Annotated in this window: 40 protein-coding genes, 1 tRNA gene and 2 riboswitches; of the genes, 20 read left to right on the top strand and 21 right to left on the bottom strand. The window is 67.7% G+C overall.

Going from position 1 to position 49,401, the window contains the following annotated elements:
* From J5T34_RS15010 to J5T34_RS15000, 3 genes are all read left to right on the top strand, one after another.
* A partial coding sequence (locus J5T34_RS15010) for a hypothetical protein (RefSeq protein WP_208580420.1) occupies positions 1 to 1,093 on the top strand: 1,093 nt, incomplete at its 5' end.
* A 303-nt stretch (positions 1,094 to 1,396) separates the two neighbouring features.
* The gene (locus tag J5T34_RS15005) at positions 1,397 to 2,839 is read left to right on the top strand and encodes a C4-dicarboxylate transporter DctA (protein WP_208580419.1); all 1,443 of its coding nucleotides are present in this window, start codon (positions 1,397 to 1,399) and stop codon (positions 2,837 to 2,839) included.
* A gap of 42 nt (positions 2,840 to 2,881) precedes the next feature.
* Positions 2,882 to 3,571, top strand: a complete 690-nt coding sequence (locus J5T34_RS15000; protein ID WP_208580418.1) for a GntR family transcriptional regulator — start codon at positions 2,882 to 2,884, stop codon at positions 3,569 to 3,571.
* Between the two features lie 24 nt (positions 3,572 to 3,595).
* Here the strand turns inward: J5T34_RS15000 and J5T34_RS14995 are convergent, their stop codons facing one another.
* Positions 3,596 to 3,961 (bottom strand): DUF2784 domain-containing protein, encoded by a 366-nt coding sequence (locus J5T34_RS14995; protein WP_208580417.1) that lies wholly within the window; start codon positions 3,959 to 3,961, stop codon positions 3,596 to 3,598.
* A 29-nt stretch (positions 3,962 to 3,990) separates the two neighbouring features.
* Positions 3,991 to 4,911 (bottom strand): LysR family transcriptional regulator, encoded by a 921-nt coding sequence (locus tag J5T34_RS14990; RefSeq protein WP_208580416.1) that lies wholly within the window; start codon positions 4,909 to 4,911, stop codon positions 3,991 to 3,993.
* A gap of 266 nt (positions 4,912 to 5,177) precedes the next feature.
* On the opposite strand from J5T34_RS14990, the gene gcl reads away from it, so the two are divergent.
* The 6 genes from gcl to ypfJ all read left to right on the top strand — a co-directional run bounded on the left by gcl (position 5,178) and on the right by ypfJ (position 12,971).
* Positions 5,178 to 6,968, top strand: coding sequence for a glyoxylate carboligase (gene gcl, locus J5T34_RS14985; RefSeq protein WP_208580415.1), 1,791 nt, complete (start codon positions 5,178 to 5,180; stop codon positions 6,966 to 6,968).
* Positions 6,969 to 7,062: 94 nt separating this feature from the next.
* Positions 7,063 to 7,845 carry a hydroxypyruvate isomerase gene (hyi, locus tag J5T34_RS14980; RefSeq protein ID WP_208580414.1) on the top strand — a complete coding sequence of 261 codons (783 nt, stop codon included), beginning with the start codon at positions 7,063 to 7,065 and terminating at the stop codon, positions 7,843 to 7,845.
* 80 nt (positions 7,846 to 7,925) lie between these two features.
* On the top strand, positions 7,926 to 8,912 hold the full coding sequence (gene glxR, locus J5T34_RS14975; protein WP_279633782.1) for a 2-hydroxy-3-oxopropionate reductase: 987 nt from the start codon (positions 7,926 to 7,928) through the stop codon (positions 8,910 to 8,912).
* A 110-nt stretch (positions 8,913 to 9,022) separates the two neighbouring features.
* Positions 9,023 to 10,333 carry a glycerate kinase type-2 family protein gene (locus J5T34_RS14970; RefSeq protein WP_208580413.1) on the top strand — a complete coding sequence of 437 codons (1,311 nt, stop codon included), beginning with the start codon at positions 9,023 to 9,025 and terminating at the stop codon, positions 10,331 to 10,333.
* 161 nt (positions 10,334 to 10,494) lie between these two features.
* Complete coding sequence (gene pyk, locus J5T34_RS14965; RefSeq protein WP_208580412.1) at positions 10,495 to 11,964, top strand: pyruvate kinase; 1,470 nt, start codon at positions 10,495 to 10,497, stop codon at positions 11,962 to 11,964.
* Between the two features lie 137 nt (positions 11,965 to 12,101).
* Positions 12,102 to 12,971, top strand: a complete 870-nt coding sequence (gene ypfJ / locus J5T34_RS14960) for a KPN_02809 family neutral zinc metallopeptidase (RefSeq protein ID WP_174105962.1) — start codon at positions 12,102 to 12,104, stop codon at positions 12,969 to 12,971.
* A 173-nt stretch (positions 12,972 to 13,144) separates the two neighbouring features.
* On the opposite strand, the gene J5T34_RS14955 is transcribed toward ypfJ, so the two are convergent.
* The 4 genes from J5T34_RS14955 to J5T34_RS14940 all read right to left on the bottom strand — a co-directional run bounded on the left by J5T34_RS14955 (position 13,145) and on the right by J5T34_RS14940 (position 15,186).
* Positions 13,145 to 13,498 carry a hypothetical protein gene (locus J5T34_RS14955; protein WP_208580411.1) on the bottom strand — a complete coding sequence of 118 codons (354 nt, stop codon included), beginning with the start codon at positions 13,496 to 13,498 and terminating at the stop codon, positions 13,145 to 13,147.
* A gap of 227 nt (positions 13,499 to 13,725) precedes the next feature.
* On the bottom strand, positions 13,726 to 14,145 hold the full coding sequence (rnk, locus tag J5T34_RS14950; RefSeq protein ID WP_174105963.1) for a nucleoside diphosphate kinase regulator: 420 nt from the start codon (positions 14,143 to 14,145) through the stop codon (positions 13,726 to 13,728).
* 202 nt (positions 14,146 to 14,347) lie between these two features.
* The gene (locus J5T34_RS14945; protein WP_208580410.1) at positions 14,348 to 14,560 is read right to left on the bottom strand and encodes a hypothetical protein; all 213 of its coding nucleotides are present in this window, start codon (positions 14,558 to 14,560) and stop codon (positions 14,348 to 14,350) included.
* Between the two features lie 173 nt (positions 14,561 to 14,733).
* Positions 14,734 to 15,186, bottom strand: coding sequence for a Cd(II)/Pb(II)-responsive transcriptional regulator (locus tag J5T34_RS14940; protein WP_208580409.1), 453 nt, complete (start codon positions 15,184 to 15,186; stop codon positions 14,734 to 14,736).
* 261 nt (positions 15,187 to 15,447) lie between these two features.
* Between J5T34_RS14940 and J5T34_RS14935 the strand changes: the two genes are divergently transcribed.
* Together J5T34_RS14935 and htpX are read left to right on the top strand one after the other, a co-directional pair.
* Positions 15,448 to 15,894, top strand: coding sequence for a hypothetical protein (locus J5T34_RS14935; protein WP_208580408.1), 447 nt, complete (start codon positions 15,448 to 15,450; stop codon positions 15,892 to 15,894).
* Between the two features lie 103 nt (positions 15,895 to 15,997).
* Positions 15,998 to 16,876 carry a protease HtpX gene (htpX, locus tag J5T34_RS14930; RefSeq protein WP_208580407.1) on the top strand — a complete coding sequence of 293 codons (879 nt, stop codon included), beginning with the start codon at positions 15,998 to 16,000 and terminating at the stop codon, positions 16,874 to 16,876.
* A 34-nt stretch (positions 16,877 to 16,910) separates the two neighbouring features.
* Here htpX and J5T34_RS14925 read toward each other — a convergent pair whose 3' ends face one another.
* The 6 genes from J5T34_RS14925 to J5T34_RS14900 all read right to left on the bottom strand — a co-directional run bounded on the left by J5T34_RS14925 (position 16,911) and on the right by J5T34_RS14900 (position 21,839).
* On the bottom strand, positions 16,911 to 17,987 hold the full coding sequence (locus tag J5T34_RS14925) for a GlxA family transcriptional regulator (RefSeq protein WP_208580421.1): 1,077 nt from the start codon (positions 17,985 to 17,987) through the stop codon (positions 16,911 to 16,913).
* Between the two features lie 56 nt (positions 17,988 to 18,043).
* Positions 18,044 to 19,246: an MFS transporter gene (locus tag J5T34_RS14920; protein WP_208580406.1), complete on the bottom strand. Its 1,203-nt coding sequence runs from the start codon at positions 19,244 to 19,246 to the stop codon at positions 18,044 to 18,046.
* Between the two features lie 201 nt (positions 19,247 to 19,447).
* Complete coding sequence (arfB, locus tag J5T34_RS14915) at positions 19,448 to 19,846, bottom strand: alternative ribosome rescue aminoacyl-tRNA hydrolase ArfB (protein ID WP_208580405.1); 399 nt, start codon at positions 19,844 to 19,846, stop codon at positions 19,448 to 19,450.
* Positions 19,847 to 19,949: 103 nt separating this feature from the next.
* The gene (locus tag J5T34_RS14910) at positions 19,950 to 20,645 is read right to left on the bottom strand and encodes an MOSC domain-containing protein (RefSeq protein ID WP_208580404.1); all 696 of its coding nucleotides are present in this window, start codon (positions 20,643 to 20,645) and stop codon (positions 19,950 to 19,952) included.
* Positions 20,646 to 20,755: 110 nt separating this feature from the next.
* Positions 20,756 to 21,445, bottom strand: coding sequence for a helix-turn-helix transcriptional regulator (locus J5T34_RS14905; protein WP_208580403.1), 690 nt, complete (start codon positions 21,443 to 21,445; stop codon positions 20,756 to 20,758).
* A gap of 19 nt (positions 21,446 to 21,464) precedes the next feature.
* Positions 21,465 to 21,839 (bottom strand): VOC family protein, encoded by a 375-nt coding sequence (locus J5T34_RS14900; protein WP_208580402.1) that lies wholly within the window; start codon positions 21,837 to 21,839, stop codon positions 21,465 to 21,467.
* A 241-nt stretch (positions 21,840 to 22,080) separates the two neighbouring features.
* Here J5T34_RS14900 and J5T34_RS14895 point away from each other — a divergent pair, with 241 nt between their 5' ends.
* On the top strand, positions 22,081 to 23,118 hold the full coding sequence (locus J5T34_RS14895) for an STAS-like domain-containing protein (protein ID WP_208580401.1): 1,038 nt from the start codon (positions 22,081 to 22,083) through the stop codon (positions 23,116 to 23,118).
* Between the two features lie 61 nt (positions 23,119 to 23,179).
* On the opposite strand, the gene J5T34_RS14890 is transcribed toward J5T34_RS14895, so the two are convergent.
* Positions 23,180 to 23,255: transfer RNA gene (locus tag J5T34_RS14890), tRNA-Arg, on the bottom strand.
* Between the two features lie 364 nt (positions 23,256 to 23,619).
* Here J5T34_RS14890 and J5T34_RS14885 point away from each other — a divergent pair.
* Positions 23,620 to 24,537 carry a c-type cytochrome gene (locus tag J5T34_RS14885; protein ID WP_208580400.1) on the top strand — a complete coding sequence of 306 codons (918 nt, stop codon included), beginning with the start codon at positions 23,620 to 23,622 and terminating at the stop codon, positions 24,535 to 24,537.
* 99 nt (positions 24,538 to 24,636) lie between these two features.
* Here the strand turns inward: J5T34_RS14885 and hemN are convergent, their stop codons facing one another.
* Both hemN and J5T34_RS14875 read right to left on the bottom strand, forming a co-directional pair.
* Entirely contained in the window at positions 24,637 to 26,172 is a 1,536-nt protein-coding gene (hemN, locus tag J5T34_RS14880; RefSeq protein ID WP_208580399.1) for an oxygen-independent coproporphyrinogen III oxidase, read from the bottom strand.
* A 119-nt stretch (positions 26,173 to 26,291) separates the two neighbouring features.
* Positions 26,292 to 28,376: a UvrD-helicase domain-containing protein gene (locus tag J5T34_RS14875; RefSeq protein ID WP_208580398.1), complete on the bottom strand. Its 2,085-nt coding sequence runs from the start codon at positions 28,374 to 28,376 to the stop codon at positions 26,292 to 26,294.
* Between the two features lie 238 nt (positions 28,377 to 28,614).
* Positions 28,615 to 28,725: riboswitch (glycine riboswitch) on the top strand.
* A 21-nt stretch (positions 28,726 to 28,746) separates the two neighbouring features.
* Positions 28,747 to 28,893, top strand: a riboswitch (glycine riboswitch).
* Positions 28,894 to 28,993: 100 nt separating this feature from the next.
* Here J5T34_RS14875 and gcvT point away from each other — a divergent pair.
* The 7 genes from gcvT to J5T34_RS14840 all read left to right on the top strand — a co-directional run bounded on the left by gcvT (position 28,994) and on the right by J5T34_RS14840 (position 37,568).
* Complete coding sequence (gcvT, locus tag J5T34_RS14870) at positions 28,994 to 30,121, top strand: glycine cleavage system aminomethyltransferase GcvT (RefSeq protein WP_208580397.1); 1,128 nt, start codon at positions 28,994 to 28,996, stop codon at positions 30,119 to 30,121.
* 119 nt (positions 30,122 to 30,240) lie between these two features.
* A complete protein-coding gene (gene gcvH / locus J5T34_RS14865; RefSeq protein ID WP_208580396.1) occupies positions 30,241 to 30,621 on the top strand; it encodes a glycine cleavage system protein GcvH in 381 nt (126 codons plus the stop codon).
* Positions 30,622 to 30,697: 76 nt separating this feature from the next.
* Positions 30,698 to 33,616, top strand: coding sequence for an aminomethyl-transferring glycine dehydrogenase (gene gcvP, locus J5T34_RS14860; protein WP_208580395.1), 2,919 nt, complete (start codon positions 30,698 to 30,700; stop codon positions 33,614 to 33,616).
* A gap of 119 nt (positions 33,617 to 33,735) precedes the next feature.
* On the top strand, positions 33,736 to 34,269 hold the full coding sequence (locus J5T34_RS14855) for a DUF421 domain-containing protein (protein ID WP_149317494.1): 534 nt from the start codon (positions 33,736 to 33,738) through the stop codon (positions 34,267 to 34,269).
* 57 nt (positions 34,270 to 34,326) lie between these two features.
* Positions 34,327 to 35,703: an L-serine ammonia-lyase gene (locus tag J5T34_RS14850; RefSeq protein ID WP_208580394.1), complete on the top strand. Its 1,377-nt coding sequence runs from the start codon at positions 34,327 to 34,329 to the stop codon at positions 35,701 to 35,703.
* 122 nt (positions 35,704 to 35,825) lie between these two features.
* Positions 35,826 to 36,794 carry an Rpn family recombination-promoting nuclease/putative transposase gene (locus J5T34_RS14845; RefSeq protein WP_208580393.1) on the top strand — a complete coding sequence of 323 codons (969 nt, stop codon included), beginning with the start codon at positions 35,826 to 35,828 and terminating at the stop codon, positions 36,792 to 36,794.
* A gap of 33 nt (positions 36,795 to 36,827) precedes the next feature.
* Positions 36,828 to 37,568 (top strand): MBL fold metallo-hydrolase, encoded by a 741-nt coding sequence (locus J5T34_RS14840; protein WP_208580392.1) that lies wholly within the window; start codon positions 36,828 to 36,830, stop codon positions 37,566 to 37,568.
* A gap of 54 nt (positions 37,569 to 37,622) precedes the next feature.
* On the opposite strand, the gene J5T34_RS14835 is transcribed toward J5T34_RS14840, so the two are convergent.
* The 6 genes from J5T34_RS14835 to J5T34_RS14810 all read right to left on the bottom strand — a co-directional run.
* The gene (locus J5T34_RS14835) at positions 37,623 to 38,738 is read right to left on the bottom strand and encodes a YbdK family carboxylate-amine ligase (RefSeq protein WP_208580391.1); all 1,116 of its coding nucleotides are present in this window, start codon (positions 38,736 to 38,738) and stop codon (positions 37,623 to 37,625) included.
* A complete protein-coding gene (locus tag J5T34_RS14830; protein WP_174105983.1) occupies positions 38,738 to 39,961 on the bottom strand; it encodes a cation:proton antiporter in 1,224 nt (407 codons plus the stop codon). Before J5T34_RS14830 ends, J5T34_RS14835 begins: the two co-directional genes overlap by 1 nt.
* A gap of 101 nt (positions 39,962 to 40,062) precedes the next feature.
* The gene (locus J5T34_RS14825) at positions 40,063 to 41,991 is read right to left on the bottom strand and encodes a tetratricopeptide repeat protein (protein WP_208580390.1); all 1,929 of its coding nucleotides are present in this window, start codon (positions 41,989 to 41,991) and stop codon (positions 40,063 to 40,065) included.
* 228 nt (positions 41,992 to 42,219) lie between these two features.
* Positions 42,220 to 43,371, bottom strand: a complete 1,152-nt coding sequence (locus J5T34_RS14820) for a branched-chain amino acid ABC transporter substrate-binding protein (protein WP_208580389.1) — start codon at positions 43,369 to 43,371, stop codon at positions 42,220 to 42,222.
* 158 nt (positions 43,372 to 43,529) lie between these two features.
* Positions 43,530 to 47,516 carry a trifunctional transcriptional regulator/proline dehydrogenase/L-glutamate gamma-semialdehyde dehydrogenase gene (putA, locus tag J5T34_RS14815; protein ID WP_208580388.1) on the bottom strand — a complete coding sequence of 1,329 codons (3,987 nt, stop codon included), beginning with the start codon at positions 47,514 to 47,516 and terminating at the stop codon, positions 43,530 to 43,532.
* A gap of 242 nt (positions 47,517 to 47,758) precedes the next feature.
* Positions 47,759 to 49,401: primosomal protein N' (locus J5T34_RS14810; RefSeq protein WP_208580387.1), on the bottom strand; the 1,643-nt coding region annotated here is incomplete at its 5' end.

The following is a 49,401-nucleotide window of genomic DNA, read 5'->3' as shown; positions in this document are numbered from 1 at the left end:
CATCCCGCGGGCGCCGCAACTGAACGCGCAAGAAATCGGCAACGCCCTGTATGGCTTGCAGAAATTGACCGCCAGCGCCGGCACCGAAGCCGTACTGACCGCCCTGGCCGCGCACATCCGGCGAGCGACGCAACTGGACGGGCAAGGAATCGGCAACGCCCTGTATGGCTTGCAGAAATTGACCGCCAGCGTGGGCACCGAAGCCGTACTGACGGCCCTGGCCGCGCACATCCCGCGGGCGCCGCAACTGAGCGGGCAACAAGTTGGCAACGCCCTGTATGGTTTGCACAACCTGACCGCCAGCGCCGGCACCGAAGCCGTACTGACCGCCCTGGCTACGCATATCCCCCGCGCGGCGAAATTGACCGCGCAAGAAGTCAGCAACGCGCTGTACGGGTTGCAGAACCTGACCGCCAGCGCCGGCACCGAAGCCGTATTGAGCGCCCTGGCCGCGCACATCCCGGCGGCGCCGCAACTGAGCTGGCTGGAAGTCTGCAATGCGCTGTATGGTCTCCAACGGCTGGCGACAACACCCGGCGTGCAGTCGGTACTGCGGGCTTTGAGCGCTCATGTCCTAAGGCTTCCGCCAGTCGAACCGACAGCCGGGCGCACGTGGCTTGCAGAAGCGGTGAACAGCCTCGCGGTGCATCTGCGCGCGCCCGCAACGCTGGCGTTCCTTGCCGTACTTGCCGATAGGGCCGACATGTCGGTCGCTCACACCGCGTTCCCTCAGCTCCTTCGGGATGCGCATGTGGATGCGGCGTTGCTGGCGCTGCTGGATATCGATATCACCGCCGCGGACATCCAGATCGATTTGCATGGCCTGTCGCACAGCTTGTCACGGCGGCTTGTTGCAGCGGCGATAAGCCGGCTCGTGGGCGGCAATATGCCCTCCATGCCACACCAAAACCAGCTGACCATCATTTGCGGGCGCGGCTCACACAATCCGGTCCACCGCCACACCATGCGCCGGCTCGTGCTCGAGGAGCTAGCCAGGTTCGGTGTCGACGAGCCCGACTTGTCGGTTCCCGGTTGCGTGCGGGTTCGTCGCAGCCAAGGCACGTTCGCCAAGGCGGGTGGCGCTCGGGCGTGAAGGCACGTAGCCGAACGCCGGCCGGGCCGGCCACGTACCGCAGCGAATTCAATTTTTGCATACAAAAATTATATGCACTATAGTCGCTGACACGTTCGGACAATGTGCTGCGGACAATCCGGTCCGGCCAGCGCGACATGTCGAATCCGCTCCAACAGGGGGGCCTTCGGCATGCACGCCCCCGCCCTGTTCGGGCGGGGGCAAACGGACGCACGACCGCCGGCCGGCATCGAACGGCAACGGCAATCCTGAATCAACGAGATGGGCCGCCCGACAGGCATGGACCCGTCCATGGAGACAATGATGCAGCAACCCCATCCGTCGCCTTCGGCGGCCGGCAAACCCGCGCGCTCCGATGTTCGCCCCCTTCATGTCCGCCTTACGCGCTCCCTGTTCGGCCAGGTGCTGATCGCGCTGGTGCTCGGCACCGTGCTCGGTCTGGCCTTTCCGGAGTTCGCCGCCAAACTCAAGCCCCTGGGCGACGCCTTCATCAAGCTGATCAAGATGCTGATCGCGCCGATCGTGTTCTGCGTGGTCGTCGCCGGCATCTGCGGCGCCGGCGAGCTGAAGAAGGTCGGCCGCGTCGGCGTCAAGGCGGTGATCTATTTCGAGATCGTCACCACCATCGCGCTGGCGCTCGGCATCCTGCTGGCGTATGTGTTCGAGCCTGGCGCCGGCATGAACGTCAACCCGGCCTCGCTCGACGCCTCGGCGATGAGCGCCTACGTCGACAACGCAGCCAAGGTAGCCAGCGGCGGCACCGTCGACTTCCTGCTCAAGCTGATTCCGTCGACCATGATCGGCGCCTTCTCGTCGGGCGACGTGCTGCAGGTGCTGCTGGTCTCGGTGCTGTTCGGCTGCGCGCTGTCGCTGATCGGCGAGCCGGGCCGCCCGCTGGTCAGGCTGATCGACACCTTTTCGCAGGCGCTGTTCAAGATGATGAGCTTCATCATCAAGCTGGCGCCGCTCGGCGTGCTGGGCGCGGTGGCGTTCACCGTCGGCAAGTACGGCATCGGCTCGCTCAAGCAGCTGGGCTTCCTGGTGGTGCTGTTCTACGGCGCCGTCGTCGTGTTCGTGGCCGTGGTGCTGGGCACCGTGATGCGGCTGTCGGGCTTCTCGGTGTTCAAGCTGATCAAGTACCTGCGCGCCGAACTGCTGGTGGTGCTGGGCACCGCCTCGTCGGACAGCGTGCTGCCGCAGATCATGCGCAAGCTCGAGTTCATGGGCATCCGCAAGTCCGTGGTGGGCCTGGTGATTCCGACCGGCTACTCGTTCAACCTCGACGCGTTCTCGATCTATCTGACGCTGGCCGCGGTGTTCATCGCGCAGGCCACCAACACCGCGCTGTCGATGGCCGACCTGCTGGGCATCCTGGCCGTGGCGCTGGTGACCTCCAAGGGCGCGCATGGCATCCCGGGTTCGGCCATCGTGATCCTGGCCGCGACGCTGTCGGCCCATCCGGCGATTCCGGCGATCGGCCTGGTGCTGGTGCTGTCGGTCGACTGGTTCATCGGCATCGCCCGCGCGCTCGGCAACCTGATCGGCAACTGCGTCGCCACCGTGGTCGTTGCGGCCTGGGAAAAGGACATCGACCGCGAGCGCGCGCATGCCGTGCTCAACGGTGAGATCTCGGCCGCCGAACTGGACGAAGGGCTGAGCGCGCCGGCGCTGGACGGGCTGGACGCCGGTGGCGAGGCTGCGGCCCCCGGGTATGCGCCGGTGCCGGGTAAAGCCACGGGACGATAGAATTCGGCATTTCCCCCAAGCGCGCCGCCCGCGCTGCGCCCCATGCCCGAGCATATCGACCCTGCCATGACCGCCGAAGCGATCGCCGACGACATCGTCGCGGCGATCGTCTCGCACCGCCTGCCGCCCGGCACCAAGCTGCGCGAGGAGGCGTTGGCGGCGGTCTACCGGGTCAGCCGTACCAAGGTGCGCGCGGCGCTGCTGATGCTGTCCAAGGACAAGGTGATCCAGATCGTGCCCGACAAGGGCGCCTTCGTCGCCAAGCCCAGCGCCGAGGAGGCCCGCGAGGTCTTCGCCGTGCGACGCATTCTCGAGGCCGCGCTGGCGCGCGAGTTCGTCGCCCGTGCCACCGCCGCCGACTACAAACGGATCGACAAGCACCTGGCCGCCGAAAGGAAGGCACTGGCCGGCAACGACGCGCAGACCCGTACCCGCCTGCTCAGCGACTTCCATATCCTGCTGGCCGAGGTGGTCGGCAACAAGGTGCTGATCGAGATGTTGCACGAGCTGTCGATGCGCAGCGCGGTGATCACCATGCTGTACCAGTCGCGCCGGGACGCGGCGTGCTCGTCGGACGAACATCGCGAATTCATCGAAGCGGCCCGCGCCGGCGACACCGAGCGCGCCGTCGAACTGATGGTTGGCCACCTGAGCCATGTCGAAGGCGCGCTGCATTTCGACGAGGTACCGGCGCCGGCCGGCAAGGATCTGGTGGCGGCGCTGCTCGCCTGACGCCATCGTCCGCGGCGGGCCGCGTCAGCGCCGACGCCGCCGCGACCACCACCACAGCCCGTACACCGCGACATTGATCCCCACCACCGCCGCCCCCAGCCACAGCTGCGTCTCGCGCGTCAGCGCCTGCGGATACAGCAACGGCAGCAGATACTGCTCGACGAAGCCGCCGGCATAGCCCTGCTCGCCGGCGGCATGCCGCAGGCGGTTTTCCAGCGGCGTCAGCGGACAGATCCAGCCGGTCCATTCGACGGTGGCGCCCCACAGCGCGGCCGGCAGATGCAGCCATGCGACGCCCGGCCAGCGCCACAGCAGCACGCCGCCCGCGACCACGAAGGCCACGAACAGCAGATGCAGCAGCACCACGGCGTCGGCCAGCCAGGCGGCCATCGGCCCTCCTCTTCAGGCGCCCCGGATTCTTACGGACAGCCGGAGCGCGCGGTCCAGTAGCCCGGACGGTTGAACTCGGTCTTCAGGTGCTCGATGAAGAAGCGAATCTTCGCCGGCACCGGCCGCTGCTGCGGGTACACCGCCAGGATGTCGTAATCGGGCAAGGCGTACTCGTCCAGCACCGTGATCAGCTCCCCGCTCTCGAGCTGCGGCAGGATCTCCCACGTCGAGCGCCAGCCCAGCCCCAGTCCCTCGCAGGTCCAGCGGTGCAGCAGCTCGCCGTCGTTGCAGTCGAGGTTGCCGGTCACGCGCACGCTGACGGCCTTGCCGTTCTGCCGGAAGTACCAGCCGCGCTGCTGGCCGCCTTGCAGGTTGAACGCCAGGCAGTTGTGCTGCGCCAGGTCGTCGAGCGTGCGCGGCACGCCATGCCTGGCGAAGTAGGCCGGCGTGCCGCACACCACGCGCTTGTTGGTGGCCAGCTTGATCGCGACGAAATTCGGGTCGATCGCGCCGCCGATGCGGATGCCGACATCGTAGCCCTCCCGTACCAGATCGACCACGCGGTCGGTCAGGTTGAACGAGATCTGCACCTCGGGATTGCTGGCCAGAAACGCCGGCGCGTGCGGTGCCACATGCTTGCGGCCGAACGCCGCCGGTGCGGAGACGATCAGATGGCCGGTGGCCTTGTGGCGGCCTTCGGCGATCAGCATCTCGGCACGGTCCAGATCCGACAGTGCCTTCTTGCACTGCTCCATGAAAGCCGCGCCCTGCTCGGTCACGACGATGCGACGCGTGGAGCGGTGCAGCAATTTGACGCCGATGCGCGCCTCCAGCGCGTTGATGCGCCGGCCGATCATCACCGGCGTGACGCCCTGGGTCAGCGCGGCGGCCGCCATGCTGCCCTGCTCCACCACCGAGATGAAGGCTTCGATCTGTTTGAGTTTGTCCAACTTTTGTCTCCTCCCGCGCACGATTGTGCGCCGCGCCGCCAAGCCGCGGCATCCGCCACGCGCTATGCCGGCAATGCGCCGGTACGCATGACGTGCATGGCGCTGCCCAGCTGCTCGCCGGCCCCCGACAGTGCGCCGGCGCACGCGCCAGACGACATCATTCCAAACCTCAGGTATGGAATCAACTGATCTCTCTTCCCTTTATCGCAGCGCCAAGGCGGTAATAGGATCGACTCCAACGGAATTCATCACCATTGGAGACAGACATGCCGAAGATGAGAGCAGTGGACGCGGCGGTGGCCGTGCTGGAAAAGGAAGGCATCACCGTGGCGTTCGGCGTTCCGGGCGCCGCGATCAACCCGTTCTATTCGGCGATGCGCAAGACGGGCTCGATCGACCATTACCTGGCCCGCCACGTCGAGGGCGCCTCGCACATGGCCGAGGGCTATACCCGCGCCGAGGCCGGCAATATCGGCGTCTGCATCGGCACCTCGGGCCCGGCCGGCACCGACATGATCACCGGCCTGTACTCCGCCTGGGCCGACTCGATTCCCATCCTCTGCATCACCGGCCAGGCGCCGCGTGCGCGTCTGCACAAGGAAGACTTCCAGGCCGTCGATATCGAGTCGATCGCCAAGCCGGTCACCAAGTGGGCGGTCACCGTGCGCGAGCCGGCGCTCGTTCCGCAGGTCTTCCAGCAGGCTTTCCACCTGATGCGTTCCGGCCGTCCGGGTCCGGTGCTGATCGATCTGCCGTTCGACGTGCAGGTCGCCGAGATCGAGTTCGATCCGGAAACATACCAGCCGCTGCAGCCGTACAAGCCGGCCGCCTCGCGCGCGCAGATCGAGAAGGCGATCGCGATGCTGAACGCCTCGGCCAAGCCGCTGATCGTCTGCGGCGGCGGCGTGATCAATGCCGATGCGGCCGAGCTGCTGGTCGAGTTCGCCGAGCTCGTCAACGTGCCGGTGGTGCCGACGCTGATGGGCTGGGGCGTGCTGGCCGACGACCATCCGCTGCAGGCCGGCATGGTCGGGCTGCAGACCTCGCACCGCTACGGCAACGCGAACCTGCTGGCGTCGGACTTCGTGATGGGCATCGGCAACCGCTGGGCCAACCGCCACACCGGCAGCGTCGATGTCTACACCAAGGGCCGCAAGTTCGTGCACGTCGATATCGAACCGACGCAGATCGGCCGCGTGTTCGGCCCCGACCTGGGCATCGTCTCCGATGCCAGGCTCGCGCTGGAGCAGTTCGTCGAGGTCGCGCGTGAGATGAAGCAGGCCGGCCGGCTGCCGTGCCGCAAGGCGTGGGTCGCCGAGGTGCAGCAGCGCCGCCGCACCATGCACCGCAAGAGCGATTTCGACAACGTTCCGGTCAAGCCGCAGCGCGTCTATCGCGAGATGAACCAGTACTTCCCGCGCGACGTGCGCTACGTCAGCACGATCGGCCTGTCGCAGATCGCGGCGGCGCAGTTCCTGTCGGTCAACCAGCCGCGCCACTGGATCAATTGCGGCCAGGCCGGCCCGCTGGGCTGGACCATTCCGGCGGCGATCGGCGTCAAGGTCGCCTCGCCCGAATCGGACGTGGTGGCGATCTCCGGCGACTACGACTTCCAGTTCATGATCGAGGAACTGGCGGTGGCGGCCCAGTTCAAGGTGCCGTACATCCACGTGCTGGTGAACAACTCCTATCTCGGCCTGATCCGCCAGGCGCAGCGCAATTTCGAGATGGACTACTGCGTGCAGCTGGCCTTCGACAACGTCAATGCGCCGGAACTGAACGGCTATGGCGTCGACCACGTCAAGGTGGTCGAGGGCCTGGGCTGCAAGGCGATCCGCGTGTTCAAGCCCGAGGACATCGCGCCGGCCTTCGCCGAGGCGCGCGACCTGATGGCCGAGTTCTCGGTGCCGGTGGTGGTCGAGGTGATTCTGGAACGCGTGACCAATATCGCGATGGGCACCGAGATCGACAACATCAACGAGTTCGAGCCGATCGAGGATCGCGTCGACGAGGAAGCCGACACGGCGATTCTGAAAGAAGAAGCGGAAACGGCCTGACGCGCGCGCAGGCGGACGGGCGTCGATCGATCGGCGCGCCGTCCGCCGCCCTCGGACCGCAACGACATCCCCACCCAGACTGTTGGAGACATCCATGCCGAAACTGGCTGCCAACCTGACCATGCTGTTCAACGAGGTCGGCTTCCTCGACCGCTTCGAAGCCGCCGCGCGCGCGGGCTTTCGCGGCGTCGAATTCCTGTTCCCCTATGCCTTTCACGCCGATCAGATCGCCGATCGGCTCAACCGCTTCCAGCTCGACCTGGTGCTGCACAACCTGCCGGCCGGCAAGTGGGAAGCCGGCGAGCGCGGCATCGCCTGCCATCCGGATCGCGTCGGCGAATTCCAGGACGGCGTCGGCGATGCGATCCAGTACGCCAAGGTGCTCGGCGTGCAGCAGCTGAACTGCCTGGTCGGCATCCTGCCGCAGAACGTCAGGCGCGAGCAGGCGCAGGAGACGCTGGTGGAGAACCTGCGCTTTGCCGCCCGCAAGCTGGCCGCCGAGAAGATCGACCTGTTGATCGAGCCGATCAACACCTTCGACATTCCAGGCTTCTTCCTGTCGCGCACGCAGCAGGCGCTCGACCTGATCGCCCAGGTCGGCGAGCCCAATCTGTACGTGCAGTACGACATCTATCACATGCAGCGGATGGAGGGCGAGATCGCCGCGACGCTGAAGGCCAACCTGCCGCGCATCAAGCATGTGCAGCTGGCCGACAACCCCGGCCGCAACGAGCCGGGCACGGGTGAGCTGAACTACGGTTTCCTGTTCCAGTGGCTTGACCAGATCGGCTACGCGGGCTGGGTCGGCTGCGAATACAAGCCGCGCACGACCACCGAGGCGGGACTGGGCTGGCGCGCGCAGTTCGGCGTGCAGTAAGTCCGGCCACAACCGCTTTCTGCGCTGATCGTAGGGCTCCCCTCTCCCGCCTTGCGGGAGAGGGGAGAACACCCTCTGCGATGGAACCGTCCACGCACTGCCCCAACAATCAGATCCGATTTCATTCATCACCAAATCCAAGGAGACTCACCATGGCAAACCAACGCAACGTCGGCTTCATCGGCCTGGGCATCATGGGCGCGCCGATGGCCGGCCACCTGCGCGCGGCCGGCCACACGCTGTTCGTCCATGACGTCAATCCCGCGCCGCAGGCCCTGGTCGACGCCGGCGTCACGGTCTGCACCAGCGCGGAGGAAGTGGCCAAGCGCGCCGACATCGTGATCATCATGGTGCCCGACACCCCGCACGTCGAAAGCGTGCTGTTCAGCGAGAAGGGCGTGGCCGCCGCGCTGAAGGCGGCCGGCAAGGAAGCCTCGCACAGCAAGATCGTGGTCGACATGAGCTCGATCTCGCCGATCGCCACCAAGGACTTCGCCGCGCGCATCAACAAGCTGGGCGCGGCCTATCTCGACGCGCCGGTGTCGGGCGGCGAAGTGGGCGCGAAGGCGGCCACGCTGACCATCATGGTCGGCGGCCCGGCCGAGGCCTTCGAGGAGGTCAAGCCGCTGTTCGAACTGATGGGCAAGAACATCACGCTGGTCGGCGGCAACGGCGACGGCCAGACCACCAAGGTCGCCAACCAGATCATCGTCGCACTGAACATCCAGGCGGTCGCCGAGGCGCTGCTGTTCGCCTCGAAGGCCGGCGCCGATCCGGCCAAGGTGCGCCAGGCGCTGATGGGCGGCTTCGCGTCGTCGCGCATCCTGGAAGTGCACGGCGAACGGATGGTCAAGCGTACCTTCGATCCGGGCTTCCGCATCGAGCTGCACCAGAAGGACCTGAACCTGGCGCTGCAGGGCGCCAAGGCGCTGGGCGTGGCGCTGCCCAACACCGCGACCGCGCAGGAGCTGTTCAACACCTGCGCCGCCAACGGCTTCGGCAAGCAGGATCACTCGGCGCTGTGCCGCGCGATCGAGCTGATGTCGAACCATACGATCGCGAAGTAAGCAGCCACGCGGGGGCGTCTTGATGGCGCTCTCGCATTGCCCAAGCATTGCGTCGCCCCCGCGAAGGCGGGAATGACGTGTCGAATCGCCCTGTTTATCCCGCACCCGCCATGTATTCCGATTCCCACGCCGCCCTGCTGACGCCGCAGCGTTCCGACAGCCTGGCCGATCCCCGCGCGCTGCTGCGCGAGTTGTTCGACACCGCGGTCGCTGCGGTCAGCCCGGGCCAATGCCTGCCGCCGCAACTGCCATCGCCGCCGAAGGGCCGCACCGTGGTGATCGGCGCGGGCAAGGCCGCCGCGTCGATGGCGCAGGCGGTCGAGGCCAACTGGCAGGGCGAACTGTCGGGACTGGTGGTCACGCGCTATGGCCATGGCGCGCCGTGCTCGCGCATCGAGGTCGTGGAGGCCGCGCATCCGGTGCCCGACGCGGCGGGGCAGCAGGCGGCGCAGCGCATGGTCGAGATGGTCAAGGGACTGAGCGCCGACGACCTGGTGCTGTGCCTGATCTCGGGCGGCGGCTCGGCGCTGCTGGCCGCGCCCGCACCCGGCCTGACGCTGGCCGACAAGCAGGCCGTCAACAAGGCGCTGCTGCGCAGCGGCGCCAATATCGGCGAGATGAACTGCGTGCGCAAGCATCTGTCCGCGCTCAAGGGCGGCAGGCTCGCGCTGCAATGCGCGCCGGCGCGCGTCGAGACGCTGCTGATCTCCGACATTCCGGGCGACGATCCGACGCTGATCGCCAGCGGCCCGACGTTGCCCGATGCCACCACCTGCGCCGACGCGCTGGCGGTCATCGACAAGTACGGCATCGAGGTGCCGGCGGCCGTGCGCGCGCATCTGGAGAGCGGCGCCGGCGAAACGCCCAAGCCCGGTGACCCGCGCTTCGACGGTCATCGCAGCGTGACGCTGGCCACCGCGCAGCAGTCGCTGGAGGCCGCCGCCGCGCGTGCCCGTGCGCTCGGCATCGAGGCCCATATTCTTTCGGATTGCATCGAGGGCGAAGCGCGCGAGGTCGCGCTGGTCCATGCGGCACTGGCGCGCCAGGTCGCGCAGCGCGGCCAGCCGTGGCGCAAGCCGTGCGTGCTGCTGTCGGGCGGCGAGACCACCGTGACGGTGCGCGGCAACGGACGCGGCGGACGCAATGCGGAATTCCTGTTGTCGTTGGCCGTCGCGCTCGACGGCCTGCCTGGCGTGCATGCGATCGCCGCCGACACGGACGGCATCGACGGCTCCGAAGACAACGCCGGCGCGCTGCTGTCGCCCGACACGCTGGCTCGCGCGGCCGCGCGCGGCGTGTCGGCGCGCGCTTGCCTGGCCGACAACGACGGCTACGGCTTCTTTGCCGCGCTGGACGATCTGATCGTGACCGGGCCGACGCGCACCAACGTCAACGACTTCCGCGCGATGCTAATTCTTTGACGATGGCGCTGCGACGTCGCGACGCCTGCCGAGGTCGGCAAAGACGGCAGCCACGGCATCGGCAATCCCCACCGCAACGACATCGAATCGCCGCTGGCACGCCAGCGTGCCGCATCACCCCGCAACACCGCAACACTGCCAATACCGCACCAGGAGACACCATGAGACGCCAGCGCAAAGCCAAGATCGTTGCCACGCTCGGACCGGCGAGCACCGATATCGCGGTGATCCGGCAACTGTTCGAGGCCGGCGCCGACGTGTTCCGGCTGAACTTCAGCCACGGCACGCACGAGGACCATCGCCAGCGCTATCAGGCGGTGCGCCAGGTCGAGGCCGAGACCGGCCGCCCGATCGCGGTGCTGGCCGATCTGCAAGGACCGAAGCTGCGCATCGGCACCTTCGCGGTCGGCAAGGTCGCGGTCAAGGCCGGCGATCCGTTCGTGCTCGACAGCGACCCGACGCCCGGCGACGCGACGCGCGTGCATCTGCCCCACCCCGAACTGTTCCGCGTCGCCGCACCCGGCCAGTCGCTGCTGATCGACGACGGCAAGGTGCAGCTGCGGATCGAATCGGTGTCGGCGGGCAGCATCGTCACGCGGGTGGTCAATCACGGCACGCTGTCGGATCGCAAGGGCGTCAACGTGCCGGACGCGGTGATTCCGATTCCCGCGCTGACCGACAAGGATCGCCGCGATCTGGAATTCGCGCTGTCGCTCGGCGCCGACTGGATCGCGCTGTCCTTCGTGCAGCGTCCCTCGGACATCGTCGAGGCGCGCGAGATCATCGGCACGCGCGCGGGCGTGCTGTCGAAGATCGAGAAGCCGGCCGCGCTGCAGCAGCTCGACGAGATCGTGCGGGTGTCGGACGCGGTGATGGTCGCGCGCGGCGACCTCGGCGTGGAACTGCCGCCGGAGCGCGTGCCCGGCGTGCAGAAGCGCATCCTGCGTGTCTGCCGCCAGCTCGGCAAACCGATCGTGATCGCCACGCAGATGCTCGAATCGATGATCGACTCGCCGGTGCCGACGCGCGCCGAGGCATCCGACGTCGCCAGCGCGATCTACGACGGCGCCGACGCGGTGATGCTGTCGGCCGAATCGGCCAACGGCCGTCATCCGGTGCCGGCGGTCGCGATGATGAACCGCATCATCACCGAGGTCGAACGCGACCCGCTCTATCGCAATCTGCTCGACGCCCAGCACGAGGCCCCGCTGTCCACTCGCCAGGACGCGATCTGCGCCGCGCTGCGCGAGGTCACGCAGATCATCGGCGCGGCGGCGACGGTCACCTATACGTCGTCCGGCGCCACGGCATTGCGCGCCGCGCGCGAGCGGCCGTGCGCGCCGATCGTCAGCATCACGCCGCATGTCGAGATCGCGCGGCGGCTGGCGCTGGCCTGGGGTGTGCATTCGACCGTCAGCCCGGACGTGCAGAGCGTCGACGAGATGGTCGATGCCGCGACCCGCGCGGCACTGGCCGAAGGCTATGCGCAGCCGGGCGATCAGATCACGATCGCAGCCGGCATGCCGTTCGGCCAGGGCGGCACCACCAATCTGCTGCGGGTCGCCGAGGTCGGCGGCAGCAAGGTGCCGGCCACCGTCGCGATCGAGGCTGCCAGCGCCGTGCCCGCATAACGCGGCCGCGCTCCTGCGCAAACCCGCGTCCGTGCCGCCATTGCCGGTGCCGCCATTGCTATACTTGGCGGCACTTCGCGGCCGGGTCTTCCTTCGCCCGTTTTCCGTGGCCGCGCACCTGAACCAGCGGAGCCACCATGCGCCTTGACGACGAAGCCGAAAGCCAACACGTGGAAGACCGGCGAGGCGGCAGAGGCTTCGGTGCCGGCCCCAAGACGATCGGCATCGGCACCATCCTGGTGGCGCTCGCCGCCTCGTATTTCTTCGGCATCGATCCCACCGTGATCATGCAGGGCGCCTCGGTGCTGCAGCAGTCCGAAGCGCCCCAGCAGCAGGCCAACCAGGGCCCACCCGCCAGCGATCCGATGTCCGTGTTCGTGCGCAAGGTGCTCGGCAGTACCGAGCGCACCTGGTCGCGGCTATTCGAAACCGAGCTGAACCGGCGCTACGAGCCGCCGACGCTGGTGCTGTTCACCGGCGCCACGCAGACGGCCTGCGGCATGGGCCAGTCCGCGATGGGACCCTTCTATTGCCCGGCCGACCAGAAGGTCTATATCGATCTGGCGTTCTACGACGAACTGCGCAAGCGCTTCGGCGCGGCCGGCGACTTCGCCCAGGCCTATGTGATCGCGCACGAGGTCGGCCATCACGTGCAGAACCTGCTGGGCGTGGCCGACAAGGTCGACAGCGCGCGTCGCCGCATGGGCGAGGCGCAGGCCAACCAGTTGTCGGTGCGGATGGAACTGCAGGCCGATTGCCTGGCCGGCGTCTGGGCCGCGGCCGCGCAACGCGCCAATCAGCAGCTGCTCGAACCCGGGGACATCGAAGAAGGGCTGCAGGCGGCCGCCGCGATCGGCGACGACCGTCTGCAGCGGCAGTCGCAAGGCTATGTCGTGCCGGAAGCCTTCACGCACGGCACCAGCGAGCAGCGCGTCCGCTGGCTGCGGCGCGGGCTCGAATCGGCCGATATCGGCCGCTGCGACGCCTTCGCGGCGCGCCAGTTGTAGCGCGCGCCCGGCTCGGCGAGCCACCGTACTGCGGAATAAAAAACACCCACCCGGAGAGAGAGAGAAGGAGGAAAGGAGGTCAACCGGGCAGGTGGGAGATAAACCGGTGTGGCCGGCGCGCTGGCGCGGCGGTGGCTTGACGTGGCCACCGGGAACGCGGCGCCGGCCCGGCGTCAGACGCGATAGCCGTACAGCGAGCCGTCACCGCTGCGGGCGTTGTCCAGCGAGGTGGCGGCAATCTCGCCGCTGGGCGCCCGGGCGCCTTCGCTGAAGCTGTCGAACTGCCCCTGGCGCGTGCCTTCGCTGTAGGGATCGAAATTGCCCTGACGGGCCCCTTCGCTGAAGGTATCGAACTTGCCCTGGCGGGCGCCGTCGGTGAAGGTGTTGAACTTGCCGGCGCGCAGCGCATCGGCATAGACGTCGAACTTGCCGACCTTGCTGGAGGTGGCGGGCGCTGCCACGGCGACCGCCGAGGTCGCGGCCACGATGGCGGCCAGCGCGCCGCCGATGATACGGCTGGTGATCATTTGGGACTCCTTCAACTGAGCTTTGTCTTGTGTGTCAGCTACCTGCTGCCCCTGAGCGATCTATGTCGCCATGTGAGCACGGGTTGAAGGTTAGTCCCTGGTCCTGCAGCCACAAATGGGGCTGCGACGAATGGTGCGTTGCGCGCCGTGAAACGTCATCGTGGCGGAACAAGCGGCGCCCCGGGGCGAGGCGCCGCGGCCCGGGCCGCCGGCCCGTTACCGCCGAACTACAGCGTGAACTGCCCGTTGGCCTCGGGCTGATAGGACAGCTCGAGCACCGTGACCCGCTGTTCGCGGCCGTCCGGCAGCCGGTAGCTGACCGACTCGCCGGCCCGGGCGCCCAGCAGCGCCTGGCCGACCGGCGAGAACACCGAGATCCGGCCCGCCTCGAAATCCGCGTTGTCGGGGTACACCAGCGTCCACTCGCGTGGCGCCGGATCGCCCTCCAAAGCGCAGCGCACCGTCGAGTTCATCGTCACCACGTCCTGTGGAATCGCGTCGGGCGGCACGATCGCCGCGCGCGCCAGCAGGTCGTCCAGCATCTCGGCGATGCCGTTGGCAGGCGCCCGGCTGGCGATGCGCTCCAGTCGGGTCACGTCGAGTTCGGTCAGGTACAGCGTGGGCTGCAGCGAAGCGGATGCGTTCATGGCGGCTCCTGTATTGGTTTGCGCGCCGCGGGGCGCGCTTGTCTTGCTTGTCTGGTGAATTCGGCCGGATCGGCGTCAGCGTGGCGATGGTGCCGGTGGACGCACGGCGCGCGGCTCGGTAGAGCGGCACGCCTGGCAGAAACACGATCCGGAAAAGGAGGCTCGGGCCCGGTTCGGCTGGCCCGGCGCGACTGCGGTGCGGCTAGGCTGGGAACCGGGCGGGATCAAGCGGGGCGGAGATTCGGCGCGTGATCCGGCGGGAAGGGGTGGCGGCCAGGCCGGCCGCCATGCGCGGTGCGCGCATCAGCGCAGCGCGCATCCGGGCCGCGTTCGCGATCTGCTGCGCCACGCGCACGCCGGCCAGCCGGGCAAGGCGGCGGGCCTGGGCGAACGAGACGAAGCGGCGAGCGAACATCGACAATGGGTTCGGTTTGGGGACGCGGCCTGGCGGGCCGTGGTCCCGAACGTTGTAATCGGGAAACTAAAACCGGCGGCTCAAAAAAAAAGCGGACGCGACGAATCGCGTGACCGGTTAGCGGGATGCTAGCACAGCACCGGCGAAGCGGCGCGGCCCCGGACCGCCGAGGTTCAGTGCGGGCGCCCGGCTTCGGTGCGGTGGCACTCGCATGGCCCGCCGCCGGCCGCCTGCTGCAGGTTCTGCAGGATGCCGCATTCGCTGGCGCGGTGGCCTCGGTGGCCTTCCTCGCAGGTATGGCGCAGCGCGCGCAACTGGCTCTCCAGCGCCTCCAGCGCCAGGCGCTGCGCGTGGATCTGCTCGATCTGCCGGTCCAGCAGCGCATTGATGCCGTCGCAGGCCGCGCTCGGGTCGCGCGCAAAATCGCGCAGCCGGCGCACGTCGGACAGGCTCATGCCGAGCGAGCGGCAATGGCGGACGAAGTTCAGCTGCACCAGATGGGCGTCGCCGTAGCGCCGATAGCCGTTGTCCTCGCGCTGGGGCGCATCGAGCAGCCCTTCGCGCTCGTAGTAGCGGATCGTTTCCGCGTCGCAGCCCGACTGGCGGGCCAGTTCTCCGATTCTCATGACGATTACCTTGTAGCGTTTACAGGGTTTTCAAGGGGCAGTGTAGTTCAGGGGGGAAGCCGTTTGCCTGTGACCCGGTTCCTGCAGTGGTCTCTGGCCCGCTCGGTTGCTCGGAAGCCGCTGGGCCCCCGCCTTCGCGGGGCGACAAGAATTCACCGGTTTCGCGCGCGAATGGCGCGTTCGTATCTCGGGTAGAATCGGCGCAACCGGGTCGGCCGAGAAGCTGGCCCGGATTGCTTTCGATAACCCCACGCGAACCTCGTGCTGCGCTCCGCCATCTTCGTGCGATCGCTGCAGCGGCTGCTCCGGCTGTCGCTGTTGCCGCTGCTGCTTGCCCTGCTGCCCCTGCATGGCTGGGCAGGCGCCGGCCTGCCCGCGAGCGACAGGGGGGCGCAGGGGATCGGATCCGTAGCGATCATCGACGCCATCGAGGTCATCGACAGCATCGACTCGGCCGTGGCCAGCGCCACCGCCGCCTCCCCGAGCGCCAACGGCGATGCGACACCGGACTCCGGCGCGCCCACGCCCTCCCCGTTCGCCGAAGTCGGCGAAGCGGCGCCGTCGGGGGCTGACCTCGCCGAACAGTTGCTGCTTCCTTCCGCGCCCGCCATGACGGACGCCGGCGGCCGCACCGGCCCGCCGGCCTACGCCGCGCTGCGGCTGCCCGAACCCGACCTGCCCCTGCTGCCGCGCCCGCCGCGCGGCTGATTCCGGCCGTCCGCGCCGATTCCGAACCCGAAGCCCCGTGATCGCTCACGGGCCTTCGCCATGCGGCCCTGTCCGCGCCTTTTTCCCTGCTGACTGAACCAAGATGAAACGCGTCCTGCTTTTCCTGGCGACCAACCTCGCCGTCATGATCGTGCTGAGCATCACCGCGAGCCTGCTCGGGGTGAATCGCTTCCTGACCGCCAACGGCCTGAACCTCGGCACGCTGCTCGCCTTCGCCGCGCTGATGGGCTTCGGCGGTGCGTTCATTTCGCTGCTGATGTCCAAGACCATCGCCAAATGGTCGACCGGCGCGCAGGTGATCACCCACCCCAGCACCAGCACCGAACTGTGGCTCGTGCAGACCGTCGAGAAGCTGGCGCAGCGCGCCGGCCTGCCGATGCCCGAAGTCGCCATCTACGAGGGCGAACCCAACGCCTTCGCCACCGGCGCGACCAAGAACAGCTCGCTGGTCGCGGTCTCGACCGGCCTGCTGCAAAGCATGTCGCGCGAGGAGGCCGAGGCCGTGCTGGCGCACGAGGTCGCGCACGTGGCCAATGGCGACATGGTGACGCTGACGCTGATCCAGGGCGTGGTGAACACCTTCGTGATCTTCCTCGCCCGCGTGGTCGGCTACTTCGTCGACTCGATGTTGCGCCGTAACGACGAGGAGTCGAGCGGCCCCGGCATCGGCTACATGGTCACCGTGATCATCTGCGAAATCGTGTTCGGCATCCTGGCCAGCCTGATCGTCGCCGCGTTCTCGCGCTACCGCGAGTTCCGCGCCGATGCCGGTGCTGCCCGGCTGATGGGCACGCCGTCGCCGATGGTCTCGGCACTGCGCCGCCTGGGCGGCATGGAAAGCGACGGCCTGCCGCAGAACATGCAGGCGATGGGCATCTCGGGCGGCAAGTCGTGGATGGCGCTGTTCGCCAGCCACCCGCCGATCGAGGCCCGGATCGCGGCGCTGCAAGGCACCCGCTGATCCCGAGCATCGGCAACCGGCCGCGGCCGCCGCATCAGGCGGCCGCGTTCACCGGTTCCCGCGGCGGCGCCTGCGTCGGCGTTTGCGTTTGCGTTTGGGTTGACTGCGCGCGGAACGCGGCGCGATAGCGTTCCGGCGTGGTGCGCAGGTGCCGCAGAACGGCCTGCCGCATGCCGTCGGCGCTGCCGAACCCCGCCATGCGCGCCACCGTCTCGAGCCGCCGGTCGCTCTGTTCCAGCATCCGGCGCGCTGCCTCGACCCGCTGCGTCTCGACATAACGCGCCGGCGTCTGCCCCACCTGCCGGGCGAACACCCGCGCAAAATTGCGCGGGCTCATCGCCACGCGCTCGGCCAGCGCGCCGACCGACAGGTCCGCGTCCAGATGGTCGGCGATCCATCCCTGCAGCTCCCTCAGTTCCGGACTCTGCGCCGCCTGCGCCTGCAGCGCGCTGGAGAACTGCGCCTGGCTGCCCGGCCGGCGCAGAAACAGCACCAGTTCGCGCGCCACCGCCAGCGAGGTGGCGTGGCCCAGATCGTCCTCGACCAGCGCCAGCGACAGATCCATGCCGGCGGTGACGCCCGCCGAGGTGTACAGGCGCCCGGCCTGTATCCAGATCGGATCGGCATCGACCATCACGCGCGGATGCCGCCGCGCCAGCTTCTCGGCATGGCGCCAGTGCGTGGTGGCGCGCTGCGTATCGAGCAGCCCGGTGCGCGCCAGCACGAAGGCGCCGGTGCAGACCGCACCCAGCCGGCGCACGCGCGGCGCCATCTCGCGCAGCCAGTGGATCAGCGCGGCGTTGTCGGCGGCGGCCGCATGGCCGGCGCCGCCCGCCAGCAGCAGCGTGTCGACCGGTCCCGGCAGCGTCTCGGCGATGCGGTGGAAGGGCGCATCGGCCAGCAGCCGGATGCCGCTCTCGGTGCGGATCACCGCATCGTCGCTGACGCTGGCGACGCGAATGTGATACGCGGGGCCGGGCCGGCCGGACAGGCGGTTGGCCTGGCCGAACACCGCGGTCGGACCGGTGACGTCGAGCTCCTGCGCGGGGTCCGGTGCGACGATCAGCACCACGCGCGGCGTGTCGGGGACGGAATGCAGATGGGCGGGCATGGCGGTATCGGGCAAGGTCCTGATCAGGGCGAGCGTGAAGGCCGGGATGCGGCCGATCATACCGGCGCCAGCGCCCGGCTGCGCCGCTGCCAGCCCAGCGTGATCAGCAGCGCCACGGCCAGTGCCGGCAAGGCGGCCAGGTTCACCGCATCCCAGCCGTAGTGGTGCAGGATCTGCCCGGCCGCCAGCGTCGCGACGGCGGTCAGCACCGCGGTCGAGAACTCCGCCACCGCTTGCGTCCGCGCGCGCTCGGCATCGCGATAGCTGCTGGTCAGCAACGTGGTGCCGCCGACGAACATGAAATTCCAGCCGACGCCAAGGCACAGCAAGGCGGCATAGAAGGCCGGCAGCGACGTCGAGGCCAGCGCGATCACGCTGGACAGCGCCGACAGGCCGATCCCGGCCATCAGCATCGCCGGATTGCCGAAGCGCTGCAGCAGCCAGCCCGATACGAAGGACGGCGCATACATGCCGACCAGGTGCCACTCGATGATCTGCGCGCCCTGGGCGATCGTGTGGCTGCACGCTACCGCGGCGATCGGCGTGGCGGTCATCACGAACATCATCACGGCGTTGCCGATGCCGTTGTTGGCGAAGGCCGCCAGGAACACCGGCTGGCGCACGATCTCGCCGAGCGGCCGGGCGGGCAACTGCGAGTCCGGGTTGCTGCCGGCCGGCGGCGGAGGCGGCTCGCGATACGCCAACGCCAGCAGCAGTACCGTCGCCACGCCGAAGGCCGCGACCACGGCGTACGAGCCGGCGAACGGCAGCGGGCTCATCAGGTCGGTAGACCAGGCCGCAATGGCCGGACCGCAGACCGCGGCCACCACGCCGCCCGTCAGCACCGCCGAGATCGCGCGCGGCTTGTCGGCGGCCGGTGCGGCATCGGCGGCGGCCAGCCGATAGAAGCGCGCGAAGGCCTGGAACACGCCGACCAGCGCGGTGCCGGCGCAGAAGGCGATGAAATCGTGATGGGCGATGGCCCAGACCGAGATCAGGCCGCCCGCGGTACAGGCGATACCGCCCAGGCAGAAGGCCAGCCGCCGTCCGAGCCGTTCGATCAGAAAGGCCGCCGCAATCGCGGTGACCGCCGACGCCACCGTGATCAGCGCGAACGGCACCGTGGCCAGCGCCTTGTCGGGCGCCAAGGTATAGCCGACCAGGCCGGTCAGCGTCAGGTCGACCGACAGCGCGGACGTGAACAGCGCCTGGCAGATCGCCAGCACGCGGGCATGGGACATCGGGGACATCGGCTTCATCGGGACTTTCCTCGGATTTCCTGTGGATTGGCAGGGATGCCACCGAGCTTAAAAGTCCCGTTGCCTGGCCTTCGGACAACGATCCGTGGATTCCTGCCAAGCTGCCACGCCGACGAGGGGTGCCGACAGGCTTTCGGCCGTTGGGGACCGCAGTAAATCGTCAGGGGATGGGTTCGGGACCCGGGAAGCCGGACCGTCGCCTTAATCGGCGACCCGGCCGCGCAATGCCTTGATCTGGCTGCGCTGCGTCTTGCCTTCCAGCCGCCGCATCTTCGACGCCAGCGTCGGACGCGTCGGCCGGCGCACGGGCGGCGGCACCGCGACGCTATCGACCAGCTCATGCAGTCGGCGCACCGCTTCGTCGCGATTGAGTTCGAGACTGCGATGCTGCTGCGCCTTGATCACGATCACGCCGTCGCGGGTGATGCGGTGATCGTGCAATTGCAGCAGTCGCTGCTTGTGGTCGTCGGCCAGCGACGACGCGCGGACATCGAAGCGCAGATGCACCGCGTTCGACACCTTGTTGATGTTCTGCCCGCCCGCCCCCTGGGCGCGGATCGCGGTGATCTGGTACTCGTGGTGGGGGATGGCGACGGGCATGGTCGGGCAACTGGGGGCGTGACGGCGTGCTTCAAGGTCAGGCCGGCGCGTGTCGGGCAAAGTTCCGGCGGGGCCAAGGCGCCGGACGCGGGCGATGCGGGCGCTATCCCCGCAGTCTCGCGGCCCAGTCCTCGACCGCGCCGCTCTGACGGCGGCGCTCGAACAGTCGCCGCCACGAATCGACCAGTGGCAAGGCCAGTACCGCATCAAGCAACTCGGCGTCGGTTTCGCGATCGCGTACCAACCCGGCCAGGCGCGCCACCGACCACTCCGCATGCGGCCGTTCCAGCAGGACCGCCACGTCGCCCGCCTGCAGCTTGCCCGGCTCCAGCACGCGGAAATACCAGCCGACGCGCAGGCTCTGCTGCACCAGCGCCGACATGTCGTCGCGCCCGAATCGCACGTTCAGCTTCCAGCACGGTTGGCGGGGCTGCGACACCTGCAAGGTCGCCGAGCCGATCCGCCAGACGTCGCCCAGGCAGACGTCATGCTCGTCGCCGCCCGCCCAGCTCAGGTTCTCCCCGAACGCGCCGGCGCGCTCGAGCACCGGCAAGGGGCCGATGTCGTGCCGCCAGCCCGCGTAGTGCTGCCATGGATAGCAATGGACCGCCTTCTCGGGACCGCCGTGGATCCGGCGATCGCCCTGCTCGTCGCCTTGCAGGCCAAGCGTGTCGACGAAGATCGGGCTATCGATCGGCTGCTTGTCGATCGCGCTCTGCTTGCCCGGCTTGCTGGGCCCGCCATAAGGCTTGGCGGTGCCGGTCAATACCGCGCGGATCGTGACCTGGGACGGGCTCACGGCGGACTCTCCTGGACGGTGGGATAGGGGCTGACGCCGGCGGAACAGCGGGCGTGCATCGAGCCGGCAAGTGTAGCGCCGAACACTGCCAGCCGCCGGCCGTCGCGTGCTCAGTAGCCGGTGGCCTTGACCGCCTTCAGGAAGCCGTTCAGCGAACGGTCGGGGGTCTCGTGGAAATGGTCGTCCAGCATCCGGATTGCCCGGCAGCGATCCAGGCGGAAGCTGCGATAGTCCTCGCGCGCGGTGCACCACGCCGCCAGCAGCCAGACATTGCCCCAGAAGAACAGACCCAGCGGCTGCACCACGCGCTCGGTCAGGCGCTGCTGCGCGTCGCAGTAATCGAGCCGCAACAGCCGCTGCGCGCCCATCGCCCCATGCACCACGTCGAAGGCCTCCCGCACCTTGCTGTCGTGCATATAGATCGGCGCAAAGACCCGGCTCTGCTGCGCCGACAGCCGACGCGTCGGCGGCAGCGCCGCCATCAGCTTCTCCAACGCCGGATCGGCAGCCGCGGCCAGCGCGCCGCCGCCCCAGGCCTTCAGCATCCGCAGCCCGGCCACCAGCGCCTCGACCTCGATGCCGGAGAACATCAACGGCGGCACATCGAAGTCCGCCCGCAGCCGATAACCGATCCCGGCCTCGCCCTCGATCGGCACACCGGAAATCGACAGCGCCTGAATGTCCCGATAAACGGTGCGCTCGGACACGCCAAGCCGCTGCGCCAGCAGCGCCGCCGTGGTCAGACGGCGGCCGCGCAGGACCTGGACGATCTGGAACAGGCGGTCGGCGCGGCGGCTCATCGGCGTGGGACGGTCAGGGTCAGCGGTTGGCGGCCACCGGCTCGTGCAGGCCGATCTTGTTGCCTTCGCTGTCGATGATGTGGGCAATCCGGCCGATCTCGTCCGGCAGCTCCATCGGGCCAAATACGGTCTTGCCACCCGCGCCGGCCACGCGCGCCAGCAGGTCATTGAGCGCCGACGTATGCAGATAAGGCAGGCTGCCCTCGGTACTCGGCCGGAAACCTTCGCCGGCCACCAGCGCGCCACCCGAATGGGAATGCGGAAAGATTGCCATATCGATCTCGCTCATCGTTTCCCGGCGCAACTGCGTCTCGAATACCCGCTCGTAGAACTGCACGGCGCGCGCCATATCGATGACGGGAATCTCCAGCCAGTTGATCAGAACGTTTTGCATGATGCCACCTCGGTGGTCGTTGAAGGAGACCGCAGTTTGCGAGGGGGCTGCTGACAGCGTGGTGTCAGGAGCTATGGCGGATGGGCCGGACACACGGGAACCACGCGAACGGCACTTCCCGTGTGGACACATCGCGACCGTGTCACATATTGCGAATTTGCGGCAGTTTCCTTACCAGCTATGTCAACATAGCGGAGTACCATGTTGTCATAGCCAACAGCCCGTCTTGTCATCCGATCGTATGCAGCTTGACATCGACGTCGTACGGTTCCTGAGCACGCAGTTTGCCGAGCGCTCCGAAGTGGCGCTCGCGGGCCCACTTCAACAGGAACGAGGCATTTCCCGTCAGGCGGCGGCGGCCATGCTCTCTCGTCTTGTCCACCGCGGCTATCTGCATCCCGGCAGCGGACAACGTCCGAAGACATACGCGTTGAGCACGTTGGCGCATCTGGACAAGACCTTCCCGCTCGCGGGCCTGGAGGAACACGTCGTCTGGGCAGAGCATGCAAAGCCGTATCTTGCCGATCACGTCTCGCCGGAGTCGTTGGGCATCTGGGAGTATGGGATCACTGAAATGGTCAACAACGCCATTGACCATTCTCAAGGGACAACCCTGCGGGTCCAGTTATTTGTGAACGCCGCCTATGGCAGTTGCTTGATCACGGACGACGGGGAAGGAATCTTCCGCCGTATTACCCGCCTATGCAAACTGCCAGATGAGCGTCAAGCGATTCTGGAATTGGCAAAAGGGAAGCTGACGACAGATCCAGGCAATCATTCCGGCGAAGGAATTTTCTTTTCTTCGCGCGCTTTCGATTCCTACGGCATTTTCTCCGGCGGACTGGTTTTCGACCATGTCCATGACGGACCGGATCTGCTGTTGGAACATGGATATGAAGACGTGAAAACGCAGGGGACCACCGTATATATGCGACACGGCAATGCATGCCCGCGCGCTCTGCGGGAAGTCTTTGACCAGTTCGCGGAGCCGGACGAGTACACCTTCAGCAAGACCATAGTTCCTGTTCGCCTCGCGAAGATGGGCGCCGAAAGTCTGCTGTCGCGTTCGCAGGCGCAGCGACTTCTTGCCCGAATAGACCGGTTCAAGACGGTGATTCTCGATTTCGACGGCGTGGAAACGATCGGCCAGGCGTTCGCCGACGAGATTTTCCGGGTCTTCCAGCGGAATCATCCTGATGTCGAACTCCTTACCAGGAGCACAAACGATCAGATCCAGAACATGATTCGCCGTGCGCGGGCACACGATAACCAAGGCTGACAGGTCGATTCGCCAGAGTCACGTAGACTCGCCGCCCGCCAGCGCAAGGGATGGGGAAATTTGGCGCGCCCGGCTGGGATCGAACCAGCAACCCCTGCCTTCGGAGGGCAGTACTCTATCCATTGAGCTACGGGCGCACGAGAGGCGGCGGGAGCCGCGCGGTCGACTGCGGCGAGCGCCGCTGTCGGAAAGTCGCATAGGATACCGTGTTTGCCGTAGCGCGTCCATGCCGATGCACGATTTCGCGGGGCCTACGGGTTTCGTCCGAGGCGCTTTTCGCGCCATCGGGAGGGGCTTTACGGCTATAATCGCCCGTTATTTGCGCAAAAGCGGGGCTGCGTCTCGTCCACACGGACGGCGCGCCAGGCGGCATGGGGTGTGGCTGTCAGGCTCGGCAGACTCGGATGCGCGGAGGGGGCGGCAGTCAGGCCCAAGACACGGACCAACGAAAGGCCGCCAAGCGGAGCGGTCACGGGTTTCCTGCAAAATCGAGAGTTCAGCATGAGCGACGTCCATAACGAACACGAGTCTCCCATCAAGACCCCGAAGCAGCTGATCGCTGTGGTGATTGCCGCCTTCGTGGTGCCGATCACCGTGATCATTCTGCTGGTCAGCTTCGTCGGCTACGGTGGCCCGGAAGGCGCCGGCTCCACCGATACGGCCGAAGCGGTGGTTGACCGCATCAAGCCGGTGGCCTCGCTCGAGCTGCGCGATCCCAATGCGCCGCGCGTCTTCAAGACCGGCGAACAGGTCTATACCGCCGTCTGCGCGGCCTGCCACGCCACCGGCGCGGCCGGTGCGCCGAAGTTCGGCGCCGCTGGCGACTGGACTGCCCGCCTGGGCCAGGGCTATGACGGCCTGATGAAGTCGGTGGTTGCCGGCAAGGGCGCGATGCCGCCGCGCGCCGGCACCTCGCCGGACGATTTCTCCGATTACGAACTGGCCCGTGCGATGGTGCATCTGGTGAACTCGGCCGGCGGCAAGCTGCAGGAACCTGCGGCGCCGGCCCCTGCCGCTGCGACCACTGCTGCCGCTTCGGAGCCTGCCGCACCGGCGGCTGACGCTGCAGCGGCCGCTCCGGCTCCTGCCGCCGCTGCTCCCGCGGCACCGGCTGCTCCTGCTCCGGCAGCAGCCGCACCGGCACAAACGACCGCTGCAGCTGCGCCCGCCGCGGCTTCGGCCGAAGTTGGCAAGCGCGTCTACGATCAGGTCTGCGCCGCGTGCCACGCCGCCGGCGTTGCCGGTGCGCCGAAGGTCGGCGACAAGGCCGCCTGGGCGCCTCGGATCAAGGAAGGCATGGACGCCGTCCACAACTTCGCGCTGAAGGGCAAGGGCGTGATGCCGCCGAAGGGTGGTTATGCCGGCCCGGACGCCGACGTGATCGCGGCCGCCGACTACATGGTCAACGCCTCGAAGTAAGGCTGCAGCCGAGGGCGCCGTTGCGGCGCCCTCCCCGGCAGGACAACAAAAAGCCAGCGGCATGCCGCTGGCTTTTTTTGCATCTGGCGCTTGCCTGCGCTACACGACGCGCGAGTACCGGGCCGTTGGCGTCGCGCCCGAGCGGGCGCCGGACGGCATCCGCCGCAGCGGGTGCGCGACTGACTCTCGCGAACGTCCATCCGAGGCCGGCTCCATCGGCGTAGTCCGGTCATCCCGCAGATAGCGGTCGAACACCATGGCCACGCGCCGCACCAGCAGCCGTCCCAGCGCCGTGACCTCGATCCGCCCAGCGGACACCCGTACCAGTCCCTGCGCCGACAGCGACGCCAGTTCGGCGCGTTCGGCGGCAAACACGACATCGAAGTCGATGCCATGCCGCCGCGCTACCTCGGCGGTATCGAGTTCGCCATGGCACATCAGCGCGCCAATGATTTCCTTGCGCAGCCGGTCGTCGTCATCGCAAACGTGGCCGCGCAGCACGGGCAGCCTGCCCGCATCGAGCGCGCCATAGTACTCGTCCAGCGTGCGGGCGTTCTGCACGTAGCGGCCGGCCACCGCGCCGATCGCCGAGATGCCGAAGCCGAGCTGGTCGTGGCCGGCATGCGTGGCATAGCCCTGGAAATTGCGCTGCAGCCGTCCTTCGCGCTGGGCATGGGCCAGCGCGTCGTCGGGCAGCGCGAAGTGGTCCATGCCGATGTAGACATAACCCGCGGCCGTCAGCCGCTCGATCGCCGAGACCAAGATGTCGAGTTTCTCGCCGGCCGACGGCATCGCGGCCTCGTCGATGCGCCGCTGCGGCTTGAACACGTGCGGCAGATGCGCGTAGCTGTACAGCGACAGGCGGTCGGGCCGCATCTCCAGCACCCGCTCGATGGTGGCGCCAAAGCGCGCCGCGGTCTGGTGCGGCAGGCCGTAGATCAGGTCCATGCTGATCGACAGGAAGCCCAGCCGACGGGAAGCGTCGACCACGCGGCGCGTGTCCTCCACCGGCTGCACGCGGTGGATCGCGGTCTGGACCTCGGGATCGAAGTCCTGCACGCCGAGGCTGACGCGGTTGAAGCCGAGTTCGGCCAGCAGCGCCATCCGTTCGTCATCGACGCGGCGCGGGTCGATCTCGATCGAATGCTCGCCATCCGCCTGCAGATCGAAGTGCCGGTGCAGCGCGGCCATGACGTGCCGCATTTCGGCGGGATGGAGGAAGGTGGGCGTGCCGCCGCCCCAGTGCGATTGCACCACGGCCCGCCGCTCGCCCAATCGGGCCGCCACCAGCGCCATCTCGCGCGCCAGATAGCGGACGTAGCGCGCGCTGCGGCCGTGATCGCGCGTGATGATCTTGTTGCAGCCGCAGTAGTAGCAGATGTTCTCGCAGAAGGGGATATGCAGATACAGGGACAGCGGCGCGTCGGCGCCGCCTGCCCGGCAATCGTCCAGTGCGGCCAGATAGGCGTCCTCGCCGAAGCCCGCATGGAAGCGGTCCGCGGTCGGATACGAGGTATAGCGCGGCCCGTTGACGTCGATGCGTTCGGCGAGCGCGCGGAAGTCCGCGAGATCGCCGCGGCGGATGGCGGCATGGGGTGCGCAATCGGGAACTGTGTGGGGGACGGTCGTTGCCATCGGCGGCCTTCTGAGGAATCCGCTTCAATGCTACCCAGGCGAGCGCACGCCTGACTTGACCGACATCAATGGCCGGCGCATCCGTCTTCCGCGCGGCCAGGCCGAACCGGCGCAGCGGCTCAGCCGGTCGCGGCCTTGGTTCCCAGCAGCGCCTTCAGCCCCGCCAGCCGGTCCTTCGGACTCATCGCTGGCGTCTCGTCCTTCGGCGCCGGAGCTTCCTCCAGCTTCATCTCGGCGATAAAGCGCGACGGCTGGCACGAGTAAGTGTCGCGCGCGCGCTTGCGTTTCTTGCACCAGCTGATATGCAGGCTGCGCTGCGCGCGCGTGATGCCGACATACATCAGGCGCCGCTCCTCCTCGATCTTCTCGTCGCTCAGGTCCTCGTCCTCGCGGCAATGCGGCAGGATGCCCTCTTCCACCCCGACCAGGAACACGTGCGGATATTCCAGTCCCTTCGAGGCGTGCAGCGTCGACAGCCGCACCGCGTCGGGATCTTCCTCGCGCCCTTCGAGCATGCTCATCAGCGCGACGGTCTGCGTCAGTTCCAGCAGGTTCTTGCCTTCGTCGCCGAAGCCGTCGGCGGTGTCAAAGCCGGTCGCCTCCCCCTCGGCGGCCTCCGGCTTGGTGCCCTTGCGCTTGAGCCAGTCCAGGAACTCCAGCGTATTGGTCCATTTGGCCTGAGCCTGGCGCTCGTCGAAGGTGTCGTACAGATAGGCCTCGTAATGGATGCCTTCCATCAGGTCGTCGAGCACCTCGGTGGCGGGGTCGCGCGCGGCGCGGTCGGCCAGCCGCACCATCGCCTCGCAGAAGGTGCGCAGCGGCTCGAGCTGGCGCGGCTGCAGCTTGCCTTCGATGCCGCCCATCATCGCGGCCTCGAACAGCGAGACCTTGGCCTGACCGGCGAAGGTGCCGAGCACCTCCAGCGTGGTATTGCCGACGCCGCGCCGCGGCGTGGTGACCGCGCGGATGAAGGCGGGATCGTCGTCCGGGTTGGCGATCAGCCGCAGATAGGCGCAGATGTCCTTGATTTCGGCCTTGTCGAAGAAGCTCTGGCCGCCGGACAGCACGTAGGGAATCCGCTCGCGGCGCAGGATCTGTTCGAACAGCCGCGCCTGGTGGTTGCCGCGATAGAGGATCGCGTAATCGCGGAATTGCGCGCGCCGCTCGAACTTGTGCGCCGACAGCCTGAACACCACCGACTCGGCCTCGTGCTCCTCATCGTTCATCGGCGTCACGCTGATCGGATCGCCCATGCCGTGCTCGCTCCACAGCGTCTTGTCGAACAGCTTGGGGTTGTTGGCGATCACCGCGTTGGCGGCCTGCAGGATGCGCACCGTGGAGCGGTAGTTCTGCTCGAGCTTGATGACCTTCAGGTTCGGAAAGTCGGTCTGCAGCAGGCGCAGATTGTCGAGCGTGGCGCCGCGCCAGCCGTAGATCGCCTGGTCGTCGTCGCCGACCGCGGTGAAGGCCGGCGCGCGCAGATGCGAGCCGCCGGCCAGCAGCTTCAGCAGCTGGTACTGGCAGGCGTTGGTGTCCTGGTATTCGTCGACCAGGAAGTAGCGCAGCCGGTTCTGCCACTTGAGCCGTACGGTTTCGTCGCGCGCGAACAGCTCGGCAGGCAGGCGAATCAGGTCGTCGAAGTCGACCGCCTGGTAGGCGGCCAGCGTGGCGACGTAGTTGCGGTAGATCAGTGCGGCCTGGTGCTGGTCGGCATCGGTGGCCTCGGCGATCGCGGTATCGGGGTCGACCATGCCGTTCTTCCACAGCGAGATCGTGCTTTGCACGCTGCGGATCAGCTTCTTGTCGGTGGTCGCCAGCTGTTCCTGGATCAGGCCGAAGCAGTCGTCGGCGTCCATGATCGAGAACTGCGGCTTCAGGCCGAGGTGCTCGGCCTCGGCGCGCAGGATCTGCACGCCCAGCGAGTGGAAGGTACAGACCGTCAGCTGGCGCAGCGGGATGCGCTTGCCGTCGCGGGTCTTGCCCTCCATCAGCTTGGCGATCCGCTCCTGCATCTCCTTGGCGGCCTTGTTGGTAAAGGTCACCGCGGCGATGTGGCGTGGCTCGAAGCCCTTGTCCTCGATCAGATGCGCGATCTTCTGCGTGATCACCCGGGTCTTGCCCGAGCCCGCGCCGGCGAGCACCAGGCAGGGGCCGTCCAGATAGCGGACGGCTTCGGATTGGGCGGCGTTCAGTCCGTGGGTCATCGGTCGGGGATCGGAAGTCGGGTACAGCGGGAGGCAGCGCCGGCATCGCGAGGGATGCGGGCCAAGGGTGCGATCCGTGCGGGCCAACTGCCGAACTGCGGAAGCGCCGCGGAAGGGCCGAACGGGTCGAAGCGGGCGATGTTAACACGGCGGCCGGCCCTCGCCGTCGACGCTGGGACGGTCGCCTCCGGGGCGCCGCTCTCGCGTTGACAGCCGCCGAGCCTGCGGTTAGAGTCGCGCCATCCGTCCGGGAGAGCGCGCGACTTGCTTAGTGCAACGTGCTTTTCATTCGCGCCGCCGAAGGGGAATCACCCGAAAACTCTCAGGCACCATGGACCGGGCGGATCGGCATGCAGCATGCACACGATGTATGCCGAACTCTGGAGAGCGACACCCGCCATTCATCGTTTGAATGATGAGCGTGTCCACCGAAGGGGCGCACGGCGTGGCCAGCGGGTCCGACAGGGACAGCAGGGCCGGCCGTAATCTCTCAGGTATCGAGGACAGAGGGGGTCATCCGTCGCGACGGTTCGTATCGAGCCGCGCGACGGATGACCCTTTTTTTGTTTGGCGCGCCGCGCGCGCCGGACCGAACGATGCCACGCTCCGAGGAATCCATGACGCTCCAGGCCACGCCCCTCAACGCCATCCACCGCGCCCTCGGCGCCCGCATGGTCGATTTCGGCGGATGGGACATGCCGGTCAATTACGGCTCGCAGATCGAGGAACACCACGCGGTGCGCAGCGATGCGGGCATGTTCGACGTCTCGCACATGTGCGTCGTCGATCTCGCCGGACCCAATACCCGCGCCTTCCTGCGCGAACTGCTCGCCAACAACGTCGACAAGCTGCAGACCCCGGGCAAGGCGCTGTATTCCTGCATGCTCGACCCGAACGGCGGCGTGATCGACGACCTGATCGTCTACTTCTTCGCCGAGGACCGCTTCCGCCTGGTGGTCAACGCCAGCACCGCCACCGGCGATATCGACTGGATCCGCCAGCGCAATGCCGACACCGGCGCCAACGTCACCATCACGCCGCGCCGTACCGATAACGCCGCCGATGGCGCCGCGCCGCTGGCGATCATCGCCGTGCAGGGCCCGAACGCGCGCGCCAAGGTCTGGAGCGCCTTCCCGTCCACCCAGCCGAGCGAAGCGCTCAAGCCCTTCAACGCGATGGTGGTCGAGGATGCCGCGATCGGCGAAATCATGGTCGCGCGCACCGGCTACACCGGCGAGGACGGCTTCGAGCTGGTGGTGCCGGCGGAGAACGTCGCCGCGGTCTGGGAAAAACTGCATGCCGCGGGCGTGCGCCCCGCCGGTCTTGGCGCGCGCGACACGCTGCGCCTGGAAGCCGGCATGAACCTGTACGGCCAGGACATGGACATCCATACCTCGCCGCTCGACGCGGGCCTGGCCTGGACCGTCGATCTGCAGAGCGAGCGCGATTTCGTCGGCAAGGCCGCGCTGGTGGCCAACGGCCAGCGCCAGCAGTTCGCCGGCTTGATCCTGCGGGACAAGGGCGGCGTGCTGCGTGCGCACCAGACCGTGCTGACTGCCGCCGGCGAGGGCGAGATCACCTCGGGCACCTTCAGCCCGACGCTGTCCCAATCGATCGCCTTCGCGCGCCTGCCCAAGGATGTGGCGCTCGGCAGCGACGTCCAGGTGCTGATCCGCGACCGCAAACTGACTGCGACTGTGGTTAAACTGCCGTTTGTGCGCAATGGCAAGGCACTCGTGAGCTGACAGAAGCTGACGGCTCGCTTCGGACATCGTCCACCCCGGTCACCCTGCGCCCCGCGGCCCCCTTCGATCCCGATGGCACGCGGCGGCGCGACACAAGAATCTGAAATTGGAGAATCTCGATGAATTTCCCCGCTGACCTGAAGTACACCGAGTCGCACGAATGGGTGCGCGTCGAAACCGACGGCACGCTGACGATCGGCATCACCGATCACGCGCAGGATGCGCTCGGCGACATCGTCTTCCTCGAACTGCCCGAGGTCGGCAAGACGGTCGGCGCCGGCGATGCGCTGGCCGTGGTCGAGTCGGTCAAGGCCGCGTCGGACATCTACGCGCCGGTGGCCGGCGAAGTGGTCGCCATCAACGACGCCGTCAAGGACGCGCCCGAGAGCGTCAACGCCAACGCCTTCGATGCCTGGCTGTTCAAGATCAAGCCGGCCAACGGCGACGACGTCAACGGCCTGATGACGGCCGACGCCTACAAGGCCAGCGTCGGCGCCTGAGCCCGCCGCACCGCCCGCGGCGCCGGGGGCCATGGCTGACCACCATGCTCCGGCCCGCCTCTCCGAGTCACTTGCCATGAACGCTCCCCTGCCCATGAACGCCGCTCAATCCGCTCGCCCTTCGCTGGCCGAACTCGAAGCTCGCGACGCCTTTTCCCACCGCCATATCGGTCCCGACGCCGCCGAACAGCAGCACATGCTGAAGGTGCTCGGCTACGACAGCCGCGCCGCGCTGATGGACGCCATCATCCCGGCAGCAATCCGGCGCCGCGACGGCATGCCGCTGGGCGAATTCACCGAGCCGCTGACCGAGGAAGCCGCGCTGGCCAAGCTGCGCGGCATCGCCGGCAAGAACAAGGTGTTCAAGAGCTTCATCGGCCAGGGCTACTACAACACGCTGACGCCGGGCGTGATCCTGCGCAATATCTTCGAGAACCCCGCCTGGTACACCGCCTATACGCCGTACCAGCCGGAGATTTCGCAAGGCCGCCTGGAAGCGATGCTGAACTTCCAGCAGATGGTCACCGACCTGACCGGCCTCGACATCGCCAATGCATCGATGCTTGACGAAGGCACGGCCGCGGCCGAGGCGATGACGCTGCTGCAACGCGTGAACAAGCACGCGTCGAATACGTTCTACGTGGCCGACGACGTGCTGCCGCAGACCATCGAAGTGGTGCGCACGCGCGCGCTGCCGCTCGGCATCGAGGTCAAGGTGGGCCCCGCCGCCGACGCGGCGCAGGCGCATGCGTTCGGCGTGCTGCTGCAATACCCGGGCGTCAACGGCGACGTGGCGGACTACCGCGCGATCGCCGATGCGGTCCACGCCGCCGGCGGCCTGGTGGTCGCGGCGGCGGACCTGCTGGCGCTGACGCTCTTGAGCGCGCCGGGCGAATGGGGCGCCGACGTGGCCGTCGGCAACTCGCAGCGCTTCGGCGTGCCGCTCGGCTTCGGCGGCCCGCACGCCGGCTATATGGCCGTCAAGGATGCCTACAAGCGTTCGATGCCGGGCCGCCTGGTCGGCGTCACCGTCGACGCGCAGGGCAACCCGGCCTACCGGCTCGCGCTGCAGACGCGCGAGCAGCATATCCGCCGCGAAAAGGCGACCTCGAATATCTGTACCGCGCAGGTGCTGCTGGCGGTCATGGCGTCGATGTACGCGGTCTACCACGGACCGCAGGGCCTGAAGCGGATCGCGCAGCGCGTGCATCGCCTGACCGCGACGCTGGCCGGCGGCCTGCAGGCGCTGGGCTACGCGCGTACCAACGCCAGCTTCTTCGACACGCTGACGATCGAGACCGGCGCCGCCACCGAGGCGATCCATGCCGCGGCCGCCGCACGCCGCATCAACCTGCGCCGCGCCGGTGCCGCGCACGTCGGCATCTCGCTGGACGAGACCACCACCCGCGACGATGTGGTCGCGCTGTGGGAGGTCTTCGCGCAGGGCAAGCCGGTGCCGGCCTTCGACGCGATCGAAGCTGCGGCCGCTGACGGCTATCCGGCCGAACTGTCGCGCCAGAGCGCGTACCTGACGCATCCCGTGTTCAACACGCACCATGCCGAGCACGAGATGCTGCGCTACCTGCGCATGCTGGCCGACAAGGACCTGGCGCTCGACCGCACGATGATTCCGCTGGGCTCCTGCACGATGAAGCTCAACGCGACCAGCGAGATGATTCCGGTCACCTGGCCCGAGTTCTCGAGCATCCATCCGTTTGCGCCGGACGACCAGACCGTCGGCTACCGCGAGATGATCGGCCAGCTCGAGGCGATGCTGTGCGCGGCCACCGGCTACGCCGCGGTCAGCCTGCAGCCGAACGCCGGCTCGCAGGGCGAGTACGCGGGCCTGCAGATCATCCACGCCTACCACGCGAGTCGCGGCGAGAGCCATCGCAACATCTGCCTGATCCCGTCGTCGGCGCACGGCACCAACCCCGCCTCGGCGCAGATGGCCGGCATGCAGGTGGTGGTGGTGGCTTGCGACGAGGACGGCAACGTCGACCTGGCCGATCTGGAGAAGAAGGCCGCGCAGCACAGTAAAAACCTGGCGGCGATCATGATCACCTACCCGTCCACGCACGGCGTGTTCGAGGAAGGCGTGCAGCGCATCTGCGAGATCGTGCACAGCCATGGCGGCCAGGTCTATGTCGATGGCGCCAACATGAACGCGATGGTCGGCACCGCGGCGCCGGGACAGTTCGGCGGCGACGTGTCGCACCTGAACCTGCACAAGACCTTCTGCATTCCGCACGGCGGCGGCGGCCCGGGCGTCGGTCCGGTCGCGGTCGGCGCGCACCTGGCGCCGTTCCTGCCGAACCACACCAGCAGCGGCTATCGTCGCGCCGACGACGGCATCGGCGCGATCTCGGCGGCGCCCTACGGCTCGGCCAGCATCCTGCCGATCTCGTGGATGTATATCGCGATGATGGGCGCGCGCGGCCTGACCGCGGCGACCGAGAACGCCATCCTCGCGGCCAACTATGTCGCCAAGCGGCTGTCGGACTATTACCCGGTGCTGTACACCGGCGGCAATGGCCATATCGCACACGAGTGCATTCTCGATCTGCGCCCGATCCAGAAGGCGACCGGCATCAGCAACGAGGATGTCGCCAAGCGTCTGATGGACTATGGCTTCCACGCGCCGACCATGAGCTTCCCGGTGCCGGGCACGCTGATGATCGAGCCGACCGAGAGCGAGGCGCTGCACGAGCTCGATCGCTTCATCGACGCGATGATCGCGATCCGCAAGGAAATCGCACGCGTCGAGGACGGCAGCTTCGACCGCGAGGACAACCCGCTGAAGAACGCGCCGCACACCGCGGCGGTCATTACCGCCAACGAGTGGAACCACAAGTACACGCGTGAGGAAGCCGCCTATCCGGTCGCCTCGCTGCGGACGCAGAAGTACTGGCCGCCGGTCGGCCGGGCCGACAACGTCTACGGCGATCGCAACCTGTTCTGCGCGTGCGTGCCGATGAGCGCGTACGAAGAATAAGCGGGCACGCTTCCTGCAGCATCCCTGACGGCGGCCCGTTGCCGCGCGCACGCCGGAAGGCGTGCGGCCTGTCTGGGTCCGGCCTTCGGGCCGGACCATCATCGGTAAGGAGACTGTCGATGTGGGAGATGAGCGCGCCGTGGTGGGAATTTATCGTCCGAGGGCTGATCGTCTATTTCGCCCTGCTGATCATGATGCGGCTGGGCGGCAAGCGGCAGATCGGACAGATGACACCGTTCGATCTGATCCTGCTGCTGATCCTGTCCGAGGGCGTGCAGAACGCCATGGTCGGCGATGACAAGTCGGTATCCGCGGGACTGATCCTCGCCGCGACGCTGATCGGCATCAACGTGCTGGTCAGCTGGCTCAGCTGGCGCAGCCGCAAGTTCGAGTACGCGGTCGAGGGCCATCCTCAACTGCTGATCCGCCACGGCAAGGTGATCGACAAGGTCATGCATGGCGCGCGGCTGACCAGCGACGACCTGATGAAGGTATTGCGGCGCGAGGGCTGCGCGAGTCTGGACGACGTCTATATCGCCATCCTGGAAAACGACGGCGCCATCAGCGTGCTCAAGCGCAAGGAACTGCCGGAAGAACCGCCCGGCCCCGGGGTTTCGTTGTGGGAACGCCCCGAGGACGATCGGCCGGTCTGACCCGTCTCGCGTCGGTCGAATGCCGCGGCGGGAGCCGGCAAACGATAGGAGAGCAACGTGGCTGTCAGCGTATTTGACCTGTTCAAGGTCGGCATCGGGCCGTCGAGCTCGCATACGGTAGGACCGATGCGGGCGGCCGGCATGTTTGCGCATGGGCTCGAGCGCGACGGCCTGCTGCCGCAGGTGGCCAGCGTGCGGGTCGAGCTGTACGGCTCGCTCGGCGCGACCGGCAAGGGGCACGGCACCGACAAGGGCGTGATTCTCGGCCTGCTCGGCGAGGCGCCCGACACCATCGACCCGGACAGCATCGACGCCAGGCTGGCCGAGCTGCGCGCCTCGCGCACGCTGGCGCTGCTCGGCAAGCATCCGATTCCCTTCGTCGAGAAGGAACATATCGCCTTCTATCGGCGCGAAGCGCTGGCCGAACATCCGAACGGCATGAAGTTCCATGCCTTCGATGCCGCCGGTACGTCGCTGCGCGAAGGGCGCTATCTGTCGGTCGGCGGCGGCTTCGTCGTGACCGCGGGCGCGGCCAATACGCAGGTGCTCGAAGCCGACCGGCAGCTGCCGCATCCGTTCCGCAGCGGCCGCGCGCTGCTCGACATGGCGAGCAGCAGCGGCAAATCGATCGCCCAGCTGATGCTGGAGAACGAGTGCACCTGGCGCAGCGAAGCGGACGTGCGTGCGGGACTGCTGCATATCTGGCAGGTGATGCAGGCCTGCGTCGCCCGCGGCTGCCGTACCGACGGCGAGCTGCCGGGCCCGTTCAAGGTCAAGCGGCGCGCGCCCGAGCTGTACCGCAATCTGACCGTGCGTGCCGAACGCACGCTGTCCGATCCGCTGTCGGTGATGGATTGGGTCAACCTCTATGCGATGGCGGTCAACGAGGAGAATGCCGCCGGCGGACGCGTGGTCACTGCCCCCACCAACGGCGCCGCGGGCATCATTCCGGCCGTGCTGCATTACTACGATCGTTTCGTGCCCGGCGCCAACGAACGCGGCGTGATCGATTTCCTGCTGACGGCCGGCGCGATCGGACTGCTGTACAAGCTGAACGCGTCGATCTCCGGCGCAGAGGTCGGCTGCCAGGGCGAAGTCGGCGTAGCGTGCTCGATGGCGGCCGGCGCGCTGGCGGCGGTGCTGGGCGGCACGCCCGAACAGGTCGAGAATGCGGCCGAGATCGGCATGGAACACAACCTCGGCCTGACCTGCGATCCGGTCGGCGGGCTGGTGCAGATTCCCTGCATCGAGCGCAATGCGATGGCCTCGGTCAAGGCGGTCAACGCGGCGCGCATGGCGCTGCGCGGCGACGGCAACCACTATGTCTCGCTCGACTCGGTCATCAAGACGATGCGCGAGACCGGCGCCGACATGAAGACCAAATACAAGGAAACGGCGCGCGGCGGACTGGCGGTCAATATCGTCGAGTGCTGAGGTTCGGCATGCTGAGGTTCGGCGTGCTGACGTTCGAACACTAAAGTAGCACGCACTTTTGTGGAATCCCGCGGCTCTTTGGCGCGGCATTCTCTCGGCACCGCAACTGCGATGCCCAAGCCATGCCGAGCCACGATGCCTGCTACAAGACGCTGTTCTCCACGCCAGAACTTGTCCGAGATCTGCTGCGCGATTTTGTGCCGAGCGACTGGGTTCGTTCCCTGGACTTCGACACCCTCGAACGGAGATCCGGCGCCTACGTCACCGACAATTTTCGCCAACATGCGAGCGACATGGTATGGCGCATCCGGGCCGGGGGTGAGTGGGTCTATCTCTATCTGCTGATCGAATTTCAGAGCACCGTCGATCGCTATATGGCGATTCGCATGATGAATTACGTCACGTGCCTCGATCTCGAGCTGATCCGTGGGCAGAATATGCTCGACGGTGGACGCCTGCCTCCGGTACTGCCCATCGTGATCTACAACGGCGAGGGCAAGTGGACGGCCACGACGGACATCGCCGACTTGTCACCGCGCCTGCCAGACGAACTCTCGCGCTACCAGCCGCGCTGCGAGTATCTGCTGATAGACAGTAGTCGGTACTCCGACGAAGCACTCGCCAGGCTCGACAATCTGGTCGCCGCCGTGTTCCGCTTCGAAAACGCGACGAGCGAGGAAACGCTGCTCGATACGGTCCATTGGCTCAGACAACGCGTCGCTGGTAACCCTGTCCTGTCGAACACTATCGTACGTTGGCTGAAGGATGTAGGCTCACGGCATCGCCATGCCGGTTTGAATTTCACGGATGTACACAACCTGATGGAGGCGGAAATGTCGCTGTCGACGAATATTGCGCAGTGGAAGGCAAACTACAAACGGGAAGGTTTGATGGAAGGCCGGCAGGAAGGCAGGAAGGAAGGGCTGCGGCAGGGTCAAGCCCTGTTCTTCCAAAACCTGCTTGCCAAACGCTTCGGCCCTCTGCCCACCGAGGTAGAAACGCGGCTGAACCAGGCCTCACCCGAACAGCTGCAGGCCTGGGGAGAGCGGCTGCTCAGCGCCCAACACCTCGCCGACGTATTCGAAGACTGAGCGCCAGGCGGCTCACCGTTCGTATTCCCGCAGATGCAAACCTTCCATCAACTGTTCGACCCCGAGTCCAGCACCTACACCTATCTGCTGATCGACGCAGCCACGCGTGACGCCGTGCTGATCGATCCGGTAGACCGCCAGCTCGAACGCGATCTGGCGCTGGTGCAGCAGACCGGGGTGCGCCTCGCCTGGATCATCGAGACGCATGCGCACGCCGACCACATCACCTCGGCCGGCCATCTCGCGCAACGTACCGGTGCGCATACCGCGGCGCCGTCGGGCTGCGATATTCGGCCGGCGCAGAAGCAGTTGATCGACGGTGACACCATCGCATTCGGCACGCAGACGCTGCGCGCCATCCATACGCCCGGGCATACCGCCGGCAGCATGAGCTATCTGTGGGAAGAGCCGCAGCCGGACGGCGGGGTGGTGCGTCGCGTCTTTACCGGCGATGCGCTGCTGATCGACGGCTGCGGACGCACGGACTTTCAGTCTGGCGACGCGGGAACGCTATACGACAGCCTGACGCGCAAGCTCTTCACATTGCCCGACGACACGCTGGTCTACCCGGCGCACGACTACAAGGGCCGCACGCATTCGACGATCGGTCACGAGCGCGCCAACAACAGCCGAATCTGCGGTCGTTCGCGCGACGAGTTCATCGCGATGATGAAGGGCCTGAATCTGCCGCCGCCCAAACTGATCGCGGTCGCCGTGCCGGCCAACCAGCGGCTCGGCCTAGGCGACGGCGACAACATCCCGCACGGGATCTGACCGCCGAGCCTTGGGATGCGCGGTTCGAGGTTCGCGGTGCGGGCGCGGCGACTCTCAGCCTGCCCAGCGGTCGCAGCTCTGCCGCACCGCCTCGCGCAGGCTGCGCGTATCGGCATCGACCTGGCGCGCCCATTCGGCGTCGCCCCTGCGGCTCGCGGCCAGCATGCGGATGTTGGCCAGTGCCTCCAGCGAACCCAACGCTTCCGCATGCGGCACCAGCACGTCGCAGATCGACAGGATATGGTCGGCGATCGGCATCCGCGTCAATTCGTTCGGATGCACGTACTCGCCGTCGAGTCCGAAGCGGCAGGCCTGGAAGCGGTTGAAGGTGTAGACCAGGTAATCGTCCTCTTGCGGCACGAACGGACGCGACAGCAGCAGATAACGCGCCAGCGCCTGGATATAGGCGGCGATATCGCAGGCGCGCGCGACCGTCAGCGGCGTGTCCATGACGCGGACTTCGATGGTGCCGAATTCGGGCTTGGGCCGGATATCCCAATAGAAGTCCTTCATGCTCTCGATCACGCCCGTCTTGCGCATCTTCTCGAAGTACGCGGTGAAGGCGTCCCAGGTCAGCATGAAGGGCGCGCGGCCGCTCATCGGGAAGGCCGCTACCGAATTCAGGCGCGCCGAGGCAAAGCCGGTATCGACGCCCTGTACATATGGCGACGACGCGGCCAGCGCGATGAAGTGCGGCACATAGCGGCCGATCGCATGCAGCAGGAACAGCGAATCGTCGGCGGTGGGGCAGCCGATATGCACGTGCTGGCCGAACACGGTGAACTGCTTGGCCAGGTAGCCATACAGTTCTGAGATGTACTGGTAGCGCGGCGAATCGGAGATCGTACGGTCGGCCCACTGCTGGAACGGGTGCGTGCCGCCGCCGCAGATGCCGAGGTTCAGCGAGCGCGAGGCCTCGACCATCAGGTCGCGCATCGTAGTCAGCTCGGACAGCGCCTGCGCATAGTCGTGGCAGATCCCGGTGCTGATCTCGATCATCGACGGACTGATCTCCGGCTTGATATCGCCGGCATGCTGGGCGCCCTTCAGCAGCCGCAGCAGATCGGGAGCAAAGGGCGCCAGATCGTAGTCATGGCGATTGACCAGCTGCATTTCCAGCTCGACGCCGAAGGTCAGCGCCTCGGATTGCTTGAACGGTTCGAGTGACATCAGCGCCCTCCTCCATTGCCTCTGACCTCGCCGGCATAGCGAAGTGCCCACGCGGCCAGCACCGGCGCCGCGATCTGCTCGATCGCCAGCGCGCACAGCACGATCGCATTGAGCATTTCCCCTGTCTCGGGATAGAGCCGCGCCACATCGCTCATCAGCAGGTAGGCCAGACCCGACATCGGCCCGAGCGCCACGCCAAGTGCCACGCACTGCCTGACGCTCAGACCCGAAAACGAACCCAGCGACACCACGCCGCCGAGCTTGGCCAGATGCCGCAGCAGCACCAGCACGATCGCGGCGACGCCGGCGATCGACCAGTCGCGCACGGTCAGCGGCAGCCCCAGCGACACCACCATCACGATGATCAGCAGCGTACCCGCGCTGCCGAAGTGCGCCGGCCACACGCGCGGCTGGTTGTCCTGATGCTTGAACACGACCCCGGCCAGCAGCAGCGTCAGCGGCATCGACAGCTTCAGCAGCCGCGTCAGCGCCAGCGTGAACAGCACGATGCCGACCAGCACCAGAAAGCTGTATTGATCGTCGGCCGGCATCCGCGCATAGACCGCCTGGCTCAACTTGCCGACCAGCCATGCCACCAGGCAGGAGCCGACCAGCAGGTAAAGCGGATGCAGCAGCGCCGCGCCCAGATTGCCGTATTCCGAGTGCAGCCAGCCGGTGGCCAGCTGCACGATCACCGCGGCATACATGCTGTTGAGCGCGGTCATCGCCATCAGCCGTTCGGTGACCTGGCCCTCGGCGCGCAGCTCGTTCTTCAACTGCAGCACGATCGATGGCGACGTGCTGACCGCGATGCCGCCGGCCAGAATGGCCACGGTCGGGCTCATGCCGATCCATTGCAGCGCCGCGGTGACGAGCCCCCAGGTCAGCAGACTCTCGGAGGCACTGGTAAACAACAACCAGCGGTTGGCCCGCAGCCAGACCAGCGACAGGCGATGGCCCAGTTCGAACAGGGCCAGCGCCAGCGCCATGTCGATCAGGATGCGGGTCTGCGCGATCATCGTCTGGTCGACGATGGGCCGGCCCAGCGTGCCGGCCAGCAGACCGGTGGCGGCATAGCCGACGATACGCGGCAATCTCAGATACATCCGGCAGACTTCGCCGGCAAGGCCCGCGCCTACCAGCGCAAGGCCGACCCAGAACAGCCCGCTGGGTGCGAGCGGCCAGGTCGGAAAAAGTTGGCTCAATCCATTCATGGGTGACATCCTAACGGAAGGGCCTTTGAACCCATGTCCGGGTTTGTCCGACAAGGCACGAGTTTTGCTGAGGTTTCTGCGGACGTTCTATCTGATCGCGTCTTTCTCGATTACACGCCCCACAGTTTCCAGGCCGGCCGCGTCGCCTTCAGTGCGTTTTCGACCTTCGCGTACAACGCGCGCGTACGGCCTTGCGCGGCTCCGCGGGCACGCGCCTGCAGAAACAGCGCGCGTGCTTCCTCGCGCCGGGCGAGGCCCAGCGCGGCCTGCGCCGCGTGCAGATGGACATCGGCCTCCCAATCGTCGCGCACCGCGAAAGCGGCATGGAAGTCCGTCAACGCCTCGACGTACTGCTGCGCGTCGAGCCGGATCAGTCCGCGCTGCAGGCGCGCCGCGGCCTGGTCCTCGGCATCGCCCTCGGTCAGCGCGATGGCGCGCTCGAACAGAGGCAAGGCGCGCTCGTTGTCGGCCAGGCCGCGCCAGATGCGGCCGAAGGCGTCGTAGACCCAGGCATCCTCGACCACCACCGCGCGCGCCTGCAGCGCCTCGATCTCGTCCAGCGCCAACGCGCGCTCGCGCGCTTCCATCGAGCCGGCCGCGTTCGCCAGCAGCGTGGCGAAATGCGTGCGCGCATGCGCCATCGACAACGCCGCCTCGCTGCGCTCCTCGACCGGCAGCGCATCGAGCCGCGCCTCCATATGGGCGATCGCGGCCCGCGCCGCGGCGATCGCCTCGGTGCCGCCGATCGCCTTCCAGGCATGGATCAACCGGCTGAACACCCAGGTCACGTGGCCCGCATGGCGATCGAGCGGATAGCGGTTCAACACCTCGCCGGCGATCTCGACCACGCGCTGATGGCCTCCGGCGGCGTCGTGGCAGGCCAGCAGGTCGAGCCAGTGCTCGATGAAATCGCTGACCGCGATTCCCTTCTCATGCAGCGCGATGCGTTCGTCGCGCTGCGCCGGATCGTCGAGGTCGAGGCGGCGCGCCAGACGATCGCACAGCAGCGAATAACTATGCGGATCGGCATCGTCGTAGCCGCCCTCGCCGGTGGCGAAATACTGTTCGAAGCGCGCCAGGCCCGTTTGCCACGCCCGCAGCAGCTGCGGCCGCAGCGCGTCCGCCGACGCGGGCACGCGCTCGATGAAGTCCGCCAGCGCCAGTCCGGCCAGGTAATAGCCATGTGCGTCGGTGGCGGCCTCGGTCAGCACGAAATCGCGCCAGGGTTCGGCCTCGCCGCCCTGATGGCGCCACTCGAGCTCGCGTACCTGCGCCTTGGGGTCGGGGACCTGGCGCTGATAGACCGCCAGATCCTCGCGCGCACCGGCCAGATCGCCGGCGCGCAGACGCAGCGGCGCAAGGATGCGCCGCGCGTGCGGGTGGTCCGGGTTCTCGGCCAGCACCGTCTGCGCCTGCTGCGCGGCCAGCGCATCGCCCTGCTCCTCGCTCATCTCGAGCAGATCGGCATTGTCCAGCCCGATGCGGGCCAGGCACAGCCGCAACATCGGTTCGGCGCGCTGGCCGTCGGCCTCGGCGCCCTGCACATGGGCGGCGGCCAGGCTCAGGATGTCGTGCGCGCCCAGGTCCGGCGCGCGATACAGCAGGTCGTACCAATAGCGGCCGGCCTCGGCGAACTGGCCGAGCCGGTAGTGCGCGAGCCCCGCATGCAGCTGCGCGCTCCATTCGCCGGTGGCCAGGCCGTTGCGCCGCGCGGCCTCCTGCAGCCACGGCAGCGCCTCGGCGAAACGCTGCTGGTTCATCAGCAGCATGCCGTAGCGATGCGCCAGCACGCCGCGCGAGGCCCAGCGGTGCGCCGGGTGCAGCGACAGTTCGGGCAGGCGGGCGAGCGCCGCGTCGAGCGCGGCCAGTGCCTGCTCGGGCTCGCCCTTGTCGAACAGCAGCCGGGCGCGCAGCGCCTCGTAATCGACGACCTCGGGCCGCTGGCGCGCCAACGCGTCGATCACCGCCAGCGCTTCGTCGTAGCGCTCCTGCGTGGCGAGCTCGATGGCGTGGTCGTAGCTGACTGGCTGCGCGGACACGGGTACTCCTTCAGGGTGATGGGCAAAGAGGGACAACTGGGATAGCCGGAAAAGGGCAAGACCGCGATTATGCGCCACGCGCGAGGCAAGGCCGTGGATGCGGTCCCGGGCGAGCATGGCGCCCAAAGAAAACGCCACCGCGAGGGTGGCGTGAGTCTGCCGACAACAATCGTCGCCCCGCTCGGGCGGGAATGACGTGCCGCGATGCGTGGTAGCGGGACCCCGGGCTTACTTGCCGCCCAGCGTTTCCAGCACGGTCCACTTGCCGCCGACGACCTTGTAGACGGTGATGCCGCCGTCTTTCAGATCGCCGCGCGCGTCGTAGGCCAGCGTCTTGGTGGTGACGCCCGGCATGTTGGTGGCGGCCAGCACCGGCAGATAGCGCGCCGGATCGGCCGAGCCCGCCTTGACCATCGCCGTCATCAGCGCGGTCGCGCCGTCGTAGGCGTACGGCGAGTAGGTCTGAACCTTGCCCTTGAAACGCTTTTCGTAGTCCTGCGCATACTTGGCGCCGCCCGGCATCTGCTCCAGCGGCAGGCCGGCGAGCGACACCACCGTGCCTTCGGCGGCCGGACCGGCCAGCTTCAGGAAGTTGTCGGTCTTGGACATCTCGCCCGACACCAGCGGCGCCTTCAGGCCCAGTTCCTTGATCTGCTTGGCCATCGGCGCGGACTGCGTCTCGGCGCCGCCGAAGAAGATGATGTCCGGGTTGCTGCGCTTGATATTGGTCAGCACGGCCTTGAAGTCCACCGCCTTGTCGTTGGTGTACTCGCGGCGCACGATCTTGCCGCCGGCGGCCTTGGCGGCCTTCTCGAACTCGTCGGCCAGGCCCTGGCCGTAGGCGGTACGGTCATCGACGATGGCGATGTTCTTCGCGCCGAGCTTCTTGACCACGTAGTTGCCGAGCACCGAACCCTGCTGGGTGTCGGAGGTCATCATGCGGAAGGTAGTCTTGAAGCCCTGACGGGTGTACTCCGGCGCGGTCGCCATCGCGATCTGCGCGATGCCGGCGCGGTTGTAGACCATCGACGCCGGGATGCTGGTGCCCGAGTTGAAATGGCCGAGCATGCCCTGGATGCCGTTGTCGACGAGCTTCTGCGCCACCACCGAGCCGGTCTTCGGATCGGCCTGGTCGTCTTCCGACAGCAGCACGAACTTGACTTCCTTGCCGCCGATCTTCGGCTTGGTGGCGTTCATCTGCTCGATCGCCAGCACCACGCCGTTCTGCATGTCCTTGCCGTACTGCGCCTGCCCGCCGGTCATCGGCGCGGCAAAGCCGAGCTTGATCTCCTGCGCCTGCGCGAAGGCGGCGGACGCCGCGGTCAGGCCGGCGATCGTCAGTGCGACGGTCAGCGCCGTCTTGTGGAAAGTCGAGTTCATCCTTTCTCCTTGGGTAGCCTGTAGGCCAGTTCACTGCACTCTTGGAAGCGTTCGGCCCGCTGCGCGGGCCACGCCTTCTTGGTGGCGCAGCGAGGGCGGGATCGCCGCCGCACCTGCGCCCGTCAAACGACCACCGGAGCGTCCGACCGCCGAGGCGGTCAGCCGATCGTCATCAGGCTCGCGTTGCCGCCCGCCGCTGCCGTATTGACCGACAGCGAGCGCTCCATCAACAGGCGCTCCAGCGCGATGCCGGTGTCGCCGTGGCCCAGCCCCTGCACGCCGACGATCGGGCCCGGGCGCTGGGCGACCTGCTCGCACACCGCACGCAACTGATCCGAATCGCCGTGATGCAGCACCGCATCGAAGGCCACGTCGGCCGCGGTCCAGTCTGCGACCAGGCGGACGCGCGATTGTACTGCCTTCGGCAGGCGCGCATACAGCGTGCGCGCGGGTTCGACGTCCGGCCACAACACGCCGGCGCCGACCGCCAGCACGGCCGCCAGTTGCGTGGCCAGATCGGCCTCGTTCGGGGCCAGGCACAGCACCGTATCGCGCGGCAGCAGCGTATAGGTATTGCGCTCGCCGGTCGGGCCCGGCAGCGTCACCGTCATGCCCGAGGTCGAGGCAGCGGCAAAGCGCTCGCACTGCTGGGCCAGCTCCGGCATGGCGGCAGCGGTCCCTGCCCACTGGCGGCAGGCGTCGAACGCGGCCTGGGCCTCGGGACGCAATGCCGCACGCGGCTCGGCGGCCGGCGCGTCGGCCGCCGCCGCGGCACGGGCCACCGCGACGAAGGCGTCCTGCGGGCAGGTCGACAGCAGCCGGTGCAGATAGAGCGGGCCGCCGGCCTTCGGACCGGTGCCCGACAGGCCCTCGCCGCCGAACGGCTGCACGCCGACCACCGCGCCGACGATATTGCGGTTGACGTAGAGGTTGCCGACATGCGCGCGCGACACGATGTGTTCGATCGTTTCGTCGATGCGGGTGTGCACGCCCATGGTCAGGCCGTAGCCGGTGGCATTGATCTGGTCGAGCAAGGCATCCAGGCGCGAACGCTGGTAGCGCACCACGTGCAGCACCGGGCCGAATACCTCGCGCTGCAGCTCGCCGATGTGGTTCAGTTCGATCAGCGTCGGCGGCACGAAGGTGCCATGGCGGCACGCCGCCGACTGCGCGGCGTTGGCATCGGTCTGATGCACGCGGCGGCCCTTGGCGCGCATCGCCTCGATATGCTTGACGATGCCGGCGCGCGCTTCTTCATCGATCACCGGGCCGACGTCGGTCGACAGGCGATCCGGATTGGCCATGGTCAGCTCGGCCATCGCCCCCTTGAGCATCTCCAGCACGCGGTCGGCCACATCCTCCTGCAGGCACAGCACGCGCAGCGCGGAGCAGCGCTGGCCGGCCGAATCGAAGGCCGAGGTCACGACATCGGCGACCACCTGCTCGGCCAGCGCCGACGAATCGACGATCATCGCGTTCTGGCCGCCGGTCTCGGCGATCAGCGGCACCGGGCGCCCGGCGGCATCGAGGCGGCCGGCCAGGTTACGCTGCAGCAAGCGCGCGACCTCGGTCGAACCGGTGAACATCACGCCCTTGACGCGGGCATCGCCGACCAGCGCCGCGCCGACGGTCTCGCCGCGGCCCGGCAGCAGCTGCACCGCACCGGCCGGCACGCCGGCCTCGCGCAACAGGCGCACGGCCTGCGCCGCGATCAGGGGCGTCTGCTCCGCCGGCTTGGCCAGCACCGTGTTGCCGGCGGCCAGCGCCGCGGCGACCTGCCCGGTGAAGATTGCCAGCGGGAAGTTCCACGGGCTGATGCAGACCACCGGACCGAGCGGACGGTGCGTGTCGTTGGAGAAATGCTCCCGCACCTGCACCGCGTAATAGCGCAGGAAGTCGACCGCTTCGCGCACCTCGGCGATGGCGTTGGAGAACGTCTTGCCGGCCTCGCGCATGATCACGCCCATCAGCGCCTGCATCTGCGCTTCCATCAGGTCGGCGGCACGTTCCAGCGCGGCGGCGCGGACCTCGGGCGGCGTCGCCTGCCAGATCGGCGCGGCATTGACGGCCGCCTGCAGCGCGGCCTCGACATCGGCGGCGCTGGCCTCGGTGACCTGGCCGACCACATCGCGATGGTCCGAGGGATTGAGCACCGGCATCGTTTCACCGCCGCCGACTGCGTCGACGCCCAGCATCGGCTCGGCGCTCAGCCGTTCGGTGGCGCCGTGCAGCAGCGCCGACGACAACGAGGCCAGCCGATGTTCGTTGGACAGGTCCAGACCCGCCGAATTGGCGCGGGCCTTGCCATACAGGCCGCGCGGCATCGGAATGCGCGGATGCGGCAGGCCCAGCGTGCCTTCTTCCCTGTGCATCCGTTCGACCTGCGCGACCGGGTCGGCGACCAGCTCGTCCAGCGAGATGGTCTCGTCGGCAATGCGGTTGACGAACGAGGTGTTGGCGCCGTTCTCCAGCAGGCGCCGCACCAGATAGGCCAGCAGCGTCTCGTGCGTGCCGACCGGCGCGTAGATCCGGCACGGCCGGTTCAGCTTGCCGTCGGCGACCGGGCCGACGACCTGGTCGTACAGCGGCTCGCCCATGCCGTGCAGGCACTGGAATTCGTACTGGCCGGGGTAATAGCTATGGCCGGCGATCTGGTAGATCGCGGCCAGCGTATGCGCGTTGTGGGTGGCGAACTGCGGATAGATCGCGTCGGGCACCGACAGCAGCTTGCGCGCGCAGGCGAGGTACGACACATCGGTGTAGACCTTGCGCGTGTAGACCGGATAGCCCTCCAGCCCGTCGACCTGGGCGCGCTTGATTTCCGTGTCCCAATAGGCGCCCTTGACCAGCCGGATCATCAGGCGGTGACGGCTGCGGCGGGCCAGATCGATCAGGTAGTCGATCACGAACGGGCAGCGCTTCTGGTAGCCCTGCACGACGAAGCCGATGCCGTTCCAGCCGGCCAGTTCGGGCTCGAAGCAGAGCCGCTCCAGCAGGTCCAGCGAGATTTCCAGGCGGTCGGCCTCCTCGGCATCGATATTGATGCCGATGTCATACTGGCGTGCCAGCAGCGTCAGAGACTTGAGCCGGCCGTACAGCTCGCCGAGCACACGCTCGTGCTGGGCGCGGCTGTAGCGCGGATGCAGCGCCGACAGCTTGATCGAGATGCCCGGGCCTTCGTAGATGCCGCGGCCGCGCGAGGCCTGGCCGATCGCATGGATGGCCTGCTCGTAGGAGGCCAGATAGCGCTGCGCGTCGGCCTCGGTCATCGCCGCCTCGCCCAGCATGTCGTACGAATAGCGGAAGCCCTGGGCCTCGTACTTGCGCGCGTTGGCCAGCGCTTCGGAAATGGTCTCGCCGGTGACGAACTGCTCGCCCATCAGCCGCATCGCCATGTCGACGCCCTTGCGGATCAGCGGCTCGCCGCCCTTGCCGATGATGCGGGTCAGCGCGCGGGTCAGGCCCGCCTCGTTGTGGGTCGACACCAGCTTGCCGGTGACCAGCAGACCCCAGGTCGCCGCGTTGACGAACAGCGACGGGCTCTGGCCCAGGTGCGACTGCCAGTTGGCGCCGCTGATCTTGTCGCGGATCAGCGCGTCGCGGGTGGCCTTGTCAGGAATGCGCAGCAGCGCCTCGGCCAGGCACATCAGCGCCACGCCTTCCTGCGACGACAGCGAGAACTCCTGGATCAGGCCCTGCACCAGCCCTTCGCGGCCGCTGCCGACCTTCTGCTGGCGCAGGTTCAGCGCCAGCTTCCTGGCCATCGCCAGCGCGGCATCGGCCTGCTGCTGCGGCAAGCGCGCCTGCTCGAGCAGCATCGGTACGCATTCGGTCTCGGGCCGGCGATAGGCCGAGGTGATGGCGGCACGCAGCACCGACTGCGGCTGGATGCTCTGGGCGAATTCGAGGAAGGGCTGGGGTGCGCCCTCGCCGGCAACGGCGTCGAGGGTGTCGGCGCCGTCGGTCTCGGGCTGGCCACTGCCGTTGGTCTCATGCGGCGCCTGTCCGCGCTCGATCTGCTCCAGGTAGGAGAAGATCGCCTGCTTGATCAGCCAGTGCGGCGTGCGGTCGATCGACTGGGCAACGCGCTTGAGGCGGTCGCGGGCGGCGTCGTCGAGCTTGACGCCGAGGGTGGTGGTGGCCATGCGAGGAGATCTCCGAGGAACGCGGTTGCCGCCGGGATGACCCTGAATGGGGTCGGGCGGTCGTTGCGGAAGCCGCGCGATGTGACGCAAATTGGCGCGATCATACCCCCGAAGAAAGCCGAGGTGCAACTTGGTATAACCCACTACCCCACTAGTGCAACCACATCAAGGTTCAGCGGCGCGGCTCGGTTGCACCATGCGAGTGCGCCGTCCCCCGTTTCCAGCGCTTCGGTGTCCGGCCGTCAGATCCGCAGCGGGTCGATCTCCAGCTGCCAGCGCACCCCTTTGACCGTTGCCCCTACCTCGCCGAAAGTTTGCGTCCACTCTCCGACAAAGCGTTGCAGCACCATGCGGGAGGCGCTCTCGACCAGCATCTGCGCGCGCTCGCGGTTGGCCACGCGAACCATCGACATCGGCACGGGGTCGTGCAGTTGCACCTCGGCGGCCAACGCCACGCCGTCGGCGCGCTCGCGGGCGGCATGCAGGAAGTCCAGCGCGCGCTGCAGCTGTCCATGCTCGGCCGTCACCAGCACCTGGTGGACGAACGGCGGAAGCCCGGCCTGCCGCCGTTCCCGCAGCTGCGTGGCGGCGAAGCCGTCGTAGTCGTGGCGTACCAGCGCCTGCAGGGCGGGCGCATCGGGATATCGGGTCTGGATCAGCACCTCGCCGGCCAGACCCGCGCGGCCGGCACGGCCCGACACCTGCATCAGCGACGCGAACAGATGCTCGGCCGCGCGGAAATCGTGGCTGAACATCGCCGCGTCGGGATGAACGATGCCGACCAGCGTCACCCGCTGGAAGTCGTGGCCCTTGGCGATCATCTGGGTGCCGACCAGGATGTCGACCTGGCCGGCGTGGACCTCGTCGAACATCGCCTGCGCACTGCCCTTGCGGCGGGTCGAATCGGCGTCGATCCGTGCGATCCGCGCCTGCGGGAAGCGCGCGGCCAGCGCCTCCTCGATCCGCTGCGTGCCGCGGCCCAGCGGCGCGATATCGACGTTGCCGCAGTCCGGGCAGTGGTGCGGGACACGGGCCTCGAGCCCGCAGTGATGGCAGCGCAGGCAACGCTCGGGGCGATGCAGCACCAGGTAGGCGGAACAGCGCGGACAGCCGGACAGCCAGCCGCAGCTGTCGCAGGCGATCACCGGCGAGTAGCCGCGCCGGTTGAGGAACAGCAGGCTCTGCTCGCCGCGGGCCAGGCGTGCCTCGATCGCCTGCAGCAGCGGCGCCGACAGGCCCTCGTAAAGCGGCCGCTGGCGCTGTCGCTCGTGGTTCAGGTCGATCAGCCGCACGGTCGGCAGCACGGCGTCCGCCTGGGCGCGTTCGCGCAGCACCAGCTTGCGATAGGCGCCCTGCTCGGCGCGCCACCAGGACTCCATCGACGGCGTGGCCGAACCCAGCACCACCGGAATGCCGAGCTGCTTGGCACGCCAGACCGCCAGATCGCGCGCCGAATAGCGCAGCCCCTCCTGCTGCTTGTACGAGGTGTCGTGCTCCTCGTCGACCACGATCAGCGCCAGCGTCGGCAGCGACGCCATCACCGCCATCCGCGTGCCCAGCACGATGCGCGCTTCCCCGCGGTGTGCGGCCAGCCAGTGCAGCGTGCGCTCCTGATCGGCCATGCCGCTGTGCAGGACGGCCAGGGGCGCCGCCGGAAAGCGCGCCGCGATGCGCGCCTGCAGCTGCGGCGTCAGATTGATTTCGGGCACCAGCATCAGGACCTGCGCGGCCGGGTCGCGGGCCAGCGCGGCCGCGATGGCGTGCAGATAGACCTCGGTCTTGCCGCTGCCGGTCACGCCGTGCAGCAGGAACGGCGCGAAGCCGCTGGCGGCGGCGATGGCGTCGACCGCCTCGCGCTGTTCGGGATGCAGGGCGGGGATGGGCG

This window comes from Cupriavidus gilardii (assembly GCF_017598945.1).
GTDB classification, from domain to species: domain Bacteria; phylum Pseudomonadota; class Gammaproteobacteria; order Burkholderiales; family Burkholderiaceae; genus Cupriavidus; species Cupriavidus gilardii_E.
The sequence above is the reverse complement of the archived record's forward strand: the minus strand, read 5'-3'. Positions and strand labels throughout refer to the sequence as shown.

Bases quoted from the DNA above. Each gene is read 5' to 3' on its own strand.
- J5T34_RS15005 (WP_208580419.1), top strand. From the start codon at position 1,397: ATGCAGCAACCCCATCCGTCGCCTTCGGCGGCCGGCAAACCCGCGCGC.
- J5T34_RS15000 (WP_208580418.1), top strand. From the start codon at position 2,882: ATGCCCGAGCATATCGACCCTGCCATGACCGCCGAAGCGATCGCCGAC.
- J5T34_RS14995 (WP_208580417.1), bottom strand. From the start codon at position 3,961: ATGGCCGCCTGGCTGGCCGACGCCGTGGTGCTGCTGCATCTGCTGTTC.
- gcl (WP_208580415.1), top strand. From the start codon at position 5,178: ATGCCGAAGATGAGAGCAGTGGACGCGGCGGTGGCCGTGCTGGAAAAG.
- hyi (WP_208580414.1), top strand. From the start codon at position 7,063: ATGCCGAAACTGGCTGCCAACCTGACCATGCTGTTCAACGAGGTCGGC.
- glxR (WP_279633782.1), top strand. From the start codon at position 7,926: ATGGAACCGTCCACGCACTGCCCCAACAATCAGATCCGATTTCATTCA.
- J5T34_RS14970 (WP_208580413.1), top strand. From the start codon at position 9,023: ATGTATTCCGATTCCCACGCCGCCCTGCTGACGCCGCAGCGTTCCGAC.
- pyk (WP_208580412.1), top strand. From the start codon at position 10,495: ATGAGACGCCAGCGCAAAGCCAAGATCGTTGCCACGCTCGGACCGGCG.
- ypfJ (WP_174105962.1), top strand. From the start codon at position 12,102: ATGCGCCTTGACGACGAAGCCGAAAGCCAACACGTGGAAGACCGGCGA.
- J5T34_RS14955 (WP_208580411.1), bottom strand. From the start codon at position 13,498: ATGATCACCAGCCGTATCATCGGCGGCGCGCTGGCCGCCATCGTGGCC.
- rnk (WP_174105963.1), bottom strand. From the start codon at position 14,145: ATGAACGCATCCGCTTCGCTGCAGCCCACGCTGTACCTGACCGAACTC.
- J5T34_RS14945 (WP_208580410.1), bottom strand. From the start codon at position 14,560: ATGTTCGCTCGCCGCTTCGTCTCGTTCGCCCAGGCCCGCCGCCTTGCC.
- J5T34_RS14940 (WP_208580409.1), bottom strand. From the start codon at position 15,186: ATGAGAATCGGAGAACTGGCCCGCCAGTCGGGCTGCGACGCGGAAACG.
- htpX (WP_208580407.1), top strand. From the start codon at position 15,998: ATGAAACGCGTCCTGCTTTTCCTGGCGACCAACCTCGCCGTCATGATC.
- J5T34_RS14925 (WP_208580421.1), bottom strand. From the start codon at position 17,987: ATGCCCGCCCATCTGCATTCCGTCCCCGACACGCCGCGCGTGGTGCTG.
- J5T34_RS14920 (WP_208580406.1), bottom strand. From the start codon at position 19,246: ATGAAGCCGATGTCCCCGATGTCCCATGCCCGCGTGCTGGCGATCTGC.
- arfB (WP_208580405.1), bottom strand. From the start codon at position 19,846: ATGCCCGTCGCCATCCCCCACCACGAGTACCAGATCACCGCGATCCGC.
- J5T34_RS14905 (WP_208580403.1), bottom strand. From the start codon at position 21,445: ATGAGCCGCCGCGCCGACCGCCTGTTCCAGATCGTCCAGGTCCTGCGC.
- J5T34_RS14900 (WP_208580402.1), bottom strand. From the start codon at position 21,839: ATGCAAAACGTTCTGATCAACTGGCTGGAGATTCCCGTCATCGATATG.
- J5T34_RS14895 (WP_208580401.1), top strand. From the start codon at position 22,081: ATGCAGCTTGACATCGACGTCGTACGGTTCCTGAGCACGCAGTTTGCC.
- J5T34_RS14885 (WP_208580400.1), top strand. From the start codon at position 23,620: ATGAGCGACGTCCATAACGAACACGAGTCTCCCATCAAGACCCCGAAG.
- hemN (WP_208580399.1), bottom strand. From the start codon at position 26,172: ATGGCAACGACCGTCCCCCACACAGTTCCCGATTGCGCACCCCATGCC.
- J5T34_RS14875 (WP_208580398.1), bottom strand. From the start codon at position 28,376: ATGACCCACGGACTGAACGCCGCCCAATCCGAAGCCGTCCGCTATCTG.
- gcvT (WP_208580397.1), top strand. From the start codon at position 28,994: ATGACGCTCCAGGCCACGCCCCTCAACGCCATCCACCGCGCCCTCGGC.
- gcvH (WP_208580396.1), top strand. From the start codon at position 30,241: ATGAATTTCCCCGCTGACCTGAAGTACACCGAGTCGCACGAATGGGTG.
- gcvP (WP_208580395.1), top strand. From the start codon at position 30,698: ATGAACGCTCCCCTGCCCATGAACGCCGCTCAATCCGCTCGCCCTTCG.
- J5T34_RS14855 (WP_149317494.1), top strand. From the start codon at position 33,736: ATGTGGGAGATGAGCGCGCCGTGGTGGGAATTTATCGTCCGAGGGCTG.
- J5T34_RS14845 (WP_208580393.1), top strand. From the start codon at position 35,826: ATGCCGAGCCACGATGCCTGCTACAAGACGCTGTTCTCCACGCCAGAA.
- J5T34_RS14840 (WP_208580392.1), top strand. From the start codon at position 36,828: ATGCAAACCTTCCATCAACTGTTCGACCCCGAGTCCAGCACCTACACC.
- J5T34_RS14835 (WP_208580391.1), bottom strand. From the start codon at position 38,738: ATGTCACTCGAACCGTTCAAGCAATCCGAGGCGCTGACCTTCGGCGTC.
- J5T34_RS14830 (WP_174105983.1), bottom strand. From the start codon at position 39,961: ATGTCACCCATGAATGGATTGAGCCAACTTTTTCCGACCTGGCCGCTC.
- J5T34_RS14820 (WP_208580389.1), bottom strand. From the start codon at position 43,371: ATGAACTCGACTTTCCACAAGACGGCGCTGACCGTCGCACTGACGATC.
- putA (WP_208580388.1), bottom strand. From the start codon at position 47,516: ATGGCCACCACCACCCTCGGCGTCAAGCTCGACGACGCCGCCCGCGAC.